Consider the following 57,671-nt stretch of genomic DNA (forward strand, 5'->3'; position numbering starts at 1 on the left):
CCGCGCCTGGCTATCGTCTCCTCGCTCTACCCGCCGCATTTAGGCGGCGTCGAACGGTACACGGCTTCGCTGGCGCGTGCGTTAAGCGGCCGGTTCGCGGTTGACGTCTTCTGCCTGAATACGGAGCGGCAGCCCGCTGAAATCGCTGACTGCGGAGTTACGGTCCGTTATCTTCCCTGTATTCCGGCGTTCGGGGGACGGCTCCCGCTTCCGACGATCGGCGCGCTCCGAGCGTTCGAAGGCTGGATCGACCGGCTCGCGCCGGCGGCGGCGGTCATTCAGACGCGGCTGTATCCGCTGAACGCGTTCGCGGTCCGCGCGTTCGCGAAGCGGCGGGTCCCGACGCTGACGATTGAGCATGGGACTGGGTATATCGATTTCCATTCGGCGGTTTTTAATCGCCTCTGGCGGTTGTACGAACGGCTGCTGACCGGCGTCTTTCGCCGCAGCGGCGCGTCGTTTTACGCCGTGTCGCGCGCGGGGCTGGACTGGCTCGCGAATTTCGGGCTTCAGGGCGCGGGAGTTCTTCCGAACGGCGTTTCGCTGGCCGATTCGGGGATCGCTGCGAAGGGGATGCGGTCGGAGGTCGGCGTTTCAGACAGGGATTTCCTGATCGTTTTCGCCGGACGGCTCCTTCCGGAAAAAGGCGTGTTTGATCTCGCCGCGGCGGTCCGGTCGCAGAACGACCCCTCCGTCCGCCTCGTTTACGCCGGGGGCGGCGATTCGCGGACGGAGGCGCGGCTGCGCGCCGAACCATCGGTCCCGTTCGTCGGCTCTCTTTCGCATGATCGTTGGCTCGGGCTGCTGCAGGAAAGCGACCTGCTCTGCCTGCCGACGTGTTACCCGGAGGGCCTGCCGACGGTTATTCTTGAAGCGGGGTTGGCTGGGGTCCCGGTCGTCGCGTCTCCCGCCGGGGGGATTCCCGAAGTCGTCGAGGACGGCGTATCGGGACGGATCGTTCCCGCCGGCGACGGCGAAGCGCTGACGGCGGCGATTCGAGATCTGCGGACGGACGCGGGACGGCGCGCTGCCTTGGGCGCCGCGCTCCGAGACAGGGTTCGCGCTGGGTATACCTGGGATCGGATCGCTGAAAAAACGGCGGCGGCGATCGATCGGATCCGTTCTGAAGCGCTCCGCTGAGCCGCTTTTTGGTTTACGGCTGCGCCGGGGCGTTTGAATTATTGATGATATGCTCCCCGAGCGGAATCGCGTTCAGCCGTTCGATCGGGAGCCGGATCGTAAAGACCGTCTGGACGCCCGGTTCGCTTTCGACTGAGATTTCGCCCTGATGCGCGAGGATAATATCGCGGGTGATGGTCAGCCCGACGCCCATTCCCTGAATATAGCGTTTTTTGTTGGATCCGCGGTAAAACGGCTCGTAAATATTCGGAAGGTCTTCCGGCTGGATCCCGACGCCATGGTCAACGACCGATATTTCAATCACGCCGTTGGAGAGCGTGGCGCGGAGCATGGCCGATTGGCCGGCTGACGAGTATTTAATCGCGTTGTTGAGGAGGTTCCCCAGCGCCTGATGCATCCGGCGTTCGTCCATGTGGATCGCGGGCATGTCTTCGTCGATTTCATAGGTAAAATCGATATCTTTTGTTTTCATGAACTCGGCCCAGTACGTTACCAGTTCTGTCAGCCATTCGCTGGTGTTGACGCTGCGGATAATATACAGGACTGTCGGGTCGCCGCTCCCGCGGAGGAGCGACAGGTCGTTAACGAGAAGCTCGAGGCGGCGAATTTCGTTTTTCATTCCCCGAAGCAGGTCGTTCGCCAACCGTTCGTCCTTCATCGCGCCGTGCCGCAGCGCGTCAGTCGCGCTCGAAAGGCCGCCTAATGGCCGCCCGAGCTCATGGCCGAGGTAAGAAAGGAGCTTGCGGCGGCTCTGTTCCGATTCGTCTAACTGGCTGGAGAGCGTGTTAAACGCGTTGGAGAGGCGGCTGAGCTCGGGCGGGCCGGAGACCGGAAGCGGTTGGTTGCGGACGCCGGTCGACAGGTCGAAAATTGCGTCGGTCGTCTGCGACAGGCGCTGCTCGATCCCATGCGACGTGAAGAGCGCCAGGAAGACGGCTAAAATCGCTCCGGCGATCAGGATGATCATGATCCGGAGCTTCAATCCGCCGAGCATGTTGTCAAAGTACTGCGACGGGATTCGCAGCCGGATCATCCCCAGCGGAACTTTCGAATTGCTCATGACGGGGACGACGATCTGGATATCCGATCGGCTCAGCGGGCTGGTCGGGACGGAGCTGATCGGGTTCTCCGCTGCGCCGGGAATTGAAGACACCTCAGCCAGCGGAAAATTCAGCGGTTGATAATGGTATTCGTTATCGCTTCCGGCAAGAAAGCGGAAGTTCCTGTCGAAGAGAATGACGCCTGAGACGAGCTCAGAACGGATTTCGTTGATCATGCGCTCGGCGGCGGCGGGATTTTCCCAGACCGTCGGGTTTGAATCGGCGTAATCGCGAATCATCTGCGATTCATTGAAAATTAATTGCCGAAGGTCGTTGACGACGATCTGCATCTGCATCGCGTAATAGACGGAGGCCGCGACGAGCGGTACCGTCGCGAGAATCGGGAGCACGTGGCTCAGGATAATTCGATATTTCAGCCGGTTCAATCGGTACATAGCGGACTAATCCAGTTTTGAGTTGAACTTGTAGCCGACGCTGCGGATCGTCTGAATTCGGTCCGGATGGTCCGGGTCTTTTTCGATTTTGGACCTGAGCCAGCGGATATGCACGTATAATACCTGCGGCTCGCCGGTATATTCTGCTCCCCAGACGCGTTTCAGGAGCGTGTCGGTACTGAGGACCTGATCTGCGTTGAGCGCGAACGCGGTCAGCAGGTCGAATTCCTTGGGCGTCAGTTCGAGCAGGACGCCTTTGAGCGTTGCGGTATGCTGCGTGAAGTCGATTTCGAGGTCGCCGACGGATAACGACCCTTCCATCGGTTCGTTCCCGGGTTTTTCGTGCCGGCGGAGGACCGCCTTGATCCGCGCGAGGAGGACTTCGAAGTCGAACGGCTTCGTGATATAGTCGTCGGCGCCGGCGTTCAGGCCCGTGATCTGGTCGCTTCCGGAACGTCGCGCGGTCAGGAAGATGACCGGGATGTTCTGGTGCTTTTGGATTTCGCCAATCGCGTCCATCCCGTCCATTCCGGGGAGCCCGATATCGAGGAGGATGATATCCGGTTTGTCGATCTGGATCATGGCGATCGCGTCTTCGGCGCTTTCCGCCGTGTTGGTGATCATGCCGCTCTGTTCCAGGTTGAACGCCAGCGACCGGCGCAGCAGGACGTCGTCATCGACGATGAGAATTTTATATGACATAGCAGTTCCTCTTTTCTCCGCCGCGGCTTTCCCCCGGCGGGTCTCTGATCAGTTTATGAAATTAATCATAATCGTAAAGTGAGGATTCTGCGGTCGGAATCTGGTAAAGTTTGCCTTAATTCAACTTATTCCCGTCATGGATCGCGGCGCTGATACCCGTCGGGGATGGCGTTTCAGTTTTTATTCCTGCCCGCGCTGGTTCAGATTATTGAATCAAAGTAAAATTCAGTCATGGCTGAGGTTCATCGCATTCTTTTATTCGGGTCGCAGATTACGACCGGCGGGGCGCAGCGCGTCCTGCTGGATCAGGCGGACTGGTTCCAGTCGCGCGGCTTCGCCGTTTCGGCGGTTTTTTATTATGACAAGGACGGGCTTTTACCGGACTGGCGGCGGAGGTATCCGTTCCCGATTACGGTTTTATCCGTTTATCGGAAAGGGGAGGGGATCAGGAATTCAGCGGCGCTTCCGGCGGCGATCGGCCGTTTCCGCCGTCTTCTTCGTGAATTTCATCCGGACGTTCTCGAAACGTTTACGCATGACGCGAATATTCTTGGCATGGTCGGCGCGGCGGGCCTCGGGGTCCCCGTTCGCGTCGCGGCGCATCACGGCCAATTCGCCCGGCTCGGAAGGGGGAAGAAAACGCTTCATCGCCTGATCGTCAACGGACCGCTGACTTCGGTTTGCGTCTGCGTATCGGAACGGGCGCGGAACCAGGCGATATCCGAGGGGATCCGCGCGGATAAGCTCGTCGTTATCGAAAACGGCGTTCGCCCGATCCGCCCGGACGCGGCGGCGCGGGCTTCGCTTCGGAGCGCGCTGGGCGTTCGCGGAAAGCTGATCCTGACGGTTGGCCGGCTCGTCCCGGAAAAGGCGCAGGAGCTCCTGATCGACGCGATGGCCGCGCCGCCGCTTTCAGGGCTGAACGAGGACCTGACTCTGGCGATCGCGGGGGAGGGGCCGCGGCGCGCGTTCCTGACAGAGCGGATTCGCGAACGGGACGTTTCGGACCGGTGCGCGCTGCTGGGGAACCGGGACGATGTCCCGGCGCTCCTGAACGCGGCGGATTTGTTCGTTCTGTGCTCCCGGACGGAGGGTATGCCGATCGCGATGATGGAAGCGATGTCGCTGGGGCTCCCGGTCATCGGGACGGATCTGGAAGGAATCCGCGCGCTGATCGGGGAGGACGCCGGGCGGATCGTCCCGGTTGACGACGCGGACGGGCTCGCGGAAGCGATTCGACGGACGGTTTCGGACGCGGACGAGGCAATGAAGATGGGCGTGCGCGCGGCGGAACGGATCCGCGGCGCGTTTACGCTTGAAACGTCGCTGACGCGTTATCTCGGGCTTTTTCGGGAGCTGCGTTCCGGGAAAGAGGATGGATAAAAAAACGCCGGACGCGCGCGGCGGTTTTTTCGCCGTGAGACGGTCCCTTTTTTCAGCGTTTTTTATCAGAAGCTCATGAAATCAGGGCTTTACGATCCCGATCGCGTCTCGGACTTCGGCGATCGTAGCGTCGGCGATCGCGCCGGCGCGGCGCGCGCCGTCTCGAAGCGATTCCCAGACACGATCGGAGTTTTTCGCCAGCTCAGCGCGCCGTTCCCGAAGCGGCGCTAACGATGCGTTCAGGTTGGCGGCTAATTTTTTCTTGCAGTCGACGCAGCCGATCCCGGCGACGCGGCATTCGCGGTCGATTTCCGCGCAGAGCTCCGGCGGAGAGAAGACTTTATGAAACGCGAACACGTTGCAGATATCCGGATTCCCCGGATCGCTGCGCCGGACGCGGTTCGTATCGGTGACCATCGAGCGGACGCGCTTTTCAGTCGTCTTTTCGTCAGCGGCGATCTCGATGTCGTTGTCGAGGCTCTTGCTCATCTTGTTAACGCCGTCGGTCCCGATAATTTTCGGCGTAGCCGTGGCTTTCATTTGCGGTTCGATCAGGACGTTTGTCCGGTACCGGTAGTTGAACGAGCGGACGATTTCGCGCGCAAATTCGAGATGCGGCGCCTGATCGATTCCTACCGGTACGAAATCGGTTTTGAAGAGAAGGATATCCGCGCTCATGAGGACCGGGTACCCGAGCAGTCCGTAATTGACGTTCTGCGGATGCATCCGGACTTTCTCCTTGAACGTCGGAAGATCGGTCAGCTTCCCGACCGCGACGACCATCGATAAATACGTATGCAGCTCCATGACCTGAGGAACGTGCGACTGGATAAAGACGATCGACTTTTCCGGATCGATTCCGGCGGCGAACCAGTCCAGCGCCATTTCGAGGCAGTTCTCTTTCAAGCCCTGTGTCGTTTCGATCGTCGTTAACGCGTGAACGTCGGCGATCGCGTAGATGGACTGGAAATCGTTTTGCAGCGCGACATAATTCTGGATCGCGCCGAGATAGTTGCCGATGTGCTGCCGTCCTGTCGGGCGCGCGGCGGAGTATACACGAGCCGGTCGTTGGGTTTCCATAAAGCGGTTTTCTTCTTTCCTGACCAATTCTTCTTTCGATTTGAATCGAATCCCATCGAGTAAAATTGTATTATAGTATCGTCGCGGTATGGAAATATGAAAAGAACGCGTAATCCATTATCCAAACGTTTATTTGACCTGATCGCTGTGGGGGTTGGGATGATTTTCGCGCTGCCGGTTATGGGCGTGGTGGCGCTTCTGGTCCGGCTGAAGCTGGGGCGTCCCGTCCTCTTCCGGCAGCAGCGTCCCGGGCTGAACGGCGAGATTTTTACGCTGTGTAAGTTCCGGACGATGCGCGACGCGGTCGATCGGGAGGGAAAGGCGCTTCCCGACGCGGAGCGGCTGACGCCGTTTGGAAGAAAGCTGCGTTCGACGAGCCTGGACGAGCTGCCGGAACTGTTTTCGGTCCTGAGCGGGGAGATGAGCCTGGTTGGGCCGCGGCCGCTCCTGGTCCGTTACCTCGGCCAGTACAGCCCTGAACAGATGCGCCGGCACGAGATGCGTCCCGGGATAACCGGCTGGGCGCAGGTGAACGGGCGCAACGCGCTGAGCTGGGAGGAAAAATTTGCGCTCGACGTCTGGTACGTGGACCACTGGTCGTTCTGGCTGGATCTCCGGATCCTGTGGCGGACGGTCTGGAATGTCGTTCGGCGCGAAGGGATCAGCGGCGGCGGGGAAGCGACGATGCGCGAGTTTATGGGGTCCGGCGATTGCTGAACGGTCCGCACGGGACCTTCGCAGCGTTTTTCTCTTTCCCCTATCTTTCGCGGGTTATTTCGATTAGAATGGTTCGTGATTGAGACCGTATTTATGAAAATCGATTTATCCGCAGCAGCGATTCAAGCGTTCACCCGACCGCGGGCGCGCCTGTCCTACTGGGACGAGGCGCACGTTTTCCCGCGCTATGACGGCTGGAGCGTCGCTAATCTGGCGGCGTCGGTCGCGGTCTGGCTCGGCGTACAGCCCGGCCCGGAGCAGCTTCCGCCGCTTCAGGAAGCGAGCGTCTTTGGGTCGGAATTTGATCATGTGGTAATCGTCCTGATCGACGGGGTCGGCGATGCGCAGCTGCGTTGGCTTCGCACGGTCATTCCGGATAACCCGTACTTCCGTCGGATCGAGGACGAGGGCGTCGAAACCCGGTTGACGAGTATCGTGCCTTCGTCGACGGCGGCGGCGACGACGTCGATCTGGACGGGCGTTCCCGCCGGGCGGCATGGGCTGATCGGATATGATACGTTCCTGAAGCAGTATGGGCTGGTCGTTAATTTTCTGACTTATTCGCCGGTTTCGCTGATGTCGAAATCCGGACTGATCGAGTTGACGGGAAAGCCGGCTGAGGAGATGATTGACGCGGAGACGATGGGCGAGGTCCTGACGCGGCAGGGAATCGCGTCGCGCTCTTACCTTCCGATCGCGATTTCCAGCAGCTGTCTGACGCGGGCGCAGATGCGCGGTTCCAGGGTTGTTCCCTATCGTGGGTTCGCGGATCTCTTCGCTTCCGTTTATGAGACGATGAGCGCGGAGGCGGAGCGGCGCAGTCTGGATTTTATTTATTATAACGATATCGACACCTATAATCACCTATACGGCATGACCAACGAACGCGTCCGGCAGGGCGTCGACGAATTCCTGGCCGATCTGGATCGCCTGATCGCGCGGCTCCGCGCTGGGAAAATCGGTCGGACGCTGGTTCTGCTGACCGCGGATCATGGACATATCCCGACGACGCCGGATCCGTCGCGCGACATGAAAAATCAGCCGGACCTGATCGATACGCTGACGCTTCGTCCGACGGGCGAGAACCGGCTGACCTATTTTTATCCGAGAGCGGGGAAGGTTGAGACGTTTCTCCGCGAGATCGCAGGAAAATATCCCGGCGAGTTCTCGCTCGTTCCTTCGGAAACGTTCCTGGCCGACGGCTTTTTCGGCCCGCCCCCGTATCATCCGGACGTTCGCAATCGGATCGGCGAGTATATCGCGATTGCGCATGGGAATTCGTTTTTATGGTGGAACCCTCGTCCCGACCGGCTCCATTCGCGTCACGGCGGATTAAGCGCGGAGGAGATGATCGTACCGTTAATCGGCTGCCGGGTGTAACGGCTCGCCTGTGCCGCCGCGTATGGAGGAAAGCGCATGAACCAACCCTTTCATATTACCGTGATCGGTCAGGGATACGTCGGACTGCCGCTGTCGCTGAGTTTTGCAATGAACGGCGCGGCGGTGATCGGCGTTGACGCGAATGAGAAAATTGCCGCGGACTTGAAACGCGGACGGACGGCGCAAACGGAAGCGTTCAACGGTCGGACGATTCGCGAAATCCTTCGGGAAGAGAGCGAGCGCGGAACGTACCGGGTAACGACGGACGGAGCCTCCGCGGTTCGCGAATCGAACGTGATCGTCCTGACGGTCGGACTTCCGGTCGATTCCTCCGGCGCGCCGGATTACAGCGCTTTTGAAAGCGCCTGCGCCGTGATCGGCGGGAATCTTCGCCGCGGCTCGCTGGTCCTGATTCGAAGCACGGTCGTTCCCGGAACGACGGAAGCTTATTGCAGGCCGATTTTCGAACGGCTTTCGGGACTGCGCGCCGGAGAAGGATTTTATCTGGCCTACGTTCCCGAACGGATCGCCGAGGGGAAGGCGTTCGAGGAATTCCGGACGATGCCGACGCTGATCGGCGCGGCGGACGAAGCGTCCCGACGTTTCGCCGAGGCGGTTATCCGCGTCAACAGTACGGCGGAAATCATCCATTCCCCGTCCATTATCGCAGTCGAGACGGCGAAGGTGCTGGAAAATCTTCAGCGCGACGCGAATATCGCGATCGTCCAGGAATTCGCGCGTTTCGCAGAAACGGCGGGGATCGATACCTTCGAGGTTATCCGCCTCGCGAATTCGCATCCGCGCGTTCAGCTGCTCTCCCCGGGACCGGGCGTCGGCGGTTACTGTATTCCGAACGCATTCTATTACCTGAACGCGAAAGCCCGGGTGCTGGGCCTGGAACTGCCGCTGCTGTCGTTAGCGAGGCAACAGAATCAATCCATGCCGGAGGTGATCGTTGACAAGACGGCGGCGCTCCTGAGCGCGGTCGGAAAATCGCTGGAAGGCGCGCGCGTCGCCGTGATTGGGCTGGCGATGAAGGACCAGTCGCCCGACGACCGGCTCAGCCCTGCGGTTGCGATCTGCGAAGCTGCGATCCGGCGCGGCGCGGAGGTCTCGGCTTACGATCCGAACGTCGCGTCGGCGTATCCGTTCAAGGCCGGAACGCTGAAAGAAGCCTGCGCCGGGGCGGACGCGCTGCTCGTCCTGAATACGATCGCGCCGGAGTTCGATCCGTTATCCGAAGCGGACGCGCTTCGGGAGAACGTCGTCGTTCTCGATACGCGCGCCAACGTAGACGCGGCGAGGCTTCCGAAATCGGCGCTGTACTGGAAGATCTGAGCGGACGGCGCGGCATGACGCAGCAGCAGGGCGCCGAAGCGATTTTACATGACGCGTTTTCTTCGGAACCGGCGGGGAACCGGCCGGAACGGAGCCGCGAGGTCAGGGTCCGGAAGGATTTTTCTGAGGCGGATCAGGCGCTTCATCTGGCGGTATCGTTGGGGACGATGCTGCTCGTTAACGGCGCGGAGATTAATCGGGTTGAGGATTCGATGCGCCGCGTTTTAGCCGCCTATGGTGCGATCGAACCGGAGGTCTTCACGATCTCCTCCTGTATTATCGTTTCAGTTTTGCAGGAGGGAGGGCAGGCGACGACGCGGCTCAAACGGATTACGTCACGTTCGACCGACATGGAGAAGTTCGCGCGGCTGAACGCGCTCAGCCGCCGGCTCGTTCGCGAGAAACCTCCCTACGAGGAGGCGATCGCCGCGCTGAACGAAATCCTGAAAACGCCGGCGTACCCGCCGTTTGTCAGCGTCTTCGGCTTTTTTATCGCCGCCGGAATGTTCACGATGCTGTTCGGCGGCGCGTGGCGGGACGGTCTTTTTTCCGGTTTCTGCGCGCTGACCGCATGGTTCGTCGTTTTTGTCGCGATGCGGCTGCAGCTGCATCCGTTCTTACGCAATATTGTTGTATCCGGACTGTCGGCTTTTTTAGCCGGCGCGTTTCATCACGTTTTCCCGGACGCGAAGATGGACCTGATTATTATCGGAACGTTCATGCTTCAGGTACCGGGCGTCCTGATGACGAATGGGGTCCGCGATATCTTATCGGGCGATTATATCGCCGGGTTCTTGTCGCTGATGGAAGCCGGAATGGTCGCGATCGCGATGGCGATCGGAGCAGCGTTTGGCCTGTCGCTGGTTGGGTACCTGTAGACCGGCGTTGGAGCGAAAGGAATAAAGGACGGGCGGTATGACGGGAATCTGGGAAGGAATGCTGTACGCGTACGCCGCCTGCTTTTCGTTTGCTCTGCTGTATAACCTGCGCGGGCGGCGGCTTTTTCTGACGACGCTTGGGAGCGCGTTCAGCTGGGGGCTGTACCTGCTCCTTGAAGATCGGATTCATCCGCTGATCCTGACGTTCCTTTGCATGACGGTCGTCGCGACCTACGCGGAAATTATGGCGGTCGTCGATAAATGCCCGATGACGGTGTACCTGATCGTCGGTTTTTTGCCGTTCGTTCCCGGAGCCGGACTGTATTACACGATGAAATATCTGGTCGACGGGGATATTCCGGCGTTCTTTTCCAAAGGGCTGCACACGCTGGGAACGGCGCTGGCGATGGGGGTTGCCGTTGCCGTCGTGCTGTACGGGTTTAACACGATCCAGCGGATCAAACGCTTCGCTGCGGACCTGAAAGAAAGATCCGGCCTGCGGAAAGCCGAAAAAAGCGGCGCGGTTAAGTCAGGAAAATCCGGATCAGCGCGATAATCGTCAAATGCGCCGGGTAGAAAATATAAAAGAACCATTTCGGAAAATGTCCGCGCTTTCCAGCTTCGCCGTTGTAGAAAAGGAGCAGGAAAAACGGGATCAGGTACCCGAGCGAATCGTATTCTCCGTAAATGAAAGCCTCAACGTCGAAAAAGCCCAGATAAAAGAGGCTCCAGAACGGATCCAGGAAATAGTCGGCTATGTTGAAGCTGAAGACGGCAAAGATCAGGTACCCGGCGAGCTGATTCTTTCGGTTCCCGTAAAAGAAATCCAGTATCAGCATCATCGGAACGCAGAAGCTTCCGCCGTCCATGGGCACCGTCAGGATCATCAGCGCCAGAATTACGGCGATTTTCAGCCAGAGGCTGCGGATCGTCCGCGCGGCGTGAACCGCGACGACGCCGAAGAAGATCGTGAAAATAACGTTCAGCCGCAGCGCCCTGAACGTATCGCTGAACCCGTACATGAAGGGCAGGTAGCTGATCAGCGCGAAAACGAAAAGCCGGGTCAGGTATTTTTTCAGGTCCCTTGTATGATGGTACCCTTCGACCGCGGCGAAAAACATGATCGGCGCGGTGGTCCGGCCGATTCCGTCCAGAACCCTGTATAGCGTCGTCGAATCGTCGAGAAACGCGACTGCGGCGTGATCGATGACCATGGCGGCGATCGCGATGTATTTCAGCGCGTTGAGCGAAAGCCCCTTTTTCTGCGTTTCCTGGATCAGGATTGTTTCGCTGTTCATGTCCGGTTCTGCACTCCCTGCTTCCGCCTGTGTCGGCGAATGAGGATTATACCCGTTCTTATCGGAGGACCGGCGCCGGACGCGCAGCGGCGGCGTTAATGTATTTCTAACGCATGTTCAGGATAAAGTTTGACGCGGCTTTGGTAGAATAAATTCGGAATGAAAAGATTAAACGGGCGGCTTTCGCCTGTTTGTCCGGACAGGGCCGCATGGCCGGCTGCCCGGAACGGTACCTGGACCCGATCCGCCGCGGCGCGAAAGGGACTTCATTATGAGAGAAAGACGTTAGCATGAGCGGAATTCATCAATTCACTGAACGGGCGCAGCGCGTTTTAAGTTACGCGACCCGCGAGGCGGCGAACGCGAAGGCGCCGATGATCGGCACGGAGCATTTGCTGGCCGGGCTGCTGCTCGTTGAGGATTCGACGGCGGGAACAGTTCTCGCCGACCTGAATATCACGATCGACGCGGTGCGCGAATGGTTCCCGAAGGTTCGGGAGCTGGACGCGATGCATCGCATGGAAGAATTTGCAGGAGAGGACGGAAAGCTTTCGCTCGCGGTTCAGAACGTACTGCGTCGGGCGATTATGCTTTGCGGAAGCGCGAACGAAAAACAGGTTTCGACCGAATTCCTCCTGAAAGCGCTTCTCCAGAGTCCGGAATCGCACGCGATCCGGATCTGCGAACGGCTGGGGGTCCGCGCGAATCAGATTCGCCTCCATCTTGACCGTATTTTACGCGAGGGCGAACGGCCGAAACGAGCGGCCGCGCCGGTCGAAACGGCCGCGTCGGTTCATCCCGCCCGTCCACAGGGCCGGGCGAGTGAACGGAAAAAGGGCGATTCGCCGCTGATCGACCAGCTGTCCGTCGATCTGACCGCGAAGGCGGCGGCGGGAAAACTCGACCCGGTCGTCGGCCGAAAGACCGAGATCGAGCGCCTGATTCAGATTTTAGCGCGGCGGACGAAGAATAATCCGGCGCTGATCGGCGAACCGGGCGTCGGAAAGACGGCGATTGTCGAAGGCCTTGCGCAGGCAATTATCCAGGGCCTCGTCCCAGCGCAGCTGCTGAATAAGCGCGTTCTCCAGCTTGACGTTGGATCGATGGTCGCGGGAACGATGTACCGCGGGCAGTTTGAAGAACGGATGAAGCGCGTGATCGAGGAGCTGAAGACGACGGAAGCGATCCTGTTTATCGACGAAGTGCATATGCTCGTCGGGGCGGGCTCGTCGGGTTCCGCGGTCGACGCGGCGAATATCCTGAAACCCGCGCTTTCGCGCGGCGAGATTCAGATTATCGGGGCGACGACAACGAACGAATATCGAAAGAATATTGAAAATGACGCGGCGCTCGAACGGCGTTTCCAGCCGATTCAGGTTTCCGAACCGACGCCGGAAGAAGCGGTTGAAATTCTGAAAGGGCTGCGGACCCGTTACGAGGATCATCACCAGCTCCTGATCAGCGACGCGGCGGTTGAGGCGGCTGTGAAGCTGTCGGTTCGCTACGTTTCGGATCGGTTCCTTCCGGATAAGGCGATCGACCTGATCGACGAAGCCGCTTCGCGCGTTCGTTTATATAAGAATCCGGCGGCGGCGCGTTCGAATGATCTGATTTCGATGCTCCGCGATACGCGGAAACAGATTCACCTTGTCAGCGAAAAAGGCGGAAGCGAGAATTTGACTTCTCTTCGTGAAACCGAACGTCAGCTTGAAGCGGATATCGTCGAGCTGAACCGGACCTGGGACCGGGCGGAAGCGCCGGAGCTCAGCGCCGAAGATATCGCTGAGGTGATTTCAATGTGGACCGGGATTCCGCTGACGCAGCTCGCCGAAAGCGAATCCGACCGGCTGCTGCAGATGGACAGCGAGCTGAAAAAGATGATCATCGGTCAGGACGAGGCGATTAACGCGATTTCCTCCGCGGTTCGCCGTTCGCGTTCCGGGCTGAAGGATCCGAACCGGCCGATCGGCTCGTTCATGTTCTTAGGCCCGACGGGAGTTGGGAAGACCGAGCTGACGAAGGCGCTGGCGAAGTACATGTTTGGGAGCGAGGAAGCGCTGATTCAGATCGACATGTCGGAGTTCATGGAGCGGCACGCGACTTCGCGGCTGACCGGGGCGCCTCCGGGATACGTCGGGTTTGACGACGCCGGTCAGCTCACCGAGGCGGTCCGCCGCCGTCCCTATTCGATCGTCGTTTTCGACGAGCTCGACAAGGCGCATCCGGAGGTTCAGAATATCCTGCTCCAGATCATGGAAGAAGGGCGCCTTACCGACGCGCATGGGAAGAAGGTTGATTTCCGCAACACGATCATTGTCATGACGTCGAACGTCGGCGCGGAGCTTATCCGGCGGCAAACGTCGTTCGGGTTTACGCTGGATTCGGACGCGGCGGACGGGGAAACGGGGAATTATGAGGAGATGCGGCGGAAGCTTCTGGACCAGCTGAAAAAAGCGTTCCGTCCCGAATTTATCAACCGCCTCGATAACGTTATCGTCTTCCGAACGCTTTCGATGGAAGACATGCGCCGGATTACCGAGATGGAGATCGAGAAGCTGAACCTGCGGCTCGCGGATCAGGGGCTGCGCCTGATCGTCAGTCCGGAAGTTGTTGAAAAGCTGACGCGCGAGGGGTATGATCCGGAGATGGGCGCGCGTCCGATCCGCCGCGTTATCCAGCGAGAGGTTGAGGACAAGCTGGCGGACGCGCTGCTGGCGAACGGTTATCCGGCGGGAACCGAGCTGTATTTTACGTTGGACGACGCGGAAAACCTGGTTATCCTTCCCGGTCTTCCTGAACCGGTTCTCTGAGAAAAGCTGGAAGGCGCGCTTCAGAATTGTTTGAAGCGCGCCTTCGGTAACGGGAAGATTTCCTTCCTGGCCCCCTTCCTTTTTCTGAAAAGGGCGAAAAGCCTTTACAACTGCCTGAATCCCTACTAAAATTGAAGAGCTGTTAAAAATTTTATAGTTAATGAACGTGCGGCAGCAGATCACCGAGAAAAAAAGGAAAAAAGCATGAAAGAATATGAATCCAAAGATATTCGCAACGTCGCGCTCATCTCGCACAGCAGTTCGGGAAAGACGATTTTAACGGAAGCGATGCTGAAATTTACCGGCGCGATTTCGCGTCTTGGCCGGGTCGAGGACGGAACGACGGTATCCGACTTTGACGACGAAGAAAAACGCCGGACGATCTCGCTTTACACTTCCGTTATTCCGGTGGAATTTGACCAGAAAAAGATCAATTTCTTAGATACTCCCGGCTATACGGATTTCGTCGGCGAGATGATTTCCGCGCTGAAGGTTTCGGACGCTGCGGTTATCCTTCTCGACGCTGTCTCCGGGACCGAAGTCGGGACCGAGATCGCCTGGAAAAAGGCGAATGAATTCGGACTTCCGCGGATGCTCCTTGTTTCGAAGATGAACCGTGAAAACGCCGATTTCGATAAAGCGATTCAATCTTTCCGCGCTTTTGCGAAAGACGCGCATCTGGTCAAGATGCAGATCCCCTGGGGGGAGCAGGCGAATATCCAGGGCGTCATCGATATTTTATCGATGAAGGCCTATGGAAAGGATAATAAACCGGTCGATATTCCGGAAGCGTACCGCGCTGAGGCGGAGACGCTGCGCGCCGAATTGATGGAAGCGGCGGCGGAAGGCGAAGACGCGTTAATGGAAAAATTTTTTGAAACGATGGAACTCAGCGACGACGAGATCCGCCGCGGTTTCGCGAGCGGGGTCAAGTCCGGCGCGCTGGTTCCGATTTTATGTTCGGCGGCGAACGAAGGCGTCGGCATCCTTCCGCTCCTCGACGCGATTCAGAACCTTTTCCCGACTCCGCTCGAAGCGAAGCCGGTTCTGGCGCTGAATAAGGACGATCAGGAGATCTCCGTCGCGATTGGAGAAAAAGGTCCGCTTGTCGCTTATGTCTGGAAAACGACCGCCGACCCCTTCGTCGGGAAGCAGACGTTCCTTCGGGTGATCAACGGCAAGATGACGTCCGACGCCCGCGTCTGGAACTCGACGCGCTCGTTTGAAGAGCGTTACGGGAATTTGATGATTCCCTGCGGGAAAGAGATGGCCAATGTTAAGACCGTCTCGGCGGGGGATATCTGCGCTGTGGCGAAACTGACGGAAACGGTTACCGGGGATACGTTCTCGGATAAGGCGAATCCGCTCCGGATCCTTCCGCCGGCGTTCCCGAAGGCGCTTTTCCGCGTCAGCGTCCATCCGAAGACGCAGGCGGACTCGACCAAGATCAGCGCGACACTGACGCGCCTCTGCGAAGAGGATATGACGCTGCACTGGGCGAACGATCCGGATACGAAGGAAACGATCATGAGCGGCCTGGGCGATCAGCATATCGACGTCGTGATCCGCCGCGCCGAAGCGAAGTTCCAGGTTAACCTGCTGATCCGGGAGCCGAAAGTTTCCTACAAAGAAACGATCACCCGCGAAGGGCAGGCGATGTACCGGCATAAGAAGCAGTCCGGCGGTTCGGGACAGTTCGGCGAGGTTCACCTGCGCATTAAGCCGAACCATGAAAGCGAATTCGAGCTCACGAACGATATTTTCGGCGGCGCGATTTCCGCGTCGTATATCCCGGCGATCGAGAAGGGGATCCGAAACGTCATGAAGGAAGGCGTTTTAGCCGGCTTCCCGATTCATAGTATTTCCGTTTCGGTTTACGACGGCAAGGAACATCCGGTCGACTCGAAGCCGATTGCCTTCGAAACGGCAGGGCGCGAAGCGTTCAAGCTGGCGTTCGCCGAAGCCGGCCCGGTTCTCGAAGAGCCGATCTGCATGGCGAAGATCGTCGTTCCCGAGGACAACATGGGCGATATTATCGGCGACCTGAATACGCGCCGCGCCCGGATCATGGGAATGGACACGGATCACGGCGAATCGACGGTGACCGCGATGGTCCCGCTGGCGGAGATGATCCGGTACACGACGCAGCTGCGCTCGATGACCGGCGGTCGGGGAACGTTCGATCTCGAGATTCAGAACTACGAAGTCGTCCCGCCGCATATTACTCAGGAAGTTATCGCCGCGCGCGCGAAAGACAAGAAGGAAGAATAGTTTTCTTTCCTGCGGAAGACGATTGAACGAACGGGGCGGCTGATTTGGGCCGCCCCGCAAAATATCGCTGAAAGCCAGGCGCGGAAAATCTCCGGGAGACATCCTTTCTCTGATACGCGCCGGGTTCTTTTTTATTAATCCGATTAATAAACTTCCGGAACGAACGTCTGGTCCGTCATCGGCGGGCGGACGTACCCGGTATCTTTCTGGCGTGGGGGCAGGACGAGTTTTTCCGGCGTCAGGTCTTTATACGGGATCATGCTCAAAAGATGATGAATACAGTTCAGGCGCGCTTTCTTTTTATTATCCGCTAAGACGACGTACCAGGGCGAATTTTTCGTGTCGGTAAACTTGAACATTTCGTCTTTCGCGCGCGAATAATCGACCCAGCGCGAGCGCGCTTCAAGGTCCATCGGCGATAATTTCCAGCGGCGGGTCGGATCGTTGATCCGGTCCTGGAAACGGCGTTCCTGTTCGTTATCGGAAACGGAAAACCAGTACTTGATCAGGATGATTCCCGAGCGGATCAGCATATTTTCAAATTCCGGGGTCGAGCGGTAAAACTCGGTGACCTGTTCGTCGGTGCAGTAGCCCATGACGCGTTCGACGCCGGCGCGGTTATACCACGACCGATCCATCAGGACCATCTCGCCGGCGGAGGGCAGGTGCGCGACGTAGCGCTGATAGTACCATTGGGTCTTCTCTTTTTCGGTTGGGACCGGAAGCGCGACGACGCGAACGACGCGCGGGTTGAGCGTTTCGGTAATGCGCTTGATGACGCCGCCTTTCCCTGCGGCGTCTCGCCCTTCGAAGATGACGATCACGCGCAGACCCTTCTCCTTGATCCATCCCTGGAGCTTGACGAGTTCGATTTGCAGCTTGGCGAGTTCTTTTTCATATTCGCTGTTGGACAGCGGCGGGAGTTTATACGGCGAGCCTTCGTCGGCTTCATAATGCTTCTTCTGTTTCTTTTCCTCTTTGCTTTCTTTTCCCATGATTTGCCTGCTTTCTCCTTGTGATGACTGAGGACGCTGTCGGCGGAAAGCCGACGATCTTTGACAGCGTTAATCATACATTCATCCATCGCTCCGGTCAATGACAAAACGGGGGTAATTTCGAATTCATCCCTCTTTCAATCGCGATACGACGCTTCACGCGCTTCGACGTTCGCAGGGATTGGCCCGGGGGCCGGCGCGGCGTATCCCTTCGCCCTTCCCCATGCGTTCGGGATCAGGGCCGATTTGCTCTGCCGCTCCTTTTAATAATACAGTAAAATAAACTTACAATGGAACGCAGTGGGACGGCAGCTTTTCGTGAAGAGGACGAATTCATCGTCGATCTGTTGACGGTTCTGAACGAGCTGTCGATTGATTCGCTGCTGAACGGCGTATCGGTGAAATGCTGCAATATGATTAACGCGACGTATTGTATCGCCGGGCTGACGAACGACGTAGGGGGATTCGAACGCGTCGCGGTTTACGGCTTTACCGCGAACGAGCTGGCGCGGATCAAGCTCACCCCGAATCATCCGGTCGTGATCCGCGATCTGGCGTCGGATACGCCGCTGAACCTGACGTCGAAAAAAGAAATCGCAGCGCTGACCGCGTTCTTCCCCGAAAAGTTCCCGCGGATTTATTCGCTGCTGTACTTACCGCTGACGGTTGACGGGACGAAGCGCGGCGCGATGATCCTGATGAATAAAATTGGCGGCGGGGGTTTCAGCGATTCCGATATGCGCCTGATGCGCCTGGCGGAACGGATCGTCGTGACCGGGATGCGAAGCGTTACTTCGTATGAAAAAGTCGCGGCGCGCGAAGAAGAAATGACGCATCGATACGATAATTTAGCGCTCCTGAACGAATTATCCAAGATTTCAACCTCGCGGCGCGACGATCTTGAAAGCCTCGTCGATACGACGATGGATACGATTATGACGACGCTCGATATCGACGTCGGAGAATATTTTTATCAGGACGCGAAGAACGGGAATTACAGGCTGCTGTATAAACGGGGTCATAAGCTCTCTCGCAGTATTCTCGGGTTCACGGAGGTGACGCCCGGACAGGGGCTCGTCGGCGAAGCGATCGCGAAAAAGACGCCGTACGTTTTGAAAGCGGACGAACTTGACGTTGTAAACGGGAGTAAAGCGACGCAGGTCCGGTTGAATTATGTTATTATTCTGCCGCTGTTGACGCCGGATACGGTGATCGGCGCGATCTGTCTGGGGACGCGGCTGCTGACCGATCCGCCGACGATGGACGAGCGGTTCCTGACTTCGGTTGGAAGCTATTTTTCTCTCCTGATCCAGGAATTCCTCCTGCTTCGCGAGCGGAACCAGACGGCGATCCTCGAGGAGCGGAACCGGATCGGAATGGATTTGCATGACGGCGTAATCCAATCGATCTTTGGCGTCGGCTTATCGCTTGAGCATGTCCGGATCACGGTCAAAGACGATCCGGAGGCGGCGAGCGAACGGATTCAGGACGCGATCCAGGCGCTGAACGCGACGATTCGCGATATCCGTTCTTATATCATGAACCTGAAACCGGCGCGGTTGACGAACGAGAACCTGATTCAGAGCATGCGCAGGTTGGCCAACGATTTTTATTCGAATACGTTCGTCCCAGCGGAATTCAGATCGGAGATTGAGGATATCGACCGCCTGTCGCCGGAGCATGTCAACGTGTTTTATATGATCTGCAAGGAGACGCTGGCGAATATCGCGAAACATGCGCACGCGCAGAGCGTCGCCGTCCGGTTTTACGAGAATGAGCATGATTATGTCCTGACGATTAAGGACGACGGCGTTGGGTTTGACGACAGGGCGGGACGAAAGCCGACGTCGAACGGAATTACGAACATGACGCAGCGGGCGAAAAGCCTGAACGGGATGCTCCTGGTTCAGTCGCAGCCGAATCAGGGAACGACGCTTTCGGCGCGGATCCCGAAATGAGCCTTGTCCGGGCGCGGGATTTTCGAGAGGGGCCTTTTTTGCCTCAGGACTGGAAGGAATGATTTTGAACCGAAACCAAGTAAAGACAACATATTCCGATAAAGCGGCGCTGCGCGGCGAGCCGTCTTACGTCTGGCGCGCCGGTCAGGAGCGTCGGATGCGCCTGATTCTTGAAGCGGCGCAGGGGCGGGAACAGGGCGTTATTCTGGAGGATGGCTGCGGCGTTGGGATGTACCTGACGCGGCTGGCGCGGACGGCGAAACTCGCGGTCGGGTTGGAGGTCGAGCGTGAGCGGGCGATCGAGGCGCTGGGGTTGATCCGGGGGACTTCCGGCGCGGTTATCAACAGCGTCGGGGAAGAGCTCCCGTTCCCTTCCGACAGCTTCGACCTGATCCTCAGCCACGAAGTCATCGAGCATGTCGTCGACGACCGGCGCTGTATCGCTGAAATCGTGCGGACGCTGAAACCGGGGGGGCGGCTCGTTTTATTCTGCCCCAATCGCGGGTACCCGTTCGAGACGCATGGGATTTACCGCCGCGGGACTTATGAGTTCGGGAACAAGCTGTTTGTGAATTACCTTCCGCGTCCGCTGCGCGACCGGCTGTGTCCGCATGTTAACGTTTATACGGATGGCGACCTGAGGAAGCTTTTCGCGGGGCTCCCGGTCCGTTTCGTCCGGCGGACGGTTCTTTTCGGCGCGTATGATAACCTGATCGCCCGTTTCGGCCCGTTCGCGAAGGCGCTGCGCGCCGCGCTTCAGGCGCTGGAGAAAACGCCGCTGCGCTTCTTCGGCCTGTCGCATTTCTGGGTCGTTGAAAAGATTCAGGACTGACGCTATGTATGTAAGACTGTATCATGGCAGCAACGCAGAAGTACGCGTCCCGGAAATTCTGGTCTCGAATCGGTCGCTGGATTTTGGTTCCGGTTTTTACGCGATTTCGAGCTGTGATCAGGCGCAGCGATGGGCGGAATTGCAAACCGGACGGCGGAAAACCGGCGTTCCAACCGTCAACGTTTATGATTTCGATTTGGAAAAGGCTGCGAATCTGGCGGTTCGACGGTTTGAAACGGCGGATGGCTCGTGGCTGAACTTTGTCGCGGAGAATCGAAAAAATATTTATAACGGGGTGAAATATGATATTGTCATCGGTCCGGTTGCGAACGATATTACGATGACCGTTATCAGCGATTATATAGCGGGCTCGATCAGCGAGGAAACGGCGTTGATCCTGCTCAAGCCGCAGCGCTTAACCGATCAGTACGCTTTTCTGACGGTTCGAGGTCTTTCCGCGTTTCGATTTATTGAGGTAAAAAATTATGATAAAACGCACGCGAGCTTCAATTCTACAGAATTTTGATCCGGAGGTCGCTGAGCAGATCGCGAAGAGCCGCGCGATTCCGCTGATGGACGGGCTGCGCCTCTTCCTGAATTCGGAGACGCATGAAATGCTGGTCGACGACAGCCTGAAGCTCTGGTATTTCAGTCCGCTGGTTCTGTACGACATGTGGGAAAACGAGATCGCGACCGGCGATCCGCGGAATTCGCTTTATTTACGGGGTGACGAAATTGGACAAAGAATTTAGATTTTTTACCTGCCTGCTCGAAAGCTACGCCGCGTATAAAGATACGACCGCGGGCGCGGTTCTCAAGACCCTCGACGAAAAGAATCTGACCGACTTCGTATACAGTATGTACGAAATGTACCATTCCGAAGCGATCGAAAACGCGTTTATGGATCTGGACAGTCTGATCGAAACCGGGAAGCCAGCCTGGTAACGAAACGAAGGGAAAATAAGGCCGCATGAAATATCATATCTGGACCGAAGGCTGCCAGATGAACGTCGCCGATTCGCAGCGCTTAGCGTCGGCGCTCGAGAAGCTCGGTTACCAGTACAGCGAAATTATCGAAGAGGCGGACGTCATTGTCCTGAACACGTGCATGGTCCGGCAGAGCGCAGAGGATAAGGCGCTGGGGCGGCTGAGTTCGTTGAAGCCGGTGAAATTAAAGAATCCGGACCTGATCCTGGGGCTGATGGGCTGCATGGTCGGATATCGCGACAACGCCGAGATCCGGAAGCGGCTCCCTTACGTCGACGTTTTCGCGCCGCCGTCGAATCCGAAACCGATTATCGATTATCTTCTCGAAAAGGAATATGTCGGCGATCGGGCGGACGGGAAGGAATGGGCGCTCCCGGCGGTCTGGAACCCGGCGCAGCTGACGCTTCCCCGTCGGGAGCGCAATCGGGCGGTCGGCGCGTACGTTCCGATCGTTTACGGCTGTTCGCATGCCTGCGCGTACTGCATTATTCCGTATAAACGCGGGATCGAGCGCAGCCGCGATCCGCAGGAAATCCTCGATCATGTCGAGTCGTTAGCCGCCCAGGGGATCACCGAGATCACGCTCCTTGGCCAGATCGTCGATCGCTATGGGCTGGACGATTCGGCGTACCCAACGCTGGCGGGACTGCTCCGCCGGATTCACGCGGTCGAGGGGATTCGCCGGATCCGCTTCCTGACGAGCCATCCGAATTACCTGACGGACGAGCTTCTGGAGGCGGTTCGCGACCTGCCGAAGGTCATGCGCCATATCGAGGTTCCGGCCCAGGCGGGTAACGACGACGTTTTGAAAAGGATGCGCCGCGGGTACGGCGATCAGGCGTATCGCGCGCTGGTCGATAAAATCCGCGCGACGGTCCCGGGCGTTTCGATCGGGACGGATATTATCGTCGGGTTCCCCGGCGAAACCGAGGCGCAGTTCGAAGATACGCTCGCGCAGCTTCGGGATTTGAAACTCAACGTCGTTCATTTAGCCCGTTATTCGCCGCGGATGGGGACGCTTTCGGAGAGAACGATGCCCGACGACGTCGGCGAGGAAGAAAAATGGCGCCGCTTCCGCGCGGTCGAGGAGCTTCAGGAGGGGATCGCCGCCGAGCTTCATTCGCGTTTCCTTGGCCGGACGGTCGAAGTCCTTTTTGAAGAAAAGAAGCGGGACCGCTGGGTGGGCCGGACAGAGAATATGGATCTCGTTTATGCTGAGAGCGAGAGCGACCTGACCGGCCGGTATCTTCCGGTCCGGATCGATTGGACCGGCCCCTGGACGATGATCGGGACGGTTATTTCGTCCGAACGACCGGACGGAAAGGCGGCGCAGCGGGATGCGGGAAAATCAGGTTGACGAAAAGTCGATCCGGACGCTCGGATATGGGGAAGTCCTGTCGCGGCTCGGCCGTTACGCGTCTTTTTCCGCGTCGGCGCGGCTGGCGGAAATGCTGCGCCCCGGGACCGACGACGAAACGGTTCGGCGGAATTTAGCGCGGACGACCGAGGCGCGACGGCTCCTCAGCGTTAACGACGCGTATCGGTTGGGCGGCTGCGTCGATTTTCGTCCGGCGCTCCTGACGGCGCGGAAAGGCGGAACGATCGAAGCGAAGGCGTTCGTCGATATTGCGGCGACGTTAGCGGCCGCGCGGGACGTCCGGAATTCGCTCCTGGCTCACGCGGATACGTACCCGTTGTTGGCGGAGACGGTCGGGGAGATGATCCCGCCGGTCGGCATGATCGAGCGGATCCATCGGACGGTCACCGAACGGGGCGACGTTCTCGACAGCGCGTCCGACGCGTTGGCCTCGATCCGCCGGGAAATCCAGGTCGCTTACGGACGGCTCCTGGACCGGCTCCAACGGCTCTTGCGCGACGCGCGGTATGCGCCGATGATCCAGGAGGCGATTATCACGCAGCGCAGCGGGCGTTACGTGATTCCGATCAAGGCCGAATATAAGAACCAGCTGAAATCGATTGTGCATGATCAATCCGCAAGCGGGCTGACGCTTTTCGTCGAACCGCTCGCGACCGTCGATTTGAATAACGCGTATTACGAGCTCCAGCTGCGCGAGCGCGACGAGGTTATCCGAATCCTGCATGAATTGACGATGTTCCTTGCGGATTATGCCGAACCGCTGGAACGCGTCGTCGAGCGGCTCGCCGAGCTCGATTTTATTTTCATGCGCGCGAAGTATGCGGACGCGATCCGCGCGGTCGAACCGGAAATCGTTCCCTTTGCGAAAGGAACGAACTTGCCGGTGATCCGGCTGTACGAAGCGCGTCATCCGCTCCTTCCCCCTGAGCGGGTCGTGCCGATCGACGTCGCGGTCGAACCGGGAATTTTTTCGGTCGTGATTACCGGACCGAATACCGGCGGAAAGACGGTTTCGCTGAAAACGGTAGGCCTGATGATCCTCATGGCGCAGTCGGGGCTGCATATCCCGGCGCAGTCGGGCTCGGCGCTTTCGGTTTTCCAGAACGTTTTCGCCGATATCGGCGACGAGCAATCGATCGAACAGTCGCTCTCGACATTTTCCGGGCATATGACGAATATTATCCGGATCCTGCGGTCGGCGACGGCGAAAACGCTCGTCCTGATCGACGAGCTGGGGTCGGGGACCGATCCGGAAGAAGGGGCGGCGCTGGCACGCGCGATCCTGGAATACATGATCGAAAAGCATATCCCGAATTTCGTCGCGACGCATTTTTCCGACCTGAAAGCGGCCGCGCACGCGACGGCGGGCGCGATTAACGCGTCGATGCAGTTCGATTTGAAGACGCTTCGGCCGACTTACCGGCTGATCATCGGAATCCCGGGGCGGTCGAACGCGCTGATGATCGCGAAACGGCTGGGGCTGGCGCCGTCGATCCTGGAATCGGCGGAACGGACGGTCGCGCCGGATTCAACCTCGGGCGCAGACCTGTTGGACGAGATTAACCGGCTGCATGAGCTGGCGCGGCGCGCGCGTTCGCAGGCGGATCGCGCGCGATCGCTGGCGGAGAACGAACGGCGCGAATGGGAACGAAGAATCGAGGAGGTCGAAAACGAAAAAGAACGGATCCTGAACGAGACGTACGCCGAAACGCAGTCTGAATTGGCGTCGCTGCGCGATGAGATTGCCCGGCTCAAACGAGCGTACGTTAACGCGCGGCTGCCGCTGGATTCGATTCGTGAGCTCGAAGGCGGCGTGCGCGCGATCCGTGAGGAAGAAAAGAAGGTTGAGAAAGCGATCGGGAAAACGGCCGCGAAGACGTCGCGGGCGCTCCTGAAGGACCGTCCGTTCAGGGTGGGACAGAAGGTTCGCGTCCTTTCGCTCGGTTCCGAGTCGCTGGCGACGCTGTCAGCGCTGAATGGCGATGACGCCGAGGTTCAGCTGGGCATGATCCGGCTGCGGATTCCGGTCAGCAGCCTGCGCCATCCAAATCAGGACGACGAGGACCCCGTTCCGGCGCGGCCGCCTTCGGAGAAGGCTCCTTCGCCGGTCTTTCATCCGTCTCCGGGACTGGAGCTGGATTTACGCGGGATGAACGGCGAGGAGGTCGTCGCGCCGCTCGAAAAATATCTGGACGACGCGTCGCTGGCGGGGATGCCGTTCGTTCGGATTATTCATGGCAAGGGGACGGGAAAGCTTCGTCAGGCTGTCCGGCAGATTTTAATGAGTTCGCCGCTGGTGAAGATGATCGAGCGCGGAAAAGACGCTGAAGGCGGCGAGGGAGTTACCGTTGCGGTTCTTCGGGGCGATTAACCGCGGTCGAATCGTTCGCTTCCTCCGCGCGGCGGGGCTCGGCGCGCTGGCGGTTTTTGCCGGCTGCGCCCCGGTTCAGATTCGCGTTATGGTTGACGTGACGCCGACCGAAATCGCCTTGCCCGTGGCGACTGACGCGCCGAGCCCTTCGCCTTCGGTCGTCTGGTTTCCCCCGACCGCTACGCCGCTGCCGCTGTTTACGCCGACGGCGGTCCCGACGGAGGACCGCTTGGGTGAATTGGGGACGCCTTACGTCGCCGACGGTTTCGCCCCGGGGAACGGATGGGCGACGCGGCGTGGCCCCGACGGGAACGTGACGCTGACCGACGGAGGGGAATTGACGCTGTCGATGCCTGGGGAGGCGGCGCGGCTGGTCGCTTATAATAAAATTCCGGCTTACCGAAGATATTACCTGAGCGTGGATGTGACGCTGTCGTTCTGTTCGTATTTTCAGGACGGATACGGGATCCTTTTCCGGGTCGAAACGATCGAGCGAAGCGAACATTCGGCGCAGCTGCGTTTTAACTGCCTGGGGCAGACCCAGTTCCTGCGCGGCAGCGGCGGTAAGCTCTCGCCGTTGAGCGACTGGGCGGCGAACGGGAAAATACGCCCCGGCGCCCCGCAAAAATTCACCGTCGGGCTGCGCGTCGACGGCGAATCGGTCGAGTTATATTTAAACGGCGTTTTTCAGTATGAAATCAGCGATCCGTCGAGCGAGTCGGGAGGGATCGCGCTCATCGCGGAAACCTCCGGCGTCGCCCCGCTGACCGTCAGCTTTTCAAATCTTTCAATCGTTCGGCTTCGCTGACTTCTTCTTTGGTCGGACGCCGCCGGACGCGCTTGAAGAGGCGCTCGATCGACGGAATGAAGAGCATGACCAATCCGATCGCCGTGACGCATTCGCCGACGACGACGCCGTCGGATTGCAGCGGGCCGAAGAACGGGACGCCGGGGAGCGGATGCGACCCGATGCCGAAGACGTCGGCCATGCCGGTGAAGAGCGAGATAACGAATCCGGTCCAGACGAACCGGATCCCGAAGCTGGAAGTCAGCGATTCAGGATAACGGCGGAAAAAACTGCGGTTACAGTAATATCCGCCGCCGCACATCAGACCCAGCCCGAGGATGATCACCGCGGTTTGGACGAAGCCGATGACCGGGCTCCGGTCCAGTCCGAAAAAGGACGGCTTCGCCCCGAGGATCAGGATTAAATAACCGATCACGGTCATCCAGACCCCGATTCGGAACAGGGTGGAATGATGCGGAAGCTCGACAGCGCGGATCGCTTCCTGCGGATCGTAGGGTTCGGGCCGGTCAAGGACATAAGAGGCTTTCTTTTTCTGTTCCGCGGACGCGCTTTCCGCCGCTCTTTCGCTGTTCATTGAAAAGCTCCTTTTTCCAGGATTCGCTGCCAGTTGGCATGGCAGATTTTCGCGATATCGCTCGGTTCATATCCGCGTTTCGCTAAGACCGCGCGGATCTTCCCCAGCCCGCCGATATTGTTCATTTCATAAGGAATCGACGGATAGCCGAATCCGCCGTCGAGATCGGTCCCGATCGCGGCGTGATCCGCGCTGCCGGCCAGTTGGCAAATATGGTCGATATGATCGGCGAGGGTATCGAGGGTCACCAGGCGCCGGTCGTCGCCGGTTCTCCATTCGCTGTTCAGAAAGAAATTGCAGGGGACGACGCCGATAACGCCGCCCCGTTCGATCATCAACCGGATCGTATCGTCATGCAGCAGGCGCTGGTTCCGGGGGCGACGGAGGAGCGAGATGCAGTTACAGTGCGAAGCGATGACGACGCCGTCGTAGCGTTCGATCGCGATTTCGGCGCTTTTTTTATTCATATGCGAGACGTCGAGGATCAGGCCGCGGCCGCTCAGCGCGTTCAGGAGGTCGTATCCCGCCGCGGTAAAGCCGTCCGACGGGTCGTTCATTCCCCCGCCGCACCAGCGTCCCCCCGCCCAGACCGGACCGACGATTCGCAGTCCCGCTTCAATATATTCGTCGAGATCGGAAAACGAGCGGAGCCCTTCCGTCCCTTCCATCAGCGGGACCAATCCGATCGGCGCGGGCTCTCCCTGATCCAGCGCGCTGACGAGGGCGTCGTATTCGGCTCTTGTTCGGAGGAGCCTGAACTTTCCGTCGGGATCGTCGTTCCAGCGACGGTAAAAATCGAGCTGCGCCAGCGCGGCGCGGTGGAACTCGTCGCCGTTTCGATATTGGACCGCGGGGATCGGATTGTCCGGCCCGTCCGCGATTTTTTCAAGGAAAACTGTCGGGAAGATAATCCCGATTCCTGCTTCGCGGTATTCGGGGTATCCGAGGGTGATCCGGTTCGTCGGATCGTCGGGCTCGGCCGCGCGCGCGGCTGCAACCGGACGCTTGTAGTCGCGACAATGCAAAATCGCCTCGCAGGCAATATCCTGATGTCCGTCAATTATCCACGTCATATCCAGATTATACCGCGTTGAGGACGAGTTTTCGTCCGCGTCCGCCTTCCCAGGGATAGACGATCCAATTCGACGTTACCGCCGCGTAGAAATCGGGTTTCAGGTCGGGAAAGAGGTTCCACGCAGCGTTATAGTGAAGCACGGCGGTAAACGCTTCCCCGCCGCTTCCGGCGACGCGGCTCCGGACGGTCGAGATACAGCGCCCGGTCCCCCAGGCGCTCCCGACAATCAGGACAGTCTTCCCGTTAAAGGATTCGTCGTCGGGGAAAGCGCGGATCTTCGGCCAGGAGGCTAACTTTGGGTCGTGCATCTGACGTTTCAGCTCAAATTCCTTTCGGTTCTCGATCGAGGCGATCTGGACCTCGTCGATCCTGAGCGCTTCGGCGAGGATCCCGCCGGGAACGATCCCACCCGGATTCAGCGTCAGGAGAACGTCGATTTCACGGTCGATCTGAGAAACGAGATGATCGATCAGCGGGTCGATTTCCGTCCAGGGAAGGAGCTCACGCTGCATAGTAGACGCGTCCGTTTTTCCGCGGGGCGGCTTTCGGCCTGTCGCCGTCGATATATCCGATCGCGCAGTGGCCGATGCCTTCCCATTCGCCTTCGACGCCAAGGTCGGCAAGAAGCTTTTTATATCCGGCGGTTTCGAATTCTTCTTTGGCGCGGTTGATCCAGATACTCCCGAGCCCGAGCGAATGCGCCGCCAGCATCAGGTTGCCCAGGACGAGGCTTCCGTCGTAGACGCGGAGCGGCCAGTTCTTATCCGCCAGGACGATCAGGATGACCGGGGCGCCGTAGAAGGGGTCGAACCCCTCTTCCCAGCCGCCGATTTTGCGGTTGTCGTCGGAAAGTCTGGCTCTGAGTTCCGGGTTGGTTACGGCGACAATGATAGTCGACTGCCTGCCTTTGCCGCTCGCGGCGTACAGCCCGGCTTCGATGATCTGATCGATGTCCGCTTTGGACGGCGGATCCGCTTTGAATTTGCGGATGCTGCGGCGTTCCTGGATTGCTTTGAGAATTTCGTTCATGATTTTTGTTCCTTTACTGATGAGCTTTGTTTCCTGATTCTCTTTATTAATCGCTGTTTCTGTTGTTTTTAGCGTATCAAGGCTGGCTCTTTCAACCTGCGAAAGCGTTTCGCCCTGATATTTTCGGCACTCTTTTTTCGTTTTTGGGGTCATAATCGACGCCCGTTGCGGATAGACCCAGAACCTGTCGATATAACAATTTTTCGAAGGAGCGGATGTCGCGGATTCGGTCTGAAAGTTCCCCGTTCCAGTCATTTTCCATCGATCTGTTCCTCATGTCATGCGCCTTATTCATTGTGTCCCATACTTATCAAACGCCGTTCTCTATCTGGAGCTTACGCCGGCGAACTTCCTAATTAAATTATACGCGATCGAAGGGCGGTTCCCCGGCCCCGATTCCGGCGACGCGGGGAATTTCGCGCCGGCCGGCTGGTATAATGATTCCAGGTATGGATGTATGAATCGTAGAAATTCACTGTCGATTTTACGCTGGGTGGCGTTGGGGCTGATCTTTATTTCGGTCCTGATTCTGGGCCGGCAGCTGATGCTCTACAGCCGGATGCGCGCGCTGCTCCCGCCGGGACTGACGATCGGCGGCGTTCCGGTCGGCGGACTGAACGGGACGGAAGCGGGCGAACGGCTTGTCCGCGCGTATGGGATCCCGATCGAGCTGATTTACGGCGGATCGGTTATTCAGGTCCGTCCGTCCGCGGTCGGGTTCAGCCTGAATATCGAGACGATGCTGGCGGCGGCCGATTTACAGCGGATCACCCGCAATTTCTGGCTGGGGTTCATGGATTACATGTGGAATAATCTCCCCGTTCCGCAGCCGGTCCCGCTGTCCGCGACGATCTCGCAGGAACGGCTCCGCGACTACTTATCCAACGAAATCACCCCGCGTTACGATATCCCGGCGCGCGAACCGATCCCTGATCCGGAAACGAACCGCTTTACCGCGGGCGAGCCGGGGACATCGCTCGATATTGAACGTTCAATTCGGCTTATCGAGGAAGCGCTCCGGTCTCCGACGGACCGTTCGGTTATCCTCCCGTATAACCGGACCTCCCCGACGCAGGCGTCGGATCAGAACCTTCAGTATATCGTTAGGCAGATCATTGACGATCATGGTTTCGAAGGCGTCGCCGAGTTTTATATTCTCGACCTGGATACGCGGAAGGAAATTTCGTTCGCGGTTTCGGGCGGTGAACCGATCGCGCCGGATATTTCGTTTACCGCCGCGTCGACGATTAAGATCCCGATCATGGTTTACCTGTTCCTGAATTATGATCAGCCGCTTCCGGCGGCGCTGAATCAGGCCCTGAAGCAGATGATTGAAGTGTCCGAAAATGGACCGGCCGATTCGATCCTGCAATCGATCGGCGGGGATTTAGCTCCGGTCGCGTTTACCGACGATTTCCTGAAGCAGCTCGGGTTGAAAAATACCTTTTTAGGCGGATATTTTTATATCGGCGCGCCGTTACTCGCGCAGTATGAAACGCCGGCGAACCAGCGTACCGATATCGATACCAATCCGGACCGTTATAATCAGACGACGCCGACTGAAATTTCGATGATTATCGACGATATTTATCAGTGCGCGGCGTTCGACGGCGGGACGTTTCGGGCGGTTTTTGGCGAAGCGATCCAGCAGTCTGAATGTGTAAAGATGCTGGAGGAGCTGTCGACGAATAAAACGGCGGTCCTTCTCGAAGCCGGGATCCCGGAAACGACGCGCGTTGCGCATAAACACGGCTGGATACTGGAGACCGACGGACTGATCCATGGGATTTCCGACGCGGGGATCGTTTATTCGCCGAGATCGACGTATATTTTTACCATGTTTTATTGGAGCGAAGCGCAGTTAGCTTTCGATCCGACGAATATTCTGGCGGCGGATATCTCCGGCGCAGTGTATCAGTTTTTCAACGCGGCGGAGTAGAGCGGTTCGCCGCCGAACGAAGCTATAGAAGGGAATAAAAAGTAGTTATGAGCGAGAAGAATAGATTCGAAGCCGATGGGATGGAACGGCGGCTCGACGGATTGGATCGTCCGGTATTCCGGGCATTTCCGGCTTTTTCCTGGGAGAAGCTGCTGATCGCGTTGATCGTGATTGTCGCGGTGATCAGCCGGTTCGCGATCTTGGGCGAACGCGTCATGTCGCATGACGAAGTGAATCATGTCGTCCCGGCATACACGCTGTCAACCGGCGGGGGCTATGCTCACGATCCGGTAACGCACGGGCCGTTCCAGTTCCACATGTTAGCGCTGTCGTACTTCCTTTTGGGTGACAATGATTTCGCGGCGCGCGTCCCTGCGGCGCTGTTCTCCGTCGCCGCGGTCCTGGTCGTTTTATTCGGCTACCGTCGCTATCTCGGACGGACCGGCGCGCTGATTGGCGGGCTGATGATGACGATTTCGCCGCTGATCCTGTTTTACGGCCGGTACACGCGAAACGAAGCGTTTATTGAATTGTTTATGGTTCTGACGCTTTGGACGACGCTTCGCTACCTGGAGAAGCGGGACGAAAAATCGCTCCTGATTCTGTCGGCGGTGACGGCGCTACAGTTCGTCACGAAGGAAGTCTCGTATATTTACACGGCGCAGCTGTTGATTTTCTGTGGAATTTTGTTCCTTGGGGATGTCTGGAGGCTGCGCTGGGATTCCGACGGTGAGAAGCTGCGGAAGATGGGGATGATCGCGCTGGCGGCGTTTTTCGCGCTTCTCGGCGCGGCGCTTCCGAAGCTCCTGGGCGGAGAGGGCGATCCGACGACGGCGATAAAACTGGCGTCGCTGGGGGTCGCTGCGTTCGGCGGATTGATCCTGCTTTTCGTGATCGTTTCGACGGTCCGGAAATTCAGCTGGAAACCGTTCCGCGACATGCCGTCGTTTGACCTGATCGTCTTTGTTATGGCGCTGATCCTGCCGCAGTTAACCGCGATGCCGGTATCGCTGGCGGGATGGGACCCGCTGGATTATTCGGCGAACGGGATGCTGAAGACCGGCGCTGTGATGACGGTTTTATTCGCTCTGTCAATCGCGGTCGGGGTCTGGTGGAACCGGCGCGTCTTTTTACGCGGCGCGATGATCTTTTACCTGATTTATCTTGTCTTTTATACGACGATGTTTTCGAACGGGCAGGGTTTCTTTACCGGTGTTGTCGGCTCGTTAGGTTACTGGCTTTCGCAGCAGGAAGTCAAGCGCGGCGGGCAACCGCTTTATTACTACGCGGCCGTGATTCTTCCGATTTATGAATTCGCGGCGCTGTTTGGGACGATACTGGCGATCCGGTTCGGCTTGAAGCGCCGAAGTTTTTCCGGTCGGCCCGGCGCGGAGCGCGTTTCAGAAACGATCCGCAAGGCAGGGATCTCCGCGCCCGAAGAAACGGCCGGCGACGATTCGCGGGAGAGCTTTTTCTCGTTGGTTGAGATTTCCGGAGAGGAGGCGCGGGCGGCGGAGGTCGAGGCGGTCGAGATCGATCCTTCCGACTACGGCGCTCTCGAATCGGCGCTGATCGGCGAAATCGATTCGCTGGAGCCGGCGGAGATCCCGGTCCCTCCGGCGACGGTTCCCGCGCTGGCGCTGTTCCTGTATTGGGGGCTGACGGCGCTGATCGCGTATTCGATCGCTGGGGAAAGGATGCCCTGGCTGGGAGTTCATATTGCGCTGCCGCTGGTTTTATCCGGTGCGTGGGGTTTCGGGTATCTTTTTGAAACGCTTGATTGGAAAAAGCTGATGAGCGCGGAGGGCGGCGCTGCGGCGGCGCTGACGATTGTCGCGCTGTACGCGCTTGGCGGCGTTCTTTCGCCGTTCGGGACCGGGCTGGCGCCGTTTGCGTCGACCGATCTGGCCGGGCTTAAAGCGACGGGGCTGTTTGCCTGTTCGGCGGTCGCGCTTGTCATTTCAGGGTTTTACCTGGTACGGACGCTGCGCAGGATGGGCGGGAAGTCGGTCTCCGGGTTTTACGCGCTGTTCATCGGAATTGCGCTCCTCGTTCTCCAGGCGCGAACTGCGTTTCAATCCTCGTTCGTCAACTATGATCAGGCGAACGAGTACCTCGTGTACGCGCATTCGAGCGCGGCGCCGAAAGTCGTTTTACGCGAAATCGAGGAAATCGCCGCACGGACCGGCGTCGGGAAGGCAATTCGTGTCGCGTACGATAACGACGCGCGTTATCCTTACTGGTGGTATTTCCGCGATTATACGCAGAAGCTCGATTTTAACGAAGCCGCGACGCGGACGCTTCGCGACTACGATATTATTATCGCCAACACGGCGAAAGACGCGAAGCTCCTCCCGATCGTCGGCGACGCTTATTATCGATCCGAGTATATGCGGCTGTGGTGGCCGAATCAGGATTATTTCAGGGTAACGCCGGGCGGCGTCTGGAACGCGATCGTCAATCCGCAGATGCGCCGGGCGATTCTCGATATCTGGCTGGATCGGGATTTCGGGCGGTACGCGAAGCTCGTCGGTTCCGGCTCTATGTCGCTGGAGACCTGGGAGCCGTCGGCGAAAATGGTCGTCTATATGAAGAAGGACCTGCTGCGGCGGATGTGGAAGTATGGCGACGCGGCGGCGACGGTCGACGAAGGCGGAACCGCGTCGTTCCCTGACGAGAAATTTACCCCGCTGAACCCGGTTTTTTCGTTCGGCGAGGCGGGAACCGAGCCTGGAAAGCTGAACCGGCCGCGGAACCTGGCAATCGCGCCGAACGGGGACGTGTACGTCATGGATACGGATAACGAACGGGTCGACGTTTTTAACGGCGAGGGTGTCTTCCGATTCAGCTTTGCGAACGAGGATCACGGCGGATTTAATCAGGCCTGGGGAATCGCGATCGACGAAGACGGTTCGGTTTTCATCGCCGATACCTGGAACCACCGCATGCTGAAATTCAGCGCGGCCGGCGACTACGAGCTGGAATGGCTCGCGAACGATCCAACCGGCGCGACGATCAGTTTCTACGGACCGCGTGGGGTTGCGATCGACGGCCGGGGGCGCGTATATGTTACCGATACCGGGAATAAGCAGGTCATGATTTACGACCGCGAGGGAAAGTTCTTATCGAAATTCGGGAGCGTTGGCCTTGGTCCGGGCGAGTTCGACGAACCGGTCGGGATCGCGGTTTTCGCGGATCAATATCTGGCGGTCGCCGATACCTGGAACCAGCGGGTTCAGGTCTTCGATATCAGCGGCGAAACGGTCCTGCCGGCGCCCGTGTACGCGTTCGAGGTCTTCGCCTGGTATTCGCAGTCGATGGACAACAAGCCGTATCTTACCTTTACGCCGAAAGGGAACCTGCTTTTCAGCGACCCGGAGGCCGGGCTGGTCTGGGAGTACAGTGTCAGCGGGGAGCTTATCCGATCGTTTAACGGCGCGGGCGGCGGAATCGACATGCTGTCGATGCCGGTGGGCCTGGCGACGGATCGAGATGGGGCGGTCTGGCTCGTCGACGCGCTGGGAAACCGGGTGAATCGGTTTATCCTGCCGTAAAAGAGAGGGGTTTCCCCTTTCCTGGTTAAAAAAATAGAGCGGGTCGCGTCCGCTCTATAAAAAGTTTAACGTAAACTTTTTATGCTGGGTATTATAGACGCTAAGCCGTAATCTGTTACGATGTCATAGTCAAATGTATGACATTCGTCTCGTTTTTGTCAGTTGAAAAAGTAGATGCGACCAAGGATTGCAGAAAAGCTGAAGCTTAGTTGTATTTATCAGGTAAGAAAGAGAGATGCGTTAACTTTGGCAATTTGCCTATTAAAAACCCTGATCATAATCAGCTGGTAGAAAATACAGAAGAAGTCAGTGCCGGAATTTTGGCTGTGTTGAACGATCCGGATTCGCCGTCCAACGTTATCAACGAAGCGCTTAAACCGATAACCACGCAAATTATCCCTGTTTCTGAAACATCTGCGCGATTACTTTATTCGCTTCCTGTGGAAGCTGTGAAATTATCGTTGCGCCCTCGGAGGAGCTCGAATCCCCAGCCTTTTGCTCCGCAAGCAAACGCTCTATCCAATTGAGCTACGAGGGCCTGCCCGTAAATCAAGCAAGTAGAAATATACCCCACTCCCCGGAAAAAGTCAAATTCCGCCGATGAAGAGGTTCGTCATGGATTAAAGATGTCAATTGTTACTTGAAATTTCCGCACGGATAAAAGTAAGATAAATGTAAAAATATGCGGGCGGATTTGCAGCTTTATGAAAAAAATTACAATTACGGATATCGCGGCACGTGCGGGCGTTTCGATCGCGACCGTTTCCAGAGTTATGAACGATCAGGACAACGTTTCCCTGAAGACGAAAACGCACGTTATCGAGACGATGGCGGCGATGAATCTCGAAATCCCGGAAAAGATCAAAAGCGGGCTGCCGTTAAAACTCGGCATGGTCGTTTCCGGATATGACAGCGCTTCGCCGGAATCGAGTTTTTTCTATGAAGTCGTTTCCGGCGCCGGTTTCGAGGCCGATCGGCGGCACGCGACTTTTTCCTTCACCCCGATTCTCGGCGGGAGCCCGTTTGAATCTGAGCTTCTGAAAAGGGGCGATTTAGACGGACTGATCGTCGCCGGCGTTCCGATTCCCGACAACGTGATCAGGAAGATCAGCGCGTATCCGTTCCCGACCGTTTTCATCGGGCGGTACCTCGAGTACGAAGAGCGCTTGAATTACGTGACGCCGGATAACGTCGGCGGCGGGAGGATTGCTGCGAAATATCTTTACGAATCGGGTCATCGCGAAATTTGCATCCTGAACGGATCGGAAAGTCTTAACGTTTTTCGCGATCGGATCCTCGGGGTTCAGGAAATCCTGTCGCAGCGGCTGGAAATATCGATTATGACCCAAAACAGCTTCAACGAAGACGCCGGCTATGAGGCGATGGCGGAGGTTCTCGCGCGGAAAAAGGTCCCAACCGCGGTTCTGGCGCTGTCGGACTGGATGGCGATCGGCGCGCTCCGGGCGATCCGGGACGAGGGCCTCCGCGTCCCGGACGATATTTCGGTCATGGGTTTTTCGGATCTTCCCGTGACCGGAATCCAGTCGCCGCCGCTGACGACGATTCATATTCCGCAGCGGAGGCTCGGAACGCTGGCGGTTCAGCTGCTGATTTCGTTGATTCATAAAAATCTTTTGGGTCCTGTCGGGATGGTCATTCCGCTTGAGTTAGTCGTTCGCGGCTCGACAAAACCGCTTGGAGCGCGCGCATGAACCCGTATCAGACGATCGTCTGCGGCGGGGGACCGTCCGGAATCACGGCCGCTTTAGCTTCGGCGCGGAACGGCGCTCAGACGCTCCTGATCGAGCAATGCGCTTTTTCCGGCGGGTCATCGACGAACGCGCTCGTTTATCCCTGGATGTCGTTCCATGATTCCCGAGGGAATCAGGTCGTCGGCGGAATCGGTCAGCAGATCGTATCCGCGCTGGTCGAGCGCGGCGGTTCCCCGGGTCACGTTCGCGACACGATCGGATTCGTGTCTACGGTTACGCCGTTCGACGCTGAAATCTATAAGCGGCTGATCGACGAGCTGCTCGCGGAGGCGGGCGTCGACGTCCTGTATCATACGCGCCTGATCGGCGCGGAGGTCGAGGGAGATCAGGTTCGTTCGATTCAGGTCGCGAATCCATCGGGGATAACGACGCTCAGCGCCGAGCTGTATATCGATTCGACCGGGAACGGCGATCTCGCCTGGCTCGCCGGAAACCCGTTTTATATGGGCAGGAAAACGGATGGGCTGACGCAGCCGATGACGATGAATTTCGTTCTGGGCGGCGTCGATCTCGATGAGGTCAGATCGTATCTTGTTGCGCATCCCGACGAATTTTTTTCCGGGAGCCTGATTTCCGAACTCGACCGGATCCCGCTGACCGGCGTCTCGGGCTTCTTCAGGCACTGGGCGGAGCACGGACCGAAGTCGATTCCGCGCGATCGTCTCCTCTTTTTCGTCGGACTGAACCCCGGCGAGGTCTCGGTTAACACGACGCGGGTCATCAAACGCAGTGGAACGGACGCGCGTGATCTGACCAGCGCCGAACGGGAAGGCCGGCGGCAGGTAGCCGAGCTGATCGAGTTCGTCCGCGAATATATCCCCGGCTTTTCCTGTTCGTTCCTGAGCCATACCGCGCCGGGGATCGGCGTCCGAGAGACGCGGCGGATGAGCGGACGGTATGTCCTGAGCTCAGCGGATATCGTCCGCTCGCGCCCATTCGCGGATCGCATCGCGCATTCCGGCTATCCGCTGGATCTTCATGATCCGACCGGGAACACGCTGGCTTATCAGGAAATTCAGAACGGCCTGGCGTACGATATCCCATATCGGTGCCTGCTGCCGCTGAAAATAAAAAACCTGCTGCTGAACGGGCGCTGTATTTCGGTGACGCATACCGCCTTTTCCTCAACGCGAGTGACCCCCAGCTGCATGGCGATCGGTCAGGCGGCGGGGACCGCGGCGGCGCTTTCCGTCCGGGAGAAAAAGAGCCCGGCGGATCTTGACGTTCGTAAACTTCAGGACCGGCTCGTCCGTCAGGATGCCGTCCTGAGGCCTTAGTTTTTCTTTTTGGGAAGGAGAAAAAAATGAAGAAAAAAAAGTTGTTGTTGGTTTTATGTTCGGTTGTTCTCGTTCTCCTGATCGGGGCGATCGTGGTTTCGGCGGAGGACGCCGGCGAAATCATGGACGCGGAGCCGGTCGGCGATGGGAAGCTGACGGTCTGGGTCGCGGGAAACACCCCTGATATTCAGGAAGCCTTCAATCAGGTCATTGAAAATTTCAATCAGAACAACCCGAAATTTTCCGTGACCGTCGAATTCATTCCCTGGGGCGATCTTTCGACGAAGCTGACGACCGCGTTGTCGGCGAAGGTTGGCCCTGATTTGTTTATGCATGGCGTCGCGGCCAGCGCCGGCTTCATGGGTAAGGACCAGATCGAAGACCTGACGCCGTATTTTGAGGCGCTTCCGGATCAGGACGATTTTCTCGCCAACCTGATTTCCGCCGGGAGCGTCGATGGGAAGCTGGCGATGATGCCGGTTCAGGTTACCAATTACATGCTGATTTACCGGAAAGATCTTTACGAGGAAGCCGGACTCGATCCCGAAAATCCGCCGGCGACCTGGGAAGACCTCGCCGCGGCCGCTGAAAAGCTGACGAAGCGCGACGACCTCGGAATTACCGTCGCAGGGCTGCAGCTTCCCGTTGAGGGCGCGGACGTTGAAATGGCCTACCTGCCGATCCTGCGGTCGATGGGGGGAGATTTATTATCCGACGATTTTAAAACGGCGGCGTTTAATTCCCCCGAGGGGTTGAAAGCGCTCCGTTATTATCTCGATTTATTTGAGGTTCATCAGGCTTCGTCGTTGACGCCGCTCCCAGGCGATCCGACCGTTCCTCCGATTGCCCGCGGTTCCGCGGCGCAGGTTATCTCCGGACAGTTCAGTCTGGCGCAGATTAAAACCGCTTCGCCGGAACTGTATTCGCAGGTCGCCGTCGTCGCTCCGCCCGCCGGGGAATCCGGAAAGCCGTCTACGATGTCGTCGTTTTCGGGTTTCATGATGAACGCCGCAAGCGAGCGTAAAGAAGACGCATGGACGCTGATGCGGCATATTGTCAGCCCGACGAGCCTGACGATTATCGACGGGAGTTCGCTTTTCCTTCCGCCGCGGAAATCGCTTCAGTCCGCGCCGTTTATTACCGACGACCCGCTTTTCGAAGCGTTCGCGCTCGGTCTCGAATACGGCGCAGGGAATCCGAATATTCCGGCCTGGGTCGAAGTTCGCAATACCATGGTGGAACATCTTGTTTCCGCGCTGAACGGTCAGTCAACCGCCGAAGAAGCGCTTCAGGCCGCGGAAGAAGCGGTCAATAAGGTCCTTTCGCAGTAAAACGAACGGTTCAGATTTTACGGCTTCGGGCGTGGGTCGCCGCGCTCGAAGCCGGCCTGGATGGATCATGATCAAAACGCTATCACGCGGCGCGGCGAAAAAACCGCTCAGCCAGAAGACAAAACGGACTCTTTGGGGCTATCTCTTCGTATCGCCCGCCCTGATCTACTTCCTGATCTGGGTGTTTTTACCGGTTGCCGCGTCGTTCGCGCTGAGCTTTACGAATTACAATACCGCGACCGCCGACTGGGTCGGGCTGAAGAACTATATCGATATCTTTACGCAGTCCAAAGTCCATACGGCGCTCGTCAAAACGATTCAGTTCGGACTTGAGCTGATTCCCGCGAACCTGATCCTTTCGCTGTATCTCGCGGTTCTCGTCGACCAGAAAATCCGCGGCGTTTCGTTTTTTCGGACGATTTACTATTTACCGGTCCTGACCTCGCTCGTCATCGCCGGAATCGTTTGGGCGTCTCTCTTCGATCCGCGGACCGGGGCGATGAATTGGCTTCTCCGGCTCCTGAAGCTCCCCCCGCAGCAATGGCTCTACAATCCCGATTTAGCGCTGCATTCGGTCGTCGTCGTCCGGATCTGGAAGGGCGTCGGGTATAACATGATGGTCTTTCTGGCAGGGCTGCAATCGATTTCGCAGGAATTATACGAGGTCGCCGCGCTGGACGGCGCTTCCGCCTGGGCTCGTTTCCGCTATATTACCCTCCCGCTCCTGAAACCGACCGCGTTTTATATTTTCGTCATGGCCTGTATCAGCTCGTTTCAGGTTTTCGGCGAAATTTACGTCATGACGCGCGGCGGCCCGGCGGGAGCGACGCGGACGCTGATTTACCTGATCTATGAGGAGGCTTTCCAATACACAAAAATGGGGTACGCGAGCGCGCTGGCGTTTGTCCTTTTCCTGTTTGTCGCGGGAATCGCGCTGTTCAACCTGCTGTTTGTCAATCGTTTCGTTGAAGAGAATACCTGAGGAACAGATGATAAACAGGATGTGACAGGGCAGGGAGCAAAGGAGGAATCATCACATGAAAACGATTGAATATTATATGAGCCTTCCATATCGGCTGGAAATTATTCCTGACCCGGATGAAGGCGGTTATGCAGCGCGCTATCCGGAACTTCCGGGGTGTATTACGGTCGGGAGCCCTATGGAAGCTGTTGTGGAAAATGCAGAAGACGCAAAAAAGGAATGGCTCCTGGCGGCTTTGGAAAGCGGAACCAATCCAGGTTATGAAGCGAAGCATGAACGGGGCGGAAAGCGCGTTTAATGATCGAGGATGAGGGAGAATGAAGAACCGGCTTATGAAGCTCGTCAAAAGAGGCGCGGTTTATTTGCTGATGATCGTCGCCATGGTTCAGCTGGGCTTTCCGTTTTTCTGGATGGCGACGTCGGCGTTTAAAACGCCGCAGGAAATTCATTCGCCGACGCCGGTCATTTTTCCGTCCGCGCCGACGTTCGAAAACTTTCGGAAAGCGTTCAGCGCCGCGCCGTTCGGAAAATATGTGATGAATACGCTGCTGGTCGCGGCGGTCGTGACCGGTACGACCGTGATCCTCTGCGCGATGGCCGGGTACGGATTTGGACGGCTTCCGTTCCCCGGACGGGAAGCGATTTTCGTCCTGTTTATTTTAGCGATGGCGCTTCCCGGCGAGGTTACGCTGATTCCCCGGTTTTTGATCGCGAAGAATTTCCCGTTTTTCGGCGGAAATAACTGGCTCGGGAAGGGCGGAATCGGGCTGATCGACAGCTTCGCCGGGCTGATTATTCCCAACCTGATGAGCGTGTTCGGCGTATTTTTCCTCAGGCAGTTTTTCCGGACGCTCCCGAAGGATTTGGAAGACGCGGCGCGGATCGACGGCGCGTCGGAATTCGGGATCTTCTGGCGCGTGATGCTGCCGCTGACGAAGCCGGCTTTAACGACGCTGGCGCTGTTTACGTTTACCGGGGCCTGGGACGAGTTTATCTGGCCGCTGGTCATCCTGAATCATTCGGATAAATACGTTGTCCAGCTGGGCCTTTCCGTTTTCTTTGGGGAACATTTTGTCGAATGGGGGCCGATGATGGCGGCTTCATCGCTGGTAAGCCTTCCGGTTATCGCGCTCTTTCTCTTTACACAGGCGTCGATGGTCAAGTCGATCGCGACGACGGGCATGAAAGGATAAAAATATGAAAACACGGTTTCTTGATCTGCTGCGCGCCGCGCAGGAGGGTTCGCGTTCCGGCGTACTGATCGCGAGCCTGCCGCGGAACGACCCGGAGCTCGCGCGCGCGGCGCTGGCGGGCGGGGCGGACGTCCTCAAGGTTCATCTCAACGTGACGCATAACGCCAGCGGGGTCCGCTTCGGTTCGCTCTCCGAGGAAGCGGCGAACCTTGAAGCAATCCTGCGCGCGGCGGGGGAGGTTCCGGTCGGGATCGTTCCGTCTGGAAACGCCGATCTGAAAAAAGATGAACTGGAAAAACTCGATGGGATGGGGTTTGATTTTCTTTCCCTGTATGATGGTCATGCGCCTGTCGGAAGCCTTCCCGGAAGGGACCGGCTGTCAAGAATGATCGCGCTGTCGTCCGAGGACGACCGTTTTCTCGCCGCCCGCTTTCCGCGTCTTGCGATCGATATCGTCGAGCTTTCCGTCATGGACCATCAGACCTACGGCGAACCGTTTACGTATCGCGACCTTGCGAAAATTTCGGACCTGATCGCGGCGGTCGCGCCGCTCCCGTCCGTTCTCCCGACGCAGCGGCGGATTACCCCCGAGATGGTCCCGGAGTTGATCGGCGCGGGCGTCTGCGGCCTGATGATCGGGGTGATCGTCGCCGGGCGCACGCCGGAAAGCTGGAAGGCGGCCTGCGGCGCGTATCGGCGCGCGCTGGCGGGTTCCGCGTCATCATAATAACAGTGGCATGGGGAATATAAGGGTTTCAAACGCTGTGCCATATGTTTGAAAGAGGGAATAAAATTAAAAAGACGTGGATAGCTATGTTTTGGATCTTGCGCCGGGCGGGGCGGGCTTCTTAGCATGGGGAAGACGATGCGCATTATTGGGATTCTTCCGCTGGACGACCGTCCCGCTACCCGGATTTTTCCGGAGCGGATCGCGGCGATCGCCGGAATCCGCGCGCTGACGCCGCCGCGCGAGGCGCTCGGTAATTTTCGGACGGCCGGCGATTTCGAAGCGCTTCGATCGTGGCTGCTGGCGGCTGCGCCGGCGGTCGACGGTTTGATCGTTGCGGCGGACATGCTCGCGTACGGCGGGCTCGTCGCATCGCGCCGGGCCGATCTTCCGCTTGAGACGGCGGAAAAGCGGCTGGCGGTTTTGAAGGAGCTTCGCCGCCGCTTTCCGGAGCTTCCGATCGCGGCCGCCGGAGTCCTGATGCGAATCTCGCTGACGGTTTCGGACAGGGCGAGCGAGAAAATTTATCGCGACCTGATTCGGTACTGCGAAGTCCGGTACCGCGCCGACGAGCTCCATGAGGAGGAGTTCCGCGCTGAGAAGGAGCGGCTGGCGGACGCGATCCCGGAAAGCGCGCTCCGGACGTTCGAGCGGGCGCGGGCGCGGAATTTTCAGATTAACCAGCGTCTGATTGAAATGAAAGCCGACGGGACGCTTTCCGACCTGATCCTTCTCCAGGAGGATTCGTCTGCCTGCGGGCTGCATCTTTCCGAACAGCGGCTTCTTCGTCAGCGGATCGACGCGTTCGGACTGCGCGGCGAGGTTCTTCTCTATCCCGGAGCCGACGAAGGGACGCAGACGTTATCAGCGCGCTGGATCAACGGCGGCGCCGCGCCGGCGGTCGAAACGATCTATACCTCGGAACGGATGGCGTCGGCGGTCATGCCATATGAACATTGTCCCCTCAGCGAGTCGCTCTCGAATCATCTTCGTTCCGCCGGGTTCCGGACCGGCGCGGGAGGGACGCTCCCCTGCTTTTGGGTTCATACGCCCTGCGGCGACGCCGAGCGGGCGGCCGCGGCCGCGCGAATTGAGGAGCTTCTCCGCTCCGGGAGAATGGTCGCCGTCGCCGATGTCTGGAAAGCGAACGGCGCGGATTCGGCCTTCCTGGAAGAGCTCGACGCCCGCGGGCTGCTGCCAAAGCTGTCGGCGTACGCTGGGTGGAACACGGCTGGAAATACGATTGGGACGGCGCTTTCGTTTTATTCGGCGGTCCTGAAGCTTGAAAGCGATGCGGATGGAGCGCTGGCTGCGGCGGAAGAGCGGCGGCGGGCGCGGAAGGTTTTCCTTTGGGAGCGGCTGGCGGACGATTGGGGCTATCAGAGCGTCGTTCGTCCGATGATCGAGGCGCGCTGCGACAGGGATGGGATCGATTACCGTTCGCTGGGCGCTGCGCATGCGTCGATCGAAGCCGAGGTCCGGCGCGCGCTGAGCGGCTGGATCACGGTTCATCTCCCGCCGGAGAAATTCGGACTTTGCGGTCTTGCTCCGGAAATCCGCCTGCCATGGGGGCGGACGTTTGAAGTGGAAGCGCGCCTGGTTCCCGGAAGCGGCGGCAGAGGCGGGAAAGCCTCTGAAGCTTAAAACAGACTGTAAAAATTTAAACGGAGCGCGCGGAAAGCTTAATTATGGCCGGATCCGGATATCGTTCAGCCAATCAGCGCGTCGGGAAACATGGCGAGGACCTCGCCGCCGCGGAAGCGGTTCGCCGCGGGTACCGCGTCCTGACGCGGAATTTAAGGACCCCGTTCGGCGAAATCGATCTTGTTCTCGAATCGGACGCAGCCTTCGTTTTTGCGGAGGTCAAGACGCGGCGTTCTATCCGTTTCGGTCTTCCCGAAGACGCGGTTACTCCGGCGAAGCTGGCGCGGATGCGCTGCTGCGCTGCGTACGTGTTTAACGATCTGGATAATCCGGCTCGGAAACCGTTCCGCCTGGACGTGATCGCGCTGCTCCGCTCGCCGGACGATCCGGCGGGATATACGCTGCGCTGGATTGAAAACGTGACGGAGGATGATTAAACCGGTAAAATAGCTTCAGGATTCAGAAAAACTGAGGAGAACGGATGCGAGAAGTCGCGATTTTTGAAATCGGCCAAACCCCCGTCGCGGAGCACTGGGACAAAAGCCTTCTGGAGTTGGCCGGCGAACCCATTTTACAGGTCTTTGAAAAAACCGGGCTGACGACTGTCGACGCTATCTTTGTTGGCAATATGCTCTGTGGATCGGCGAACCGGCAGCTGCATCTGGGCGCGTATGTCGCCGATTGGGTGGGCGCGCGAGCCGCCGGCGCGGTGCATGTCGAAGCAGCCTGCGGGTCGGGCGGTGCGGCGTTCCGCGCCGCGCTGATGGCGGTTGCTTCCGGCGACGTCGAGACCGCGATTGCGGTCGGGGTTGAGAAGATGACCGACTCCCCTTCGGCCGAGATTTCGTCGGAACTGGCGGGAGCGTCCGACGCCGATTTTGAGCGGGAAATGGGCGTTTCGTTCGTCGCGCTGAACGCGATGGTCATGCGCCGGTACATGCAGGCGTACGGATACGCTAAAGAAGATTTCGCCGGTTTTTCGATCAACGCGCACGCTAACGGCGTGAATAACCCGAACGCGCGTTTCCGCTATCCGATTACGAAGGAGAGTTACGCGAAGTCGCCGATGGCGGCGGATCCGATCAACGTCCTGGACGCGTCGGCGATGGGCGACGGAGCGGCGGCGGTTCTCCTCGTCCCGTTCGAACGGATCGCCGGTCCCGGGAACGCGATTAAAGTCGTCGGTTCTGGCTCGGCGACCGATACGATCGCGATTCATGATCGGCGCGATCCGCTCTGGCTGAAAGCGGCGGAACTCTCCGCGGCTCAGGCGTACCGTCAATCCGGCCTGTCGCCGCGGGAAATCGACCTGTTCGAGATGCATGACGCGTTTACGATTATCGCGGCGCTGTCGCTGGAGGCCTGCGGCTTCGCCGAACGCGGAAAAGGCGTTCGCCTGGCGGACCCGGAGTTGATTTCGCCGCGGGGAAAGCTGCCGCTGGCGACGATGGGCGGGTTAAAGGCCCGGGGTCATCCGGTCGGCGCGACCGGCCTGTACCAGCTCGTCGAAGCGATCCAGCAGCTGCGCGGCGAGTGCGGCGCGAATCAGGTCGACGGCGCGCGGATCGCAATGGCGCAGAATATCGGCGGATCCGGTTCGAACGTGTATACGCATATCCTGCGTCGCTGATTTTCGCGGGGCAGTAACCTGTTCGCGTTTGCCTTCTTGAACTATAATTATTTCGACATTTCGATTTTCAATATATGACTGTCATTAAGCACCCTTGCCCGGTTGGTCAAAGGCGAAACGATTCAAAGGTTAGAAAGGGTTAAAACAATGGAATTTCATATTTCCTCTCAGGCGCGAAAGAAATACAAGTTCAAGGCAAGTCTGTTCCGGTATGATGGGAACGTTATTTTTGCTGATTTTCATGCGGTTCGCCGCTTCGCGGATCAGCTCAACGCGGTTCGCCGTGAATCGGGCGATCGGGAGCAGGTATATCCCGGCCTGATCAACGCGATGGGGCTGATCGACGAAATCATGCATCATGTGATTCATGAATTCAAAAAAGCGCATCAGCCGGACCTGAACCAACGCGCATACGAAAAATTAAAGGCGGCGCCGGCTTTATCGGCGCTCGACGATTCGCTGATGGCGTTCTGCGACGCGTTTCCGCCCGGCCCGGTTTATCAGGAAATCCAGACCGTCCCGGCTTATTTCGCCGAAAATAACCCGTTAGGAGAACCCAACCGTTATGAGGTCGTCGAGGAGCTTCTCGTTCTCTGGATCACGAATCGGAACCCGGCGGCGATGAAGGCGTTTGACGATTTATTCGACGAAAAGACGCTCCGTGAAAAGACGGCGTATTCGGAGATCGTCCGCGTTCTGACCGCGTATATCGAGACGCTTCCGAAAATCGAGGGCATGTCGCTCGTCGAATTCCTTCTTCTTCCGGCGAAACTCCATCCCGATTCGCTCTTCGATCAGCTGGATTTCATTCGTCGGAACTGGAGCGCGTATCTGGGCGATTTCCTGCGCCGCCTGCTGATGTCGATGGATTGGATGCGCGAGGAAGCGCGGGATCATGGTTTCGGCCCCGGCGAGGTTCGGATCCCGGTTTATAGCGACGGCGTCGGCGGATTCGGCGAAGATGAATACGAAGCGTTCAGTCAGGACAGGGAATGGATGCCGCGGCTGGTCCTGATAGCGAAGAACGTTTACGTCTGGCTGGACCAGCTGAGCCGGGAATACGGTTACCCGATTCGAACGCTGGACCAGATTCCGGACGAAACGCTCCGGACGCTTGCGGATCAGGGCTTTACCGGCTTATGGCTGATCGGGCTTTGGGAACGATCGGCGGCGTCCGCGCGGATTAAGCAGCTCTGCGGCAATCCGGAAGCGCTGGCCTCGGCGTACTCGCTGCGCAGCTACCAGATCGCGTCCGATCTTGGCGGCGAGGAGGCGCTGCGCGGACTGGAAGCGAAGACCCGGCGGTTCGGGATCCGTCTGGCCTCCGATATGGTTCCGAACCACATGGGGATCGATTCAGAATGGGTCCTTTACCGGCCGGATCTTTTCCTCTCTCTTCCGTATAGCCCCTTCCCGTCTTACACGTTCAACGGGCCGAACCTCTCCCCCGATCCGAATATCGGGATCTTTATCGAGGACCATTATTACACGCGCGAGGACGCCGCCGTCGTTTTCAAGCGCGTCGATTTCAATACTGGCGATACGCGCTATATCTACCATGGAAACGACGGGACGACGATGCCCTGGAACGACACGGCGCAGTTGAACTACCTGAATCCGGAGGTTCGCGAGCTGGTGACGCAGACGATTATCGGCGTGGCGCGGCGTTTCCCGATTATCCGTTTTGACGCGGCGATGACGCTGACCAAGCGGCATTATCAGCGTCTCTGGTTCCCGGAACCGGGAACGGGCGGCGATATCGCGACCCGGTCCGAATATGGCCTGACCAAGGCTGAATTTGATCGGGCGTTCCCGGAAGAATTCTGGCGCAATGTCGTCGATCGGATTGCGGCGGAAGTTCCGGATACGCTGCTGCTGGCCGAGGCGTTCTGGCTGATGGAAGGGTATTTTGTTCGGACGCTCGGGATGCACCGCGTATACAATTCTGCGTTCATGAATATTCTCCGCGACGAGGACAACGCTAAATACCGCGTATTGATCAAGACGACGCTCGACTTCGAGCCGGAAATTCTGAAACGATACGTTAACTTCATGAATAATCCGGACGAGAAGACCGCCGCGGAGCAATTCGGCAAAGGCGATAAGTATTTCGGGATTTTAGCGATGATGGTGACGATTCCCGGGCTGCCCATGTTTGGGCACGGGCAGCTTCAGGGCTTTACCGAGAAATACGGGATGGAGTACCGGCGGGCGTACTGGGACGAGCAGGTCGATTGGGACCTGATGCGCCGGCATGAACGGGAGATTTTCCCGCTTCTTCATCAGCGCCGCCGCTTCGCCGAAGTCGACAACTTCCGTCTTTATAATTTCGCGACCGGTTATGGAAATACCGACGAGAACGTTTTCGCATATTCGAATTTTGGCGAGGGCAAGAAATCGCTTTTCGTTTACAACAATCGCTATGGCGATACCCAGGGCTTCGTCCGGCAGTCGGTTCCGTACATTCCCGCCGGATCGACGGATAAGGCGACGGTTGAAACGACGCTTGGGGACGCGCTTGGGCTGCGTTATGAACCCGACCGCTACGTCATCCTTCACGACGAAATCCGCAAGCAGTATTTTATCCGTCCCTCGATCCGGCTGATGAACGAGGGCTTGTTCCTGTCGCTCGGGGCGTACGAATATTACGTCTTTAACGATATTTATGAAATTCATGACGATCTTCAGGGAAGCTGGGGGAAGCTCTGCGCGGAGCTCGGCGATCGGGGAACGGAGGATATTTATACCGCGCTTCAGGAGCTGGCGCTCAAGTACATCCTGGATCCGTTCCGCTGGTCTTACGACGGCGCGAAGCTGCGCTGGCTGGAGGAACTGGTCGGGACCGGCGTCGGGGATCCGGACGTCTGGCAGCAGGTTGTCAACGGTACCTGGCCCGATTTCGAGCGCCTGGCGAACCTGTTCAATACCTGGTACGGGGTTCAGGGAAAAGATACTGCGCTGATGTACGATGGGTTTATTCATGGCGTCCGGGAGATGTTGACGCTCCCGGGTTCGAAAGCCGTTCCCGGAATGGCCGCGACGAATCAGGCGCTCGAAAAGTTCGACGTCGCCGTTCGCGAGAATCCCGGCCTTTGGGTCGATACCTATCTGGCCGCGACGCTTCGGTTCATGGCGGAAAGCAAGGTCCCGTCGCGGTCGGCGTTCCCGCCGGTCGATCTTTTCCGCGACTGGTTCCTCGAACGCACGCTTTCTGCCGTGCTTTCAGCGGCGGGTTTTTATCTTCCAACGATCCCGGAACAGGTCGAGACGATCCGCTGGCTTTACCTGATCGGGCTGGACCGGCTGCGCGCCGTGCGCTTCGATACGATCGATCTCGTTTTGGACGACATTCTTGAGGCGGAGGAAACGCGCGTACTGCTTCGTGTGAATACGTTTGAGGGCGTCCGCTGGTTCAATCGCGAGATGGCGGAGCTGTTGGGACGGGTTATCCGGATCGGCGGGTATTACGCCCTCGCGTTCGATCCGACGCTGGGGGCGGCGGAACGGAACGCGGCGATCCGCGCGGTCGGGGGACTTTTCGAAACGTTCCAGGCGCGCGTCGAAGCGTCGGAGTACCGCTATGACCGGATGATCGCCATGAAGGCGGCTGTCGCGGACGAGGGCGCGGAAAAGGTCTCGGAGGCGGCCGCGGAGAAGATCGGGGAAGCGCCGGAAAAGCGGAAAAAGAAAATCGGCGCCGAAACGTCCGCTGCGAAAAAAGCTGAGGGAAAGCCCAAAGCGAGAAAGAAGGCGAAGGACTCGGACGAGCCGAAGGAACCGAAGCGGCGGGCGAGGAAGAGCGAAAAGAAGGAAGGCGAAGAAAAGAAGTAGATGATATTAGTGACAGGGGGAACGGGGTTTATCGGAAACGTCCTGGTCCGTAACCTCGTTTCCCTGGGATACCCGATTCGGCTGCTGATCAATCCGTCGACCGAAACGCCGCGGCTCCCGCCCGGGCTGGCGGTCGACGTGGCAATTTCCGGGCTTGACGACGAACGAAGCGTTCGTGCGTCGCTTAAGGGCGTCAGGACGATTTTTCATCTCGTCGGTACCGAATCGCGCGGGATTCATTACGATTTCGAGCGCGTCGATATCCGATCGACCCGGATCCTCGCCGAGCTGGGACGGGAGATGGAAATCGAACGTTTCTTTTACCTGAGTCATTTAGGCGCGGACCGGCATTCAGCTTATCCGTATCTGAAAGCGAAGGCGCTGTCGGAAGCGGCGATCGTCGCTTCCGGCGTTCCTTATACGATTTTACGAACGGCGGCGGTCTATGGGAAGCATGATCATTTTACCGAGGTCTTCGCGCGCTATCTTCGCGCGTTCCCGCGTTTCGTCCCGATCCCGGGGGACGGCTCGGCAAAAGTTCAGCCGCTCTGGGTTGACGACCTGGCGACGTGCCTGCTGCTCTGTTTCGAGGACGCGAAGAAAGCGTTTACGACGATTACGGTCGGGGGGATGGAGTCGCTGACGGTTGAGGAAATATTTCTGATGATTATGGAGGAGTTGAAGATTCAGAAGCGGCTGCTGCGGATGTCGCCCGTCTGGCACCGGCAGCTGGTCATTGCGATGGAACAGTGGTTCCCGAAATTCCCGCGGACGTATTTCTGGACAGATTATCTCGCCGAGGATCGGATTACCGGGATCGACGTTTTACCGAGGGAGTTCTCGCTTGTCCCGACGCGGCTGAGCCGGAATTTATCCTATCTCAGCGAACGCGGATAAGCGGACGCGCCGCCGTTTTCAAGGTCCGGGGAGGCAGGAGATGTTTGATGTTGTATCGTTTTGGCGTTCCGTCGTTAATCAGGAACGGACCCGATTAGAGGATTTTTTTCTTCCCGACGCGGTGATCCGTTGGCATAACACAAACGAACAATTCAGTGTCGGCGAATTTATCCGCGCGAACTGCGATTATCCGGGACAATGGCGCGGTCAGGTAGAACGGGTTGAGCGGACGGACGGGACGATCGTCACGGTCATCCGGGTTTTTGCCGCTGATGATTCGGTCTCATTTCATGTTGTTTCGTTTATCCGTTTACTCGGCGAACGGATCGCGGAATTGGATGAATATTGGAGCGAAGACGGCGAGCCGCCCGACTGGCGAAAAGAATTGCGTCTCGGCAGCCTGATTCGGAGTTTGCCATCGGCCCGTTCGGAAAAGGACGCCGGTCGTCCGTCAGGCGGATTGGCGGGATGATTCAGGAAGCTTGAAGCGGACGCGCCGTTGAGATGGATTTTTGAACCTTAATGGGAGCCATATGGGACTGAAAAATTTTTGTGTGCATGGTCATTTTTATCAGCCGCCGCGGGAGGATCCCGAAACCGGGCGGATTCCCGACGAGCCGGGCGCGGAGGGCTTCGGGAACTGGAACGAGAAAATCACGTCGCAGTGTTACCTGCCGAACGCGGAGCTCGGGAATTTCTCGCGGATCAGTTTCGATCTTGGCCCGACGCTGGGGAACTGGCTTGCGCAGGCTCATCCGCAGCTGCATCGGGCTATCCTCGATCAGGAAGCGGAGTTCTTCGAAAAAAACGGCGTGTCGAACGCCATGGCGCAATCGTATCATCATACGATCCTGCCGCTCTCGCCCCGTGCGGATATGGAAACGCAGGTCAGATGGGGGATTGCGGATTACGAAGCGCGCTTCGGGCGGCGTCCGCTCGGACTTTGGGCGCCGGAGACGGCCGTCAATCTGGAAACGCTCGACGTTTTGGCTGAGAACGGGATCCGGTTTACGATTCTCGCCCCCTGGCAGGCGGAGCCCTCCGACGCGCTCGACCCGTCGCGTCCCTATCGGGTCGCGCTCCCGGGCGGTCGGGAGATCGTCGTCTTTTTCTTTGAACGCGAGCTTTCGCTGAACGCCAGCTTCGATCCCGACGCGACGCTCGACGCCGATCGTTACCTGCGCGAGCTGCTGGCGCCGATGTTCCCTGCGCGCGGTCGTATTCCGCGAACGTTCGTTATCGCGTCGGATGGCGAACTCTATGGGCATCATCAGCCCAACCGCGCTGAATTTCTCTGTTGGCTGACGACCGGAGCTGCGGAAGCGGTGGGCGTGACGCCGCTCGTACCGGCGCAGGTTTTACGGGATGCGAAGAAACTTAACACGGTAAAAATTCGTGAAAATACGTCGTGGAGCTGTCATCACGGCGTGGAACGCTGGCGCGGCGTGTGCGGCTGCGCGGAGCGCGGCGGCTGGAAAGCGCCGCTTCGAGAGGCGCTTAATTTCCTCGCGGACGTTATCGATTTCGAATCGGAACGCGCGCTGGGAAGTTTCGGGCTCGGGCTTCAGGAAACCCGGAACGATTATGGCCGGGTTCTGGTTGGCGCGGAGAGCGCGGACGCGTTCGCGGCGCGCCGGCTTGGAAGCGCGGACGGGGCGGCCGCCGAACGCGTCAAGGCGCTGATGGCTGTGCAGCTCGATCGTCATCGCATGTTTACCTCCTGCGGCTGGTATTTCGAAACGTTCGATCGGATCGAGCCGAAAAATAATATCCGTGCGGCGGCGCGGGCGGTCCGGCGTTTCGACGCGCTCGCCGGGACGAACCTGAAAGATGAGATGGCGGGTCGGCTTTCCGCCGTCCAGGACGCCGCGAGCGGGCTCCGTGGAGACGAGGTTTTCCTGAATGGGTAAAGGGATATTTCTTATGAGCGAGGGAATGATGAAAAATCTGGCGACAGTCCGCAGGTCGGAACGATTCTGAAACTTTTGGCGCCCTTAGGGAAGACGCTTGCGATTGTCCCGCCGCGTCCGGGTTCAGCTCGATAACGGGCTTCAGGAGCGATATCCGAATCGCGATCCTGGCGGGGCGAGGCACTTCTGAGCGGGTAAACGTGATTAATGTAACATTGACAGCGCTTTGGCCCGCTATATAATTGAGAAGGTCTGCTTTGTCAGACAATTATTCAGACTGGAAAAGGAGTCTCTTATGAAGAAAAATATATTAGTTGTTCTGTTTGTTTTGTTTTGCTGCGTTGCCGTTTTCTCGGCGGCCTCGGCGCAGAAAGCGGTCGGCGATTATAAAATTGCGCTGATCCTTCCCGGTTCGATCAACGATCAAAGTTGGAACGCGACCAACTACGCCGGGCTCGTCGCCAGCAACGAGCAGCTTGGAACGAATATCGAGTATGTTGAAAATATCCAGGCGGCTGATTATGAATCGACGTTCCGTCAGTATGCAGAGCGCGGATATGATCTCGTTTTAGCGGCGGGAACGCAGTTCGACGAAGCGGCGAACGCGGTCGCGGCGGAATACCCGGATACGACCTTCTGCGTCGTGAACGGAACGGTCAGCACGGGCGATAACGTCGCGCCGATTTTCCCGCGCGAATATGAGGGCAGCTATATCGCGGCGCTCATCGCCGGGCAGGTCAGCGAAAAAGGTCAGTTCGCTACGATCGGCGGCTTCCCGAATCAGGCGATGGAAAACCTGCTTTCCGTTTACGAAAAGGTTTCGGTTGATATCGCGAAGGAGCGTGGAATTGAGGATGCCGCGGCCGTCCGCGCGTACGCGAATAGCTGGGACGATATCGCGCTGGGGAAGCAGATGACTGAGCAGATGATCGATAACGGTGCGGATGTGATGTTCATCTATGCGAATCAGGTCGGACTGGGCGGAATTCAGGCCGCCGCGGAAAAAGGCGCTAAATTTATCGGCTTCTCCTCTGATCAGACGCTGATCGATCCGGAAACTGTCGTCGCTTCCGTCGATTTTGATTTCAAAGCTTTCTATACCTGGGCGGTCGATAAATTCTTAAAGGGCGAGCTGGCGGGAAACATGGTTCATGAAGCCGGGATTGCCGAAGGCCTTTTCGTCCCGATTTATACCGAGAACGTCAGCGAAGAAATTCAGACGTTCGTTGCGGAGAAGCTCGCCGAATATGAAGACGGAAAGGTCGATCTGACCGAGCTTTTCTAAGCTGTTCCGGCCGAAAGAATCTCGCCCGGAGGCCTGCCGGCGGACGCTGAGACCCGCCTGGGAATGGGGAAGGAAGAAGCGGACGTTCGTCTTCTTCCTCCCTTCATAATATCAAAAAAGTCCGGCGCGCTCCGCTCTGTCGGCGCGTCTGAGCCTGTGGGACGGGGCGCGGTTCTCTGACCCCATGAGCGGGCTCTTCCTGATTTCGTAAGGTTATAGTATGGCCCATTTCATTGAACTCAGACATATTACCAAGTATTTCTCTCATGTCGTCGCGAATCAGGACGTTTCCTTCGCGATTCACCCGGGCGAGGTTTTAGCGCTGCTGGGGGAAAACGGCGCTGGGAAAAGTACCGTCATGAAGATTCTCTACGGCTTGTATCATGCCGACAGCGGCGAGATTCTTCAAGACGGAAAGCCGGTCGTGATCCGCTCGCCGCGCGACGCGATGAATCTCGGGATTACGATGATCCAGCAGCATTTTTCGTTAGTCCCGGCGCATACGGTTACGGAAAACCTGATTCTCGGGACCGTCCATGGGACGATCGATTGGGACGCGGTTCATCGGAAAGTCGCCGGATTAGCGGCGGCGCATGGATTCGAAATCGACCCGAAAGCCAAAGTCAGCAGTCTCGCGGTCGGCGTTCAGCAGAAGGTCGAGATCCTGAAAGCGATTTATCAGAATACCCGCCTGCTGATCATGGACGAACCGACGGCGGTTCTCACGCCGCAGGAATCGGAACAGCTGATGACCTTCGTTAAGAACTTTACGGCAGAGGGAAACTCGGTCGTTTTCATTACGCATAAGCTTCAGGAGGTCATGGAGGTTGCCGATCGGATTATTGTCATGCGCAGCGGGAGGATTTCCGGCGACTTGCGCAAGGACGAGACGAACGCGCGCGAGCTGTCGCGGTTAATGATCGGGCGCGATCTGGACGGCGAGCCGGGCGCGGAAAGTCGCGAAGACGCCGGCCTGGCGCCGGTTCGCCTTTCGCTTGAAAACGTCACGGTTGGCGGAGAAGGCGCGGTTCCAAGTCTGTCGGATATTACGCTGGGGATCCACGCCGGAGAAGTTTTCGGAATCGCGGGGGTCAGCGGCAACGGGCAGCAGGAGTTATGCGAGGTGCTCTGCGGCGCGCTCCCGCCGGCGGCCGGAACGATCCGTCTGGACGGCGAGGCGATTGAAAAGCTCGATATTCAGGCGCGGATCAGGCGGGGAATCGGCTACGTTCCTTCCAACCGGCATCGCGACGGGCTGGTCATGAACATGACGATCGCTGAGAACATGATCCTCAAGACCAGCTTTGATCCGCGCTGGCTGAAGAACGGGCTGATCGATCGGCGAAGGGTCGACGAGGTGTCCGATCGCGCGATTTCGACGTATCGGATTAAGGCGTCGGGGCCGAACGCGATTCTCAGGACGCTTTCCGGCGGCAATCAGCAGAAGGTCATTGTCGCTCGCGAGGTCGAGATCGGCGAAAAGGTCATTATTTTTGACCAGCCGACGCGCGGTCTCGATCTCGGCGCGATCGACAACGTTCATCGGATTATTCGCGGGGAAAAGGAAAAGGGCAAAGCAATCCTCCTCGTTTCGACCGAGCTGAGCGAAATCATGGCGCTTTCGGATCGCTTTACCGTTTTGTATAAAGGAAAAATGCAGGGCGTTTATCGCCGCGGCGAATTGTCGACGGAGGAGATCGGCCTGCTGATGGCGGGGTACAGGGTTGGCGAAGGAGGCGCGCATGGATGAAAAGCTGCGCGATGGGATTCTCTTCCGGCTTCTGGCGGTTGGCGCCGGTTTAGCGTTGAGCGGATTGCTGTTGGTTTTTATCGATCGGAACCCGATCGAAGTCTATCGGATTCTTTTCGCGTCCCTTTTCCGCGATAAATATACGTTTTTCGATATCTTCGTAAAAGCGACCCCGCTGATTTTTACGGGTCTGGCGTTTACGTTTACGTATAAGGCGAGTTTATTTAATATCGGCGCGCAGGGGCAGTTTTATATCGGCGCCGTCGTCGCGGTATCGGTTTCGTTATCGCTCGCGGAGCGGCTTCCGGGCGCGGCCGTCCTGATGATCGCGTTTTCAGCGATTTTAGCGGCGGGCGGCGCCTGGGGCGCGCTGATCGGGTTTTTCAAGGCGCGGTACCAGGCGAACGAGTTCTTAACGAGTATGATGTCGACGTATGTCGCGCTGAACTTCATGAATTACCTGCTGCGGACGGTCCTGAAAGAGACGAAAGGCGAATATCCGCAGACGAACCCGCTCGCGAAAAGCGTCTGGCTTCCGAAGCTGGTTCAGGGAACGCGGCTGCACTGGGGTTTCGTTATCGCGGTCCTGACGGCGGTCCTGGTCTGGGTCGTTCTTTACCGGACGCCGTTTGGTTTCCGGATCCGCGCCGTCGGCTTGAATCAGCGCGCGGCGGAGATGTCCGGGATCGACGCGAAAAAGCTGTGCGTCCTGACCTTTTTTATCAGCGGCGCGCTGGCGGCGGCGGCCGGACTGACCGAAGTCAACGGTATGCAGCACATGCTCGTTCAGGGGTTTAATCCGACGATCGGATCGGAAGGGCTGGGAATCGCGATCCTGGCGAACGCGAATCCGATCGCGATTATATTTACCGCGCTTCTCTTCGGTGCGCTGCGCGTTGGCGGGCTGGTCGCCGCGCAGGTCGCCGGGATTCCGCCGAGCTTTATCGAACTGATGCAGGGGTTTGTCATGATCTTCGTGATCTTATCGAATTATCAATGTGCGGCGATGGATCGCGCCCGCGAGATCCGGAAGCTGCGAAAGGCGGCGGCATGATTCTCGGATTGCTTTCACGCGCGGTGCTGATGAGTACGCCGCTCCTCTACGGTGCGATTTCCGAAGTTTACGCGGAACGGTCGGGGATGATGGTCACCGCGATCGAGGGGATTTTCCTGATCGGGGCCTGGGCGGGCTTTACCGGCGCGTACCTGACCGGGAGCCTGGCGATCGGGTTGATCTGGGCGGTTCTCGGCGGACTGCTGCTGGCGGCTGTGTACGGCTGGATTACCGTCTTCCTGAAGCAGCATCAGGTCGTGACCGGAACGGCGCTGAATATTCTCGCCGTTGGGATCTGCGCCTTTTTCCAGCGGGTCATCTTCGGCGTCCCGACGACGCCGCTGACGGTTCGACCGCTGCCGAGCCTGCCGGTCCCGCTGCTGTCGAAGATCCCCTGGATTGGTCCGATCCTGTTTGATCAGAATATCCTGACCTACGGGATTTATATCCTGCTCCCGATCAGTGCGTTTATCCTTTATCGGACCTCCTGGGGGCTGACGATCCGGTCGACGGGCGAAAATCCGGAAGCGGTCGACGTCGCGGGGATCAGCGTCAACCGCGTCCGTTTCCTGATGGTGCTGCTGTCGGGCGTCATGGGCGGGATCGCCGGATCGTTTTATTCGATCGGATATCTGGGCATGTTCGCGGATAATATTATCGGCGGCCGCGGCTGGATCGCGTTTGCGATCTGCTTCCTCGGGAACTGGAACCCGAAGGGGGCGCTGGTCGGGACGGTCGTTTTCGGTCTGGCGGAGGCGCTCGCGATTTACATGCAGTCGCTGGGCGGGCAGAGCTTCTTCCCGAACGAGCTGTTTATCGCGCTGCCGTACCTGCTGACGATCGCGCTGACGATTACGCGGCGTTCGTTTAACGTCCCGGCGAAGCTGGGCGAACCGTATATCAAGGAGAACTGAGCGGACGGGTCTGCGACGCGTTCGGATATGGACAGGGGATCTTCGGGTTCCCTGTTTTATTTTCCGGGGCCGCGTTTTTATCTGTTGTTAACGTTAGAGTTGGCTAATCAATGATAAACTCTACTCACCAATCCATCTGGAGGAACCAACATGGACGACATGCAAAAATATATTCAGGACGCGGACATGAATAAGATCGCGTTAATTGTTGAGATTCATAAAGCGTACGAGGCCGGCGCAATTACGCAGGAAGCTGCGCGGCGGCGCATGCGCGAAGAGGTGAAGCGTGTAACGCCTTCGGATATCGCGCTCGCGGAACAGCAGATGAAAGAATGCCATGAGAATTTTCAGGAAAAGGAAAAGATTCAGGAAATGCTCGTGTTATTCGAGGAAGTTCTCGTCGAGGAGAAACCAGCCCTCGACCGGGATCATCCGATCGCCTGTTATCTGCGCGAGAACGACGCGATGCGGAAGATATTGCTGGAAATTGAAGATCTCGTTCAGTATCCGGTGATCCGGAATCAGTGGCATGAGCTGTACGACCGTCTGACTCAGTTTCGGATTCATCTCTCCCGAAAGCAGAACCAACTGTATTCGCTGCTGGAGAAGAAAGGTTTCGACCGGCCGACGACGATCATGTGGACGCTTGACGATTATATTCGCGACGAAATCCGGGACCTGTGGAAGCTTCTCGAAGATGGAGACGAGGAAGCTTTTATCCGGATGCAGCCGACGCTGGTCGAAGACATCCGCGACCTGATTTCGAAGGAAGAATCGGTCCTGTATCCGACGTCGTTAAAAATGATCAGCAATGCAGAATTTGAGGAAATGAAATCCGGCGACCGCGAGATCGGGTTCGCCTGGATTGAGACGTCAGCCCTGCCGGAGCAGAACGTCCCGGAGACCGCCTCTGCGAACGAAAGTGAATTCGTCCGGGATTTATCGAAGCTGCTTGGGAAATACGGGCTGGGAAAAGATCAGGATGAGGTCCTCGACGTTCGGACCGGGAAGCTGACGCTTGATCAAATTAACCTGATTTTCCGCCACCTGCCGGTCGATATTTCTTACGTCGACGAGAACGAAATCGTCAAATTCTACTCCGATACGGAGCACCGGGTCTTTCCGCGCAGCAAGAATGTCATCGGCCGCGACGTCAAAAACTGTCATCCGAAGGCCAGCGTTCATGTCGTCAAGGAGATTATTGACCGCTTCCGGAGCGGCGAGAAGGACACGGCGGAGTTCTGGATCAATAAGGAAAACTTTTTTGTCTATATTAAATATGTCGCCGTCCGGGATGACGCGGGGAATTTCCGAGGCGTACTGGAGATGATGCAGGATGCGCTTCATATCCGCAGTCTCGAAGGCTCGCGGACGCTGCTGACCTGGAACGAGGACGCGGGAGGAGCGGAAAAGAAGGAGAAAGCGGAGGATGCCACCGCGGCGGCTCCTTCCGTGGAACCGCCGCAGACGACCGTGGGAAGC

General features: G+C 58.0%; 46 protein-coding genes, 1 tRNA gene and 1 pseudogene (2 of these 48 cut by a window edge). 38 read left to right on the plus strand and 10 right to left on the minus strand.

Annotated elements, in window-relative coordinates; all coding sequences use genetic code 11:
• On the plus strand, window positions 1-1,140 hold the 3' portion of the coding sequence (locus BEQ56_02195; protein AOH42394.1) for a hypothetical protein. It extends 21 nt beyond the left edge of the window; the window shows 1,140 of its 1,161 coding nt (coding positions 22-1,161); its start codon lies off the left edge, out of view; it ends in the stop codon at window positions 1,138-1,140.
• 13 nt (window positions 1,141-1,153) lie between these two features.
• Here the strand turns inward: BEQ56_02195 and BEQ56_02200 are convergent, their stop codons facing one another.
• Window positions 1,154-2,635 carry a hypothetical protein gene (locus BEQ56_02200; GenBank protein ID AOH42395.1) on the minus strand — a complete coding sequence of 494 codons (1,482 nt, stop codon included), beginning with the start codon at window positions 2,633-2,635 and terminating at the stop codon, window positions 1,154-1,156.
• 6 nt (window positions 2,636-2,641) lie between these two features.
• Window positions 2,642-3,337, minus strand: coding sequence for a hypothetical protein (locus BEQ56_02205; protein AOH42396.1), 696 nt, complete (start codon window positions 3,335-3,337; stop codon window positions 2,642-2,644).
• A gap of 231 nt (window positions 3,338-3,568) precedes the next feature.
• Between BEQ56_02205 and BEQ56_02210 the strand changes: the two genes are divergently transcribed.
• Window positions 3,569-4,720, plus strand: a complete 1,152-nt coding sequence (locus BEQ56_02210) for a hypothetical protein (protein AOH42397.1) — start codon at window positions 3,569-3,571, stop codon at window positions 4,718-4,720.
• Window positions 4,721-4,801: 81 nt separating this feature from the next.
• Here the strand turns inward: BEQ56_02210 and BEQ56_02215 are convergent, their stop codons facing one another.
• Window positions 4,802-5,800 (minus strand): tryptophan--tRNA ligase, encoded by a 999-nt coding sequence (locus BEQ56_02215; protein AOH44362.1) that lies wholly within the window; start codon window positions 5,798-5,800, stop codon window positions 4,802-4,804.
• A 96-nt stretch (window positions 5,801-5,896) separates the two neighbouring features.
• On the opposite strand from BEQ56_02215, the gene BEQ56_02220 reads away from it, so the two are divergent.
• The 5 genes from BEQ56_02220 (at window position 5,897) to BEQ56_02240 (ending at window position 10,669) form a co-directional block, all read left to right on the plus strand.
• Complete coding sequence (locus BEQ56_02220; protein AOH42398.1) at window positions 5,897-6,517, plus strand: sugar transferase; 621 nt, start codon at window positions 5,897-5,899, stop codon at window positions 6,515-6,517.
• A 93-nt stretch (window positions 6,518-6,610) separates the two neighbouring features.
• Window positions 6,611-7,897, plus strand: a complete 1,287-nt coding sequence (locus BEQ56_02225) for a hypothetical protein (GenBank protein AOH42399.1) — start codon at window positions 6,611-6,613, stop codon at window positions 7,895-7,897.
• A gap of 36 nt (window positions 7,898-7,933) precedes the next feature.
• Window positions 7,934-9,235: a hypothetical protein gene (locus BEQ56_02230; GenBank protein ID AOH42400.1), complete on the plus strand. Its 1,302-nt coding sequence runs from the start codon at window positions 7,934-7,936 to the stop codon at window positions 9,233-9,235.
• Window positions 9,236-9,249: 14 nt separating this feature from the next.
• Window positions 9,250-10,113, plus strand: coding sequence for a hypothetical protein (locus BEQ56_02235; GenBank protein ID AOH42401.1), 864 nt, complete (start codon window positions 9,250-9,252; stop codon window positions 10,111-10,113).
• Between the two features lie 37 nt (window positions 10,114-10,150).
• Entirely contained in the window at window positions 10,151-10,669 is a 519-nt protein-coding gene (locus BEQ56_02240; protein AOH42402.1) for a hypothetical protein, read from the plus strand.
• On the opposite strand, the gene BEQ56_02245 is transcribed toward BEQ56_02240, so the two are convergent.
• The gene (locus tag BEQ56_02245; protein ID AOH42403.1) at window positions 10,638-11,411 is read right to left on the minus strand and encodes a conjugal transfer protein TraX; all 774 of its coding nucleotides are present in this window, start codon (window positions 11,409-11,411) and stop codon (window positions 10,638-10,640) included. The genes BEQ56_02240 and BEQ56_02245 overlap by 32 nt on opposite strands.
• A 290-nt stretch (window positions 11,412-11,701) precedes the next feature.
• Here BEQ56_02245 and BEQ56_02250 point away from each other — a divergent pair, with 290 nt between their 5' ends.
• The gene (locus tag BEQ56_02250; protein AOH42404.1) at window positions 11,702-14,221 is read left to right on the plus strand and encodes an NDP-hexose 4-ketoreductase; all 2,520 of its coding nucleotides are present in this window, start codon (window positions 11,702-11,704) and stop codon (window positions 14,219-14,221) included.
• A 204-nt stretch (window positions 14,222-14,425) separates the two neighbouring features.
• Window positions 14,426-16,492 (plus strand): elongation factor G, encoded by a 2,067-nt coding sequence (locus BEQ56_02255; GenBank protein ID AOH42405.1) that lies wholly within the window; start codon window positions 14,426-14,428, stop codon window positions 16,490-16,492.
• Window positions 16,493-16,635: 143 nt separating this feature from the next.
• Here BEQ56_02255 and BEQ56_02260 read toward each other — a convergent pair whose 3' ends face one another.
• Window positions 16,636-17,487 (minus strand): polyphosphate kinase 2, encoded by an 852-nt coding sequence (locus BEQ56_02260; protein ID AOH42406.1) that lies wholly within the window; start codon window positions 17,485-17,487, stop codon window positions 16,636-16,638.
• Window positions 17,488-17,777: 290 nt separating this feature from the next.
• Between BEQ56_02260 and BEQ56_02265 the strand changes: the two genes are divergently transcribed.
• From BEQ56_02265 to BEQ56_02300, 8 genes are read left to right on the plus strand one after another with little or no spacing between them, the layout of a single operon-like run.
• Window positions 17,778-19,445, plus strand: coding sequence for a hypothetical protein (locus BEQ56_02265; protein AOH42407.1), 1,668 nt, complete (start codon window positions 17,778-17,780; stop codon window positions 19,443-19,445).
• Window positions 19,446-19,503: 58 nt separating this feature from the next.
• Window positions 19,504-20,277, plus strand: coding sequence for a hypothetical protein (locus tag BEQ56_02270; GenBank protein ID AOH42408.1), 774 nt, complete (start codon window positions 19,504-19,506; stop codon window positions 20,275-20,277).
• 4 nt (window positions 20,278-20,281) lie between these two features.
• Complete coding sequence (locus BEQ56_02275) at window positions 20,282-20,803, plus strand: hypothetical protein (GenBank protein AOH42409.1); 522 nt, start codon at window positions 20,282-20,284, stop codon at window positions 20,801-20,803.
• Window positions 20,763-21,029 carry a hypothetical protein gene (locus tag BEQ56_02280; protein AOH42410.1) on the plus strand — a complete coding sequence of 89 codons (267 nt, stop codon included), beginning with the start codon at window positions 20,763-20,765 and terminating at the stop codon, window positions 21,027-21,029. Before BEQ56_02275 ends, BEQ56_02280 begins: the two co-directional genes overlap by 41 nt.
• A complete protein-coding gene (locus tag BEQ56_02285; GenBank protein ID AOH42411.1) occupies window positions 21,013-21,222 on the plus strand; it encodes a hypothetical protein in 210 nt (69 codons plus the stop codon). The genes BEQ56_02280 and BEQ56_02285 overlap by 17 nt, the downstream gene beginning before the upstream one ends.
• A 25-nt stretch (window positions 21,223-21,247) precedes the next feature.
• Window positions 21,248-22,621: a tRNA (N6-isopentenyl adenosine(37)-C2)-methylthiotransferase MiaB gene (locus BEQ56_02290; GenBank protein AOH42412.1), complete on the plus strand. Its 1,374-nt coding sequence runs from the start codon at window positions 21,248-21,250 to the stop codon at window positions 22,619-22,621.
• Complete coding sequence (locus BEQ56_02295; protein AOH42413.1) at window positions 22,602-25,013, plus strand: hypothetical protein; 2,412 nt, start codon at window positions 22,602-22,604, stop codon at window positions 25,011-25,013. Before BEQ56_02290 ends, BEQ56_02295 begins: the two co-directional genes overlap by 20 nt.
• A complete protein-coding gene (locus BEQ56_02300; GenBank protein ID AOH42414.1) occupies window positions 24,991-25,821 on the plus strand; it encodes a hypothetical protein in 831 nt (276 codons plus the stop codon). Before BEQ56_02295 ends, BEQ56_02300 begins: the two co-directional genes overlap by 23 nt.
• On the opposite strand, the gene BEQ56_02305 is transcribed toward BEQ56_02300, so the two are convergent.
• From BEQ56_02305 to BEQ56_02320, 4 genes are read right to left on the minus strand one after another with little or no spacing between them, the layout of a single operon-like run.
• Window positions 25,784-26,395, minus strand: a complete 612-nt coding sequence (locus BEQ56_02305; GenBank protein AOH42415.1) for a hypothetical protein — start codon at window positions 26,393-26,395, stop codon at window positions 25,784-25,786. The two genes, BEQ56_02300 and BEQ56_02305, sit on opposite strands and share 38 nt — an antisense overlap.
• Complete coding sequence (locus BEQ56_02310) at window positions 26,392-27,468, minus strand: hypothetical protein (protein AOH42416.1); 1,077 nt, start codon at window positions 27,466-27,468, stop codon at window positions 26,392-26,394. Before BEQ56_02310 ends, BEQ56_02305 begins: the two co-directional genes overlap by 4 nt.
• Window positions 27,469-27,475: 7 nt before the next feature.
• Entirely contained in the window at window positions 27,476-27,982 is a 507-nt protein-coding gene (locus BEQ56_02315; protein ID AOH42417.1) for a hypothetical protein, read from the minus strand.
• The gene (locus BEQ56_02320; protein AOH44363.1) at window positions 27,972-28,499 is read right to left on the minus strand and encodes a diguanylate cyclase; all 528 of its coding nucleotides are present in this window, start codon (window positions 28,497-28,499) and stop codon (window positions 27,972-27,974) included. Before BEQ56_02320 ends, BEQ56_02315 begins: the two co-directional genes overlap by 11 nt.
• A gap of 280 nt (window positions 28,500-28,779) precedes the next feature.
• Between BEQ56_02320 and BEQ56_02325 the strand changes: the two genes are divergently transcribed.
• Both BEQ56_02325 and BEQ56_02330 read left to right on the plus strand, forming a co-directional pair.
• Window positions 28,780-30,438, plus strand: a complete 1,659-nt coding sequence (locus BEQ56_02325) for a hypothetical protein (protein AOH42418.1) — start codon at window positions 28,780-28,782, stop codon at window positions 30,436-30,438.
• Window positions 30,439-30,485: 47 nt separating this feature from the next.
• Window positions 30,486-33,992 carry a hypothetical protein gene (locus BEQ56_02330; protein ID AOH42419.1) on the plus strand — a complete coding sequence of 1,169 codons (3,507 nt, stop codon included), beginning with the start codon at window positions 30,486-30,488 and terminating at the stop codon, window positions 33,990-33,992.
• Window positions 33,993-34,453: 461 nt separating this feature from the next.
• Here BEQ56_02330 and BEQ56_02335 read toward each other — a convergent pair.
• A tRNA-Arg gene (locus tag BEQ56_02335) sits at window positions 34,454-34,530 on the minus strand.
• A 166-nt stretch (window positions 34,531-34,696) separates the two neighbouring features.
• Here BEQ56_02335 and BEQ56_02340 point away from each other — a divergent pair.
• From BEQ56_02340 to BEQ56_02430, 19 genes and pseudogenes are all read left to right on the plus strand, one after another.
• Window positions 34,697-35,704 (plus strand): hypothetical protein, encoded by a 1,008-nt coding sequence (locus tag BEQ56_02340; GenBank protein ID AOH42420.1) that lies wholly within the window; start codon window positions 34,697-34,699, stop codon window positions 35,702-35,704.
• The gene (locus BEQ56_02345) at window positions 35,701-37,041 is read left to right on the plus strand and encodes a hypothetical protein (protein ID AOH42421.1); all 1,341 of its coding nucleotides are present in this window, start codon (window positions 35,701-35,703) and stop codon (window positions 37,039-37,041) included. The genes BEQ56_02340 and BEQ56_02345 overlap by 4 nt, the downstream gene beginning before the upstream one ends.
• A 26-nt stretch (window positions 37,042-37,067) precedes the next feature.
• Window positions 37,068-38,372 (plus strand): hypothetical protein, encoded by a 1,305-nt coding sequence (locus BEQ56_02350; protein AOH42422.1) that lies wholly within the window; start codon window positions 37,068-37,070, stop codon window positions 38,370-38,372.
• A 67-nt stretch (window positions 38,373-38,439) separates the two neighbouring features.
• A complete protein-coding gene (locus BEQ56_02355; protein AOH42423.1) occupies window positions 38,440-39,354 on the plus strand; it encodes a hypothetical protein in 915 nt (304 codons plus the stop codon).
• Window positions 39,355-39,409: 55 nt separating this feature from the next.
• Window positions 39,410-39,601 (plus strand): annotated as a pseudogene (locus BEQ56_02360) (antitoxin HicB).
• Window positions 39,602-39,671: 70 nt separating this feature from the next.
• Window positions 39,672-40,547 (plus strand): hypothetical protein, encoded by an 876-nt coding sequence (locus BEQ56_02365; protein AOH42424.1) that lies wholly within the window; start codon window positions 39,672-39,674, stop codon window positions 40,545-40,547.
• 4 nt (window positions 40,548-40,551) lie between these two features.
• Window positions 40,552-41,274, plus strand: a complete 723-nt coding sequence (locus BEQ56_02370; protein AOH42425.1) for a hypothetical protein — start codon at window positions 40,552-40,554, stop codon at window positions 41,272-41,274.
• A 126-nt stretch (window positions 41,275-41,400) separates the two neighbouring features.
• The gene (locus BEQ56_02375) at window positions 41,401-42,918 is read left to right on the plus strand and encodes a hypothetical protein (protein AOH42426.1); all 1,518 of its coding nucleotides are present in this window, start codon (window positions 41,401-41,403) and stop codon (window positions 42,916-42,918) included.
• 44 nt (window positions 42,919-42,962) lie between these two features.
• Window positions 42,963-43,355, plus strand: a complete 393-nt coding sequence (locus BEQ56_02380) for a hypothetical protein (GenBank protein ID AOH42427.1) — start codon at window positions 42,963-42,965, stop codon at window positions 43,353-43,355.
• 44 nt (window positions 43,356-43,399) lie between these two features.
• Window positions 43,400-44,548, plus strand: coding sequence for an acetyl-CoA acetyltransferase (locus BEQ56_02385; protein ID AOH42428.1), 1,149 nt, complete (start codon window positions 43,400-43,402; stop codon window positions 44,546-44,548).
• Between the two features lie 147 nt (window positions 44,549-44,695).
• Window positions 44,696-48,379, plus strand: a complete 3,684-nt coding sequence (locus BEQ56_02390; GenBank protein AOH42429.1) for a hypothetical protein — start codon at window positions 44,696-44,698, stop codon at window positions 48,377-48,379.
• Window positions 48,380-49,276, plus strand: a complete 897-nt coding sequence (locus tag BEQ56_02395) for a hypothetical protein (protein AOH42430.1) — start codon at window positions 48,380-48,382, stop codon at window positions 49,274-49,276.
• A gap of 40 nt (window positions 49,277-49,316) precedes the next feature.
• A complete protein-coding gene (locus BEQ56_02400) occupies window positions 49,317-49,748 on the plus strand; it encodes a hypothetical protein (GenBank protein ID AOH42431.1) in 432 nt (143 codons plus the stop codon).
• A 67-nt stretch (window positions 49,749-49,815) separates the two neighbouring features.
• Entirely contained in the window at window positions 49,816-51,186 is a 1,371-nt protein-coding gene (locus tag BEQ56_02405) for a hypothetical protein (GenBank protein AOH44364.1), read from the plus strand.
• Window positions 51,187-51,481: 295 nt separating this feature from the next.
• On the plus strand, window positions 51,482-52,471 hold the full coding sequence (locus BEQ56_02410) for a BMP family ABC transporter substrate-binding protein (GenBank protein AOH42432.1): 990 nt from the start codon (window positions 51,482-51,484) through the stop codon (window positions 52,469-52,471).
• A gap of 220 nt (window positions 52,472-52,691) precedes the next feature.
• Complete coding sequence (locus BEQ56_02415) at window positions 52,692-54,221, plus strand: heme ABC transporter ATP-binding protein (GenBank protein AOH42433.1); 1,530 nt, start codon at window positions 52,692-52,694, stop codon at window positions 54,219-54,221.
• Window positions 54,214-55,275 (plus strand): ABC transporter permease, encoded by a 1,062-nt coding sequence (locus tag BEQ56_02420; protein ID AOH42434.1) that lies wholly within the window; start codon window positions 54,214-54,216, stop codon window positions 55,273-55,275. Before BEQ56_02415 ends, BEQ56_02420 begins: the two co-directional genes overlap by 8 nt.
• A complete protein-coding gene (locus BEQ56_02425) occupies window positions 55,272-56,189 on the plus strand; it encodes an ABC transporter permease (protein AOH42435.1) in 918 nt (305 codons plus the stop codon). The genes BEQ56_02420 and BEQ56_02425 overlap by 4 nt, the downstream gene beginning before the upstream one ends.
• Before the next feature lie 150 nt (window positions 56,190-56,339).
• A protein-coding gene (locus BEQ56_02430) for a diguanylate cyclase (GenBank protein AOH42436.1) crosses the window boundary here: on the plus strand, window positions 56,340-57,671 show its 5' portion. The gene runs 231 nt beyond the window's last position; only the first 1,332 of its 1,563 coding nucleotides appear in the window; the start codon lies at window positions 56,340-56,342; its stop codon lies beyond the right edge, outside the window.

The organism is Anaerolineaceae bacterium oral taxon 439, assembly GCA_001717545.1.
In the GTDB taxonomy this organism is placed as follows: domain Bacteria; phylum Chloroflexota; class Anaerolineae; order Anaerolineales; family Anaerolineaceae; genus Flexilinea.

What these genes read in the sequence shown, in the direction of transcription:
- BEQ56_02200 (AOH42395.1), bottom strand. Translation starts at nt 2,635, where the DNA reads ATGTACCGATTGAACCGGCTGAAATATCGAATTATCCTGAGCCACGTG.
- BEQ56_02205 (AOH42396.1), bottom strand. Translation starts at nt 3,337, where the DNA reads ATGTCATATAAAATTCTCATCGTCGATGACGACGTCCTGCTGCGCCGG.
- BEQ56_02210 (AOH42397.1), top strand. Translation starts at nt 3,569, where the DNA reads ATGGCTGAGGTTCATCGCATTCTTTTATTCGGGTCGCAGATTACGACC.
- BEQ56_02215 (AOH44362.1), bottom strand. Translation starts at nt 5,800, where the DNA reads ATGGAAACCCAACGACCGGCTCGTGTATACTCCGCCGCGCGCCCGACA.
- BEQ56_02220 (AOH42398.1), top strand. Translation starts at nt 5,897, where the DNA reads ATGAAAAGAACGCGTAATCCATTATCCAAACGTTTATTTGACCTGATC.
- BEQ56_02225 (AOH42399.1), top strand. Translation starts at nt 6,611, where the DNA reads ATGAAAATCGATTTATCCGCAGCAGCGATTCAAGCGTTCACCCGACCG.
- BEQ56_02230 (AOH42400.1), top strand. Translation starts at nt 7,934, where the DNA reads ATGAACCAACCCTTTCATATTACCGTGATCGGTCAGGGATACGTCGGA.
- BEQ56_02235 (AOH42401.1), top strand. Translation starts at nt 9,250, where the DNA reads ATGACGCAGCAGCAGGGCGCCGAAGCGATTTTACATGACGCGTTTTCT.
- BEQ56_02240 (AOH42402.1), top strand. Translation starts at nt 10,151, where the DNA reads ATGACGGGAATCTGGGAAGGAATGCTGTACGCGTACGCCGCCTGCTTT.
- BEQ56_02245 (AOH42403.1), bottom strand. Translation starts at nt 11,411, where the DNA reads ATGAACAGCGAAACAATCCTGATCCAGGAAACGCAGAAAAAGGGGCTT.
- BEQ56_02250 (AOH42404.1), top strand. Translation starts at nt 11,702, where the DNA reads ATGAGCGGAATTCATCAATTCACTGAACGGGCGCAGCGCGTTTTAAGT.
- BEQ56_02255 (AOH42405.1), top strand. Translation starts at nt 14,426, where the DNA reads ATGAAAGAATATGAATCCAAAGATATTCGCAACGTCGCGCTCATCTCG.
- BEQ56_02260 (AOH42406.1), bottom strand. Translation starts at nt 17,487, where the DNA reads ATGGGAAAAGAAAGCAAAGAGGAAAAGAAACAGAAGAAGCATTATGAA.
- BEQ56_02265 (AOH42407.1), top strand. Translation starts at nt 17,778, where the DNA reads ATGGAACGCAGTGGGACGGCAGCTTTTCGTGAAGAGGACGAATTCATC.
- BEQ56_02270 (AOH42408.1), top strand. Translation starts at nt 19,504, where the DNA reads ATGATTTTGAACCGAAACCAAGTAAAGACAACATATTCCGATAAAGCG.
- BEQ56_02275 (AOH42409.1), top strand. Translation starts at nt 20,282, where the DNA reads ATGTATGTAAGACTGTATCATGGCAGCAACGCAGAAGTACGCGTCCCG.
- BEQ56_02280 (AOH42410.1), top strand. Translation starts at nt 20,763, where the DNA reads ATGATAAAACGCACGCGAGCTTCAATTCTACAGAATTTTGATCCGGAG.
- BEQ56_02290 (AOH42412.1), top strand. Translation starts at nt 21,248, where the DNA reads ATGAAATATCATATCTGGACCGAAGGCTGCCAGATGAACGTCGCCGAT.
- BEQ56_02295 (AOH42413.1), top strand. Translation starts at nt 22,602, where the DNA reads ATGCGGGAAAATCAGGTTGACGAAAAGTCGATCCGGACGCTCGGATAT.
- BEQ56_02305 (AOH42415.1), bottom strand. Translation starts at nt 26,395, where the DNA reads ATGAACAGCGAAAGAGCGGCGGAAAGCGCGTCCGCGGAACAGAAAAAG.
- BEQ56_02310 (AOH42416.1), bottom strand. Translation starts at nt 27,468, where the DNA reads ATGACGTGGATAATTGACGGACATCAGGATATTGCCTGCGAGGCGATT.
- BEQ56_02315 (AOH42417.1), bottom strand. Translation starts at nt 27,982, where the DNA reads ATGCAGCGTGAGCTCCTTCCCTGGACGGAAATCGACCCGCTGATCGAT.
- BEQ56_02320 (AOH44363.1), bottom strand. Translation starts at nt 28,499, where the DNA reads ATGAACGAAATTCTCAAAGCAATCCAGGAACGCCGCAGCATCCGCAAA.
- BEQ56_02325 (AOH42418.1), top strand. Translation starts at nt 28,780, where the DNA reads ATGCGCCTTATTCATTGTGTCCCATACTTATCAAACGCCGTTCTCTAT.
- BEQ56_02330 (AOH42419.1), top strand. Translation starts at nt 30,486, where the DNA reads ATGAGCGAGAAGAATAGATTCGAAGCCGATGGGATGGAACGGCGGCTC.
- BEQ56_02340 (AOH42420.1), top strand. Translation starts at nt 34,697, where the DNA reads ATGAAAAAAATTACAATTACGGATATCGCGGCACGTGCGGGCGTTTCG.
- BEQ56_02345 (AOH42421.1), top strand. Translation starts at nt 35,701, where the DNA reads ATGAACCCGTATCAGACGATCGTCTGCGGCGGGGGACCGTCCGGAATC.
- BEQ56_02350 (AOH42422.1), top strand. Translation starts at nt 37,068, where the DNA reads ATGAAGAAAAAAAAGTTGTTGTTGGTTTTATGTTCGGTTGTTCTCGTT.
- BEQ56_02355 (AOH42423.1), top strand. Translation starts at nt 38,440, where the DNA reads ATGATCAAAACGCTATCACGCGGCGCGGCGAAAAAACCGCTCAGCCAG.
- BEQ56_02365 (AOH42424.1), top strand. Translation starts at nt 39,672, where the DNA reads ATGAAGAACCGGCTTATGAAGCTCGTCAAAAGAGGCGCGGTTTATTTG.
- BEQ56_02370 (AOH42425.1), top strand. Translation starts at nt 40,552, where the DNA reads ATGAAAACACGGTTTCTTGATCTGCTGCGCGCCGCGCAGGAGGGTTCG.
- BEQ56_02375 (AOH42426.1), top strand. Translation starts at nt 41,401, where the DNA reads ATGGGGAAGACGATGCGCATTATTGGGATTCTTCCGCTGGACGACCGT.
- BEQ56_02380 (AOH42427.1), top strand. Translation starts at nt 42,963, where the DNA reads ATGGCCGGATCCGGATATCGTTCAGCCAATCAGCGCGTCGGGAAACAT.
- BEQ56_02385 (AOH42428.1), top strand. Translation starts at nt 43,400, where the DNA reads ATGCGAGAAGTCGCGATTTTTGAAATCGGCCAAACCCCCGTCGCGGAG.
- BEQ56_02390 (AOH42429.1), top strand. Translation starts at nt 44,696, where the DNA reads ATGGAATTTCATATTTCCTCTCAGGCGCGAAAGAAATACAAGTTCAAG.
- BEQ56_02395 (AOH42430.1), top strand. Translation starts at nt 48,380, where the DNA reads ATGATATTAGTGACAGGGGGAACGGGGTTTATCGGAAACGTCCTGGTC.
- BEQ56_02400 (AOH42431.1), top strand. Translation starts at nt 49,317, where the DNA reads ATGTTTGATGTTGTATCGTTTTGGCGTTCCGTCGTTAATCAGGAACGG.
- BEQ56_02410 (AOH42432.1), top strand. Translation starts at nt 51,482, where the DNA reads ATGAAGAAAAATATATTAGTTGTTCTGTTTGTTTTGTTTTGCTGCGTT.
- BEQ56_02415 (AOH42433.1), top strand. Translation starts at nt 52,692, where the DNA reads ATGGCCCATTTCATTGAACTCAGACATATTACCAAGTATTTCTCTCAT.
- BEQ56_02420 (AOH42434.1), top strand. Translation starts at nt 54,214, where the DNA reads ATGGATGAAAAGCTGCGCGATGGGATTCTCTTCCGGCTTCTGGCGGTT.
- BEQ56_02425 (AOH42435.1), top strand. Translation starts at nt 55,272, where the DNA reads ATGATTCTCGGATTGCTTTCACGCGCGGTGCTGATGAGTACGCCGCTC.